Source organism: Cupriavidus sp. MPR-AND1C (assembly GCF_058809705.1).
The window spans coordinates 1-56380 of record NZ_JBXASU010000036.1 but is presented as its reverse complement, the minus strand read 5'-3'; the positions used below and the strand labels follow the sequence as shown (position 1 = coordinate 56380).

The 56380-nt window shown below is 65.7% G+C and carries 51 protein-coding genes (1 of these 51 cut by a window edge); 23 read left to right on the top strand and 28 right to left on the bottom strand.

Annotation, left to right across the window (positions count from 1 at the left end):
• From brxC to dnaA, 7 genes are all read right to left on the bottom strand, one after another.
• Nucleotides 1-2447, bottom strand: partial view of a BREX system P-loop protein BrxC gene (brxC, locus tag AC1RWI_RS19955; RefSeq protein WP_492868220.1) — the 5' portion only. Its footprint begins 1015 nt before the window's first position; 2447 of the gene's 3462 nt are visible here — the first part of the coding sequence; it begins with the start codon at nt 2445-2447; its stop codon lies off the left edge, out of view.
• A 34-nt stretch (nt 2448-2481) separates the two neighbouring features.
• On the bottom strand, nt 2482-3045 hold the full coding sequence (locus tag AC1RWI_RS19950) for a DUF1788 domain-containing protein (protein ID WP_492868218.1): 564 nt from the start codon (nt 3043-3045) through the stop codon (nt 2482-2484).
• Nucleotides 3035-3757 carry a hypothetical protein gene (locus AC1RWI_RS19945; protein WP_492868216.1) on the bottom strand — a complete coding sequence of 241 codons (723 nt, stop codon included), beginning with the start codon at nt 3755-3757 and terminating at the stop codon, nt 3035-3037. Before AC1RWI_RS19945 ends, AC1RWI_RS19950 begins: the two co-directional genes overlap by 11 nt.
• A 70-nt stretch (nt 3758-3827) precedes the next feature.
• On the bottom strand, nt 3828-4043 hold the full coding sequence (locus AC1RWI_RS19940) for a hypothetical protein (protein ID WP_492868214.1): 216 nt from the start codon (nt 4041-4043) through the stop codon (nt 3828-3830).
• Between the two features lie 500 nt (nt 4044-4543).
• Nucleotides 4544-7081 (bottom strand): DNA topoisomerase (ATP-hydrolyzing) subunit B, encoded by a 2538-nt coding sequence (gyrB, locus tag AC1RWI_RS19935; protein WP_492868212.1) that lies wholly within the window; start codon nt 7079-7081, stop codon nt 4544-4546.
• A gap of 227 nt (nt 7082-7308) precedes the next feature.
• Nucleotides 7309-8433 carry a DNA polymerase III subunit beta gene (dnaN, locus tag AC1RWI_RS19930; RefSeq protein WP_043342590.1) on the bottom strand — a complete coding sequence of 375 codons (1125 nt, stop codon included), beginning with the start codon at nt 8431-8433 and terminating at the stop codon, nt 7309-7311.
• 467 nt (nt 8434-8900) lie between these two features.
• Nucleotides 8901-10688: a chromosomal replication initiator protein DnaA gene (dnaA, locus tag AC1RWI_RS19925; RefSeq protein ID WP_492868210.1), complete on the bottom strand. Its 1788-nt coding sequence runs from the start codon at nt 10686-10688 to the stop codon at nt 8901-8903.
• Between the two features lie 1025 nt (nt 10689-11713).
• Between dnaA and rpmH the strand changes: the two genes are divergently transcribed.
• The 5 genes from rpmH (at nt 11714) to AC1RWI_RS19900 (ending at nt 14817) form a co-directional block, all read left to right on the top strand.
• Complete coding sequence (rpmH, locus tag AC1RWI_RS19920) at nt 11714-11848, top strand: 50S ribosomal protein L34 (RefSeq protein ID WP_017229861.1); 135 nt, start codon at nt 11714-11716, stop codon at nt 11846-11848.
• A gap of 118 nt (nt 11849-11966) precedes the next feature.
• Nucleotides 11967-12428, top strand: a complete 462-nt coding sequence (gene rnpA / locus AC1RWI_RS19915) for a ribonuclease P protein component (protein ID WP_150985330.1) — start codon at nt 11967-11969, stop codon at nt 12426-12428.
• A gap of 13 nt (nt 12429-12441) precedes the next feature.
• Nucleotides 12442-12726, top strand: a complete 285-nt coding sequence (gene yidD, locus AC1RWI_RS19910) for a membrane protein insertion efficiency factor YidD (RefSeq protein ID WP_082054956.1) — start codon at nt 12442-12444, stop codon at nt 12724-12726.
• 22 nt (nt 12727-12748) lie between these two features.
• On the top strand, nt 12749-14419 hold the full coding sequence (gene yidC, locus AC1RWI_RS19905; protein WP_492868208.1) for a membrane protein insertase YidC: 1671 nt from the start codon (nt 12749-12751) through the stop codon (nt 14417-14419).
• A 161-nt stretch (nt 14420-14580) separates the two neighbouring features.
• Complete coding sequence (locus tag AC1RWI_RS19900; RefSeq protein WP_492868206.1) at nt 14581-14817, top strand: type II toxin-antitoxin system ParD family antitoxin; 237 nt, start codon at nt 14581-14583, stop codon at nt 14815-14817.
• A 196-nt stretch (nt 14818-15013) separates the two neighbouring features.
• On the opposite strand, the gene AC1RWI_RS19895 is transcribed toward AC1RWI_RS19900, so the two are convergent.
• Together AC1RWI_RS19895 and AC1RWI_RS19890 are read right to left on the bottom strand one after the other, a co-directional pair.
• On the bottom strand, nt 15014-15400 hold the full coding sequence (locus tag AC1RWI_RS19895; protein ID WP_492868204.1) for a VOC family protein: 387 nt from the start codon (nt 15398-15400) through the stop codon (nt 15014-15016).
• Between the two features lie 64 nt (nt 15401-15464).
• Nucleotides 15465-15902, bottom strand: coding sequence for a PaaI family thioesterase (locus tag AC1RWI_RS19890; RefSeq protein WP_492868202.1), 438 nt, complete (start codon nt 15900-15902; stop codon nt 15465-15467).
• 255 nt (nt 15903-16157) lie between these two features.
• On the opposite strand from AC1RWI_RS19890, the gene AC1RWI_RS19885 reads away from it, so the two are divergent.
• Both AC1RWI_RS19885 and mnmE read left to right on the top strand, forming a co-directional pair.
• Nucleotides 16158-17078 (top strand): CHAD domain-containing protein, encoded by a 921-nt coding sequence (locus AC1RWI_RS19885; protein ID WP_492868200.1) that lies wholly within the window; start codon nt 16158-16160, stop codon nt 17076-17078.
• Nucleotides 17079-17092: 14 nt separating this feature from the next.
• A complete protein-coding gene (gene mnmE, locus AC1RWI_RS19880) occupies nt 17093-18547 on the top strand; it encodes a tRNA uridine-5-carboxymethylaminomethyl(34) synthesis GTPase MnmE (RefSeq protein ID WP_043352498.1) in 1455 nt (484 codons plus the stop codon).
• A 260-nt stretch (nt 18548-18807) separates the two neighbouring features.
• Here mnmE and AC1RWI_RS19875 read toward each other — a convergent pair whose 3' ends face one another.
• Nucleotides 18808-19515, bottom strand: coding sequence for a hypothetical protein (locus tag AC1RWI_RS19875; RefSeq protein ID WP_492868198.1), 708 nt, complete (start codon nt 19513-19515; stop codon nt 18808-18810).
• 241 nt (nt 19516-19756) lie between these two features.
• Nucleotides 19757-20611 carry an AraC family transcriptional regulator gene (locus tag AC1RWI_RS19870; protein ID WP_492868196.1) on the bottom strand — a complete coding sequence of 285 codons (855 nt, stop codon included), beginning with the start codon at nt 20609-20611 and terminating at the stop codon, nt 19757-19759.
• A 426-nt stretch (nt 20612-21037) separates the two neighbouring features.
• Here AC1RWI_RS19870 and AC1RWI_RS19865 point away from each other — a divergent pair, with 426 nt between their 5' ends.
• Nucleotides 21038-21490, top strand: a complete 453-nt coding sequence (locus AC1RWI_RS19865; RefSeq protein WP_043351062.1) for a PA2169 family four-helix-bundle protein — start codon at nt 21038-21040, stop codon at nt 21488-21490.
• Between the two features lie 100 nt (nt 21491-21590).
• Here AC1RWI_RS19865 and AC1RWI_RS19860 read toward each other — a convergent pair whose 3' ends face one another.
• Nucleotides 21591-22268 (bottom strand): methyltransferase family protein, encoded by a 678-nt coding sequence (locus AC1RWI_RS19860; RefSeq protein WP_492868194.1) that lies wholly within the window; start codon nt 22266-22268, stop codon nt 21591-21593.
• Nucleotides 22269-22510: 242 nt separating this feature from the next.
• Here AC1RWI_RS19860 and AC1RWI_RS19855 point away from each other — a divergent pair, with 242 nt between their 5' ends.
• The 6 genes from AC1RWI_RS19855 to AC1RWI_RS19830 all read left to right on the top strand — a co-directional run bounded on the left by AC1RWI_RS19855 (nt 22511) and on the right by AC1RWI_RS19830 (nt 27499).
• A complete protein-coding gene (locus tag AC1RWI_RS19855) occupies nt 22511-23686 on the top strand; it encodes an acyltransferase family protein (RefSeq protein WP_043351059.1) in 1176 nt (391 codons plus the stop codon).
• A gap of 149 nt (nt 23687-23835) precedes the next feature.
• A complete protein-coding gene (locus tag AC1RWI_RS19850; RefSeq protein ID WP_492868192.1) occupies nt 23836-25053 on the top strand; it encodes an acyltransferase family protein in 1218 nt (405 codons plus the stop codon).
• Between the two features lie 118 nt (nt 25054-25171).
• On the top strand, nt 25172-25585 hold the full coding sequence (locus AC1RWI_RS19845) for a hypothetical protein (RefSeq protein WP_043352493.1): 414 nt from the start codon (nt 25172-25174) through the stop codon (nt 25583-25585).
• A 319-nt stretch (nt 25586-25904) separates the two neighbouring features.
• Entirely contained in the window at nt 25905-26483 is a 579-nt protein-coding gene (locus AC1RWI_RS19840; protein ID WP_043351055.1) for an OB-fold putative lipoprotein, read from the top strand.
• Nucleotides 26484-26528: 45 nt separating this feature from the next.
• Nucleotides 26529-26732 carry a hypothetical protein gene (locus AC1RWI_RS19835; RefSeq protein ID WP_043351053.1) on the top strand — a complete coding sequence of 68 codons (204 nt, stop codon included), beginning with the start codon at nt 26529-26531 and terminating at the stop codon, nt 26730-26732.
• A 239-nt stretch (nt 26733-26971) separates the two neighbouring features.
• Nucleotides 26972-27499: an Sbal_3080 family lipoprotein gene (locus AC1RWI_RS19830; RefSeq protein ID WP_492868189.1), complete on the top strand. Its 528-nt coding sequence runs from the start codon at nt 26972-26974 to the stop codon at nt 27497-27499.
• Nucleotides 27500-27650: 151 nt separating this feature from the next.
• Here AC1RWI_RS19830 and AC1RWI_RS19825 read toward each other — a convergent pair whose 3' ends face one another.
• The 3 genes from AC1RWI_RS19825 to AC1RWI_RS19815 all read right to left on the bottom strand — a co-directional run bounded on the left by AC1RWI_RS19825 (nt 27651) and on the right by AC1RWI_RS19815 (nt 30835).
• On the bottom strand, nt 27651-28622 hold the full coding sequence (locus tag AC1RWI_RS19825) for a M14 family metallopeptidase (protein WP_492868187.1): 972 nt from the start codon (nt 28620-28622) through the stop codon (nt 27651-27653).
• Between the two features lie 120 nt (nt 28623-28742).
• Nucleotides 28743-29711: a Bug family tripartite tricarboxylate transporter substrate binding protein gene (locus AC1RWI_RS19820; protein WP_492868185.1), complete on the bottom strand. Its 969-nt coding sequence runs from the start codon at nt 29709-29711 to the stop codon at nt 28743-28745.
• Between the two features lie 194 nt (nt 29712-29905).
• Nucleotides 29906-30835, bottom strand: a complete 930-nt coding sequence (locus AC1RWI_RS19815) for a LysR family transcriptional regulator (protein WP_492868183.1) — start codon at nt 30833-30835, stop codon at nt 29906-29908.
• 170 nt (nt 30836-31005) lie between these two features.
• Between AC1RWI_RS19815 and AC1RWI_RS19810 the strand changes: the two genes are divergently transcribed.
• Entirely contained in the window at nt 31006-31911 is a 906-nt protein-coding gene (locus AC1RWI_RS19810; protein WP_492868181.1) for a MerR family transcriptional regulator, read from the top strand.
• Between the two features lie 36 nt (nt 31912-31947).
• Here the strand turns inward: AC1RWI_RS19810 and AC1RWI_RS19805 are convergent, their stop codons facing one another.
• The 6 genes from AC1RWI_RS19805 to AC1RWI_RS19780 all read right to left on the bottom strand — a co-directional run bounded on the left by AC1RWI_RS19805 (nt 31948) and on the right by AC1RWI_RS19780 (nt 37932).
• Nucleotides 31948-32112, bottom strand: coding sequence for a rubredoxin (locus tag AC1RWI_RS19805; protein ID WP_492868179.1), 165 nt, complete (start codon nt 32110-32112; stop codon nt 31948-31950).
• On the bottom strand, nt 32109-32981 hold the full coding sequence (locus tag AC1RWI_RS19800; protein ID WP_492868177.1) for a metal-dependent hydrolase: 873 nt from the start codon (nt 32979-32981) through the stop codon (nt 32109-32111). The genes AC1RWI_RS19805 and AC1RWI_RS19800 overlap by 4 nt, the downstream gene beginning before the upstream one ends.
• Before the next feature lie 70 nt (nt 32982-33051).
• A complete protein-coding gene (locus AC1RWI_RS19795) occupies nt 33052-34014 on the bottom strand; it encodes an alpha/beta fold hydrolase (protein WP_043351036.1) in 963 nt (320 codons plus the stop codon).
• Nucleotides 34011-34925 (bottom strand): SDR family NAD(P)-dependent oxidoreductase, encoded by a 915-nt coding sequence (locus AC1RWI_RS19790; RefSeq protein WP_043351033.1) that lies wholly within the window; start codon nt 34923-34925, stop codon nt 34011-34013. Before AC1RWI_RS19790 ends, AC1RWI_RS19795 begins: the two co-directional genes overlap by 4 nt.
• 55 nt (nt 34926-34980) lie before the next feature.
• Nucleotides 34981-36555: a flavin-containing monooxygenase gene (locus AC1RWI_RS19785; protein WP_043351031.1), complete on the bottom strand. Its 1575-nt coding sequence runs from the start codon at nt 36553-36555 to the stop codon at nt 34981-34983.
• Nucleotides 36556-36828: 273 nt separating this feature from the next.
• The gene (locus AC1RWI_RS19780) at nt 36829-37932 is read right to left on the bottom strand and encodes an AraC family transcriptional regulator (RefSeq protein WP_492868173.1); all 1104 of its coding nucleotides are present in this window, start codon (nt 37930-37932) and stop codon (nt 36829-36831) included.
• Between the two features lie 161 nt (nt 37933-38093).
• On the opposite strand from AC1RWI_RS19780, the gene AC1RWI_RS19775 reads away from it, so the two are divergent.
• The 6 genes from AC1RWI_RS19775 to AC1RWI_RS19750 all read left to right on the top strand — a co-directional run bounded on the left by AC1RWI_RS19775 (nt 38094) and on the right by AC1RWI_RS19750 (nt 45163).
• Nucleotides 38094-38678, top strand: a complete 585-nt coding sequence (locus tag AC1RWI_RS19775; protein ID WP_492868171.1) for a hypothetical protein — start codon at nt 38094-38096, stop codon at nt 38676-38678.
• A 21-nt stretch (nt 38679-38699) separates the two neighbouring features.
• Entirely contained in the window at nt 38700-40295 is a 1596-nt protein-coding gene (locus AC1RWI_RS19770; protein ID WP_492868169.1) for a GMC family oxidoreductase, read from the top strand.
• A 278-nt stretch (nt 40296-40573) separates the two neighbouring features.
• Nucleotides 40574-41509, top strand: a complete 936-nt coding sequence (locus AC1RWI_RS19765) for a TetR/AcrR family transcriptional regulator (protein ID WP_043351025.1) — start codon at nt 40574-40576, stop codon at nt 41507-41509.
• 283 nt (nt 41510-41792) lie between these two features.
• On the top strand, nt 41793-42662 hold the full coding sequence (locus AC1RWI_RS19760; RefSeq protein WP_492868239.1) for a DUF1571 domain-containing protein: 870 nt from the start codon (nt 41793-41795) through the stop codon (nt 42660-42662).
• Between the two features lie 381 nt (nt 42663-43043).
• Nucleotides 43044-44276: a DUF2957 domain-containing protein gene (locus AC1RWI_RS19755; RefSeq protein WP_173430721.1), complete on the top strand. Its 1233-nt coding sequence runs from the start codon at nt 43044-43046 to the stop codon at nt 44274-44276.
• A gap of 35 nt (nt 44277-44311) precedes the next feature.
• Nucleotides 44312-45163, top strand: coding sequence for an OmpW/AlkL family protein (locus AC1RWI_RS19750; RefSeq protein WP_043351021.1), 852 nt, complete (start codon nt 44312-44314; stop codon nt 45161-45163).
• A gap of 83 nt (nt 45164-45246) precedes the next feature.
• On the opposite strand, the gene AC1RWI_RS19745 is transcribed toward AC1RWI_RS19750, so the two are convergent.
• Nucleotides 45247-45705: an Lrp/AsnC family transcriptional regulator gene (locus tag AC1RWI_RS19745; protein ID WP_043351018.1), complete on the bottom strand. Its 459-nt coding sequence runs from the start codon at nt 45703-45705 to the stop codon at nt 45247-45249.
• Nucleotides 45706-45860: 155 nt separating this feature from the next.
• On the opposite strand from AC1RWI_RS19745, the gene AC1RWI_RS19740 reads away from it, so the two are divergent.
• Complete coding sequence (locus AC1RWI_RS19740) at nt 45861-46469, top strand: glutathione S-transferase family protein (protein ID WP_492868166.1); 609 nt, start codon at nt 45861-45863, stop codon at nt 46467-46469.
• A 24-nt stretch (nt 46470-46493) separates the two neighbouring features.
• Here AC1RWI_RS19740 and AC1RWI_RS19735 read toward each other — a convergent pair whose 3' ends face one another.
• The 5 genes from AC1RWI_RS19735 to AC1RWI_RS19715 all read right to left on the bottom strand — a co-directional run bounded on the left by AC1RWI_RS19735 (nt 46494) and on the right by AC1RWI_RS19715 (nt 53950).
• On the bottom strand, nt 46494-47225 hold the full coding sequence (locus AC1RWI_RS19735; RefSeq protein ID WP_043351011.1) for an MBL fold metallo-hydrolase: 732 nt from the start codon (nt 47223-47225) through the stop codon (nt 46494-46496).
• 163 nt (nt 47226-47388) lie between these two features.
• Nucleotides 47389-47847: a GNAT family N-acetyltransferase gene (locus AC1RWI_RS19730; RefSeq protein ID WP_043351007.1), complete on the bottom strand. Its 459-nt coding sequence runs from the start codon at nt 47845-47847 to the stop codon at nt 47389-47391.
• A 210-nt stretch (nt 47848-48057) separates the two neighbouring features.
• Nucleotides 48058-49533, bottom strand: coding sequence for an efflux transporter outer membrane subunit (locus AC1RWI_RS19725; RefSeq protein ID WP_043351004.1), 1476 nt, complete (start codon nt 49531-49533; stop codon nt 48058-48060).
• A 1-nt stretch (nt 49534) separates the two neighbouring features.
• Nucleotides 49535-52687, bottom strand: coding sequence for an efflux RND transporter permease subunit (locus AC1RWI_RS19720; RefSeq protein ID WP_492868163.1), 3153 nt, complete (start codon nt 52685-52687; stop codon nt 49535-49537).
• 30 nt (nt 52688-52717) lie between these two features.
• Nucleotides 52718-53950: an efflux RND transporter periplasmic adaptor subunit gene (locus tag AC1RWI_RS19715; protein WP_043350998.1), complete on the bottom strand. Its 1233-nt coding sequence runs from the start codon at nt 53948-53950 to the stop codon at nt 52718-52720.
• Between the two features lie 447 nt (nt 53951-54397).
• Here AC1RWI_RS19715 and AC1RWI_RS19710 point away from each other — a divergent pair, with 447 nt between their 5' ends.
• Nucleotides 54398-55153 carry a TetR family transcriptional regulator gene (locus AC1RWI_RS19710; protein WP_043350997.1) on the top strand — a complete coding sequence of 252 codons (756 nt, stop codon included), beginning with the start codon at nt 54398-54400 and terminating at the stop codon, nt 55151-55153.
• A 27-nt stretch (nt 55154-55180) separates the two neighbouring features.
• Here AC1RWI_RS19710 and AC1RWI_RS19705 read toward each other — a convergent pair whose 3' ends face one another.
• Nucleotides 55181-56338, bottom strand: a complete 1158-nt coding sequence (locus AC1RWI_RS19705) for an ABC transporter substrate-binding protein (RefSeq protein WP_236701944.1) — start codon at nt 56336-56338, stop codon at nt 55181-55183.
• Nucleotides 56339-56380: the final 42 nt, after the last annotated feature.

The following is a 56380-nucleotide window of genomic DNA, read 5'->3' as shown; positions in this document are numbered from 1 at the left end:
TAAGGCGGGGCCTCGAAATTGTCTCGAATCTCCGCGCCCTTCTTGCCGGGACCGATGAAGTTAAGCAGCTTTTGGCACACAAGGTGCTTGTCGGCTTCCTGGCTGTGGCCCACGGCCTTGAGGGCCTCAAGGCTGCCCTTGCGCGCCTCGTCGAGCACCTTGCTCCATTGGTCATGGTCGGCAGCGTCGAACTGGCTGTATAGACGAATAGCGGAAGCCTTGGCCGCGCGGTTGATGCGGTCGGCCAAGTCGTTGCCATCTAACGCCTCTTGCCCGCCGGCCTGGAATACGCGCACTCCACCAAAGAGCTGGTCCAGCAGCTCGGTAAGCTCCTTCTCGGCGGTGCGCTGGCGACTCTCCATTGAACGCTGTGCATCGCGCCCCTCCTCGGTAGATGGGCTGCCCTTTCTCTGCAGCGTGGTGCGGGCCGCTTCCAGCGCCACGATGGCGTTGGTAAGTTCAGTTTTGTGCTGCGCAGGCAGGAAGGCAAAGAGCGTCGGGTTGTCGGCAGGCTTGGACTTGGCCTCTGCGACGATGGACTTCTCCTCGGCCTGCCAGCCGTCCTGCATCCAAAGGTAGAGGTTCTGGGTGTTGTCCTTGGGCAGGGCCTCGCCGTAGGTGGGTGTGAGGCGACGCTCAACGTTGTCCTTGCCCTGCACTACACGCACTTTCTTCAGCACCTCCCCAAAGCGGGCCTTCAGCAGGTCGGCACGCTTTTGCTCCAGACGCTGTGGCGCGGCTTTCAGTTCGGCGTCCTGTGCACGGAACTCGTCGTACCAAGCGCTGGATTCGCGAGTCTGTGGGCGGTACTCAGTGCCGCTACCGCCAACCAAGGCCATGATGAGGCGGTCCTTGTTCTGCAGCTCATGCAGCAATTCGGGCAGTTTCTTGCGCAACTCCGCAGAGCCAGCGGCTAGGTCAGTTACCAACAGGTCGGCCAATGCATCTTCGGTTGCTTTGAGGCCGATGTCGAGCGCGGCATCGGCGGGCAGCTTGTTAACCAGATAGATGAGTTTGAGCAGCCTAGCCTTGAGTTGGCTATTGGCATCGCCAACGGCGAAGCGCTGGACGTTCTCGAACACTTCTTTGGGCAGCTGGGCGGTGGAGACGAGGTTGGCGGCAATCTGGTCGTAGAGGAAGTCACCCGAAACCACGTGGCCCAGCGGCGCATCTGCGGTGGCCAGCACGGCCTCATGCACCACACGCAATTGACTACGCAGCTGGGACACGGTACCAGTAGTGTCGATGGTGCGCAGCACTCGTTCCCAGAAGCGGCGGCGCACGGGCAGCAGGGGGTAGTCCGAGGTCATCACGTCTTCGTCGTCGGTGACGTGCTCGAGCTTGGTGCCGCGCAGGTGACGCGAAATTTCGCCCAAATTGGCGCGCCAGACATGCTCCACCTCGGGCTGGGCGGTAGGCTTCTTGGCAAGAATGATTTGGCGAGTGACGTTCTCAACGTCCCAATCGCCGAGCATCACCTGCACCGGGAAACGGCCCATCAGCCGCTGCAAATTGGGCATGCCGGAGAGCGCCGACTGCCCGGTGCCAACGAAGAGCAGCTTGCCATTGAAGTGCTTGGACAGGGTCTCAGTGACCTCCTGCACTTGGAACGCCTTCTCGGCATCGGCCCCGATATATTGCTGCACCTCGTCCAGGACAACCAGAGTCAACGGAAACTTACCATCTACCGACAGGGCATCGGCAATCGCGGTGGTCATCTGTTCGCTGGTGACATCGGTGACCTGAGGAAACTGTTCCTTGAGCAGCTTGCGGGCGTCGGCCTCGGTGTGGGCAAGGTCAGGCCGGGCCTTTAGCAGCGCCTTGGCTAGGTGGCCGGACACGTACATGTGCGGTAACTCCTGCGGCAGCGAGCGACCAGCCGCGTGGAGTTCGGCTTCCACCGTGGGCAGAATACCCTCGCGCTGCATCCACAGGACAAGCTGTGCCTGGTTGTATTGCTCCGGCAGTCCCTTGGACTTGAATACGATGCCGAGCAAGGCTAGCCGCACTTTGTCGCCAGCACCAGCGCCGAGCTTGCCTGCTGCCGCGTGCAAGGCTCCATAGCGTTTGCCCTGAGTGCTGAGTTCCTTCAGATGCTCAAATACACCAGTAGGTAGCTTGGCCAGACTGCGGGCAGTGGCGCCGTCAGCGAACTGATAGTCGGTCCAGAGCGTACGCAGCATCTTAGCTAGGTGCGATTTACCACTGCCGTAAAAGCCGGAAATCCAGACGCCTGGCTGTTCGCTACCCGCATCCAGATTGAGCAGGAATTTGTCGAGGATGGTCTCCAGACCTTTCTCGTACTGGCCGTCGCAGACGAAGGTCTCCAGCTCGTAGCGCAGGATGGCTTGGGCAGCATCGGAGTGGTCTTCGGAGACTTCAGCAACGCCGTTGTTAACGAGGCGGTTTTCCTTCGGGGGCTTGTTGTAAATGTCCCTATTCAGCATGGCGGTCCTTAATCTTGTTCTTGGTATCAGATTCTCAGTCTTGGGCGAAGAGCGGTACCGCGAGGTAGTTCCAGCCGTCGCGAGCATCCAGCAGACGATAGGTGTGGTTCTCGGGATGGTGCTCACCGGGGAAGAACACCAAAAGCCGTCCCCGGACGGCTTCTTTGATACCTTCGACCACTGACGAAACGCGCGCCAAACCGAAAATAGTGCCAACCCCCAACAATGCCACTACGGTATCGGGCCCGGCTTCGGCGGCGATGCGGGCCTTCAGCTTGGTGTTGAGGTCTGCCACGAATTCAGTAAGTTCGCCGGTTAGGTAGCCCGCCAAGTCCTCGGGTGACTCGAAGTAGGCGTCGCGGTATTCCTGCGCCGCCATCCATTCGGGAAAGGCGTTCGTCACATCCAACAGCAACCATTGCTTGCCGGCCTGCTGCGTAGCGAGCTCGAACTCGCCGACATTGGCACGCAGGCGCAACTCGTCGGTCTTGTCGTAGACCGCGAAGATGACGCGCTGGATGGCCGCGAGTCCTGCCTGCCAGGGCACCGTGAGGTGTTGGCGGTAGGCGGATACCAGTTTGGCGACCTTAGACGACATGCGAAGCCTCCTGACGAATCTGTTCTTCTTCGGGGGTGAGGTAACCAGGAAAGCGGACTTCCTTCACGCCACCTGCGTTCATAAAAACGAGCAGCCCACGATGAGACGCCGAGTTTGCAAGTGCGCCCATCTCATCTGCTGAGCACCCCAGCAAGGCCATCCACTCGGACGAGAAAAGCCGCTGGCCAGTACGGCCTTCAAGGTAGCCCAGGAACAACAGCAGCGCGATGGATTCAGGGTGCCGCTGAGGCACGGCTCGCAGCTTGCGCACGCGCCCATGCAGCAGGCCGGCGGCGGTCCAAGTGCCGGCGACGTTCTGTGCGAAGGATTTCAGCGATGCGGGGCTGAAGCGGTCCGGGTGGCTGACGCGGAGGAAGTCCTCTACAGCCTCGCGCGTGACAGCAGCCCCTGGGGATTGCGCCAGAACGAACGACTGAGTAGCACGCAGCAGCGGGTCACGTGCCAGGGCAACGGCCAGGGCAAGCAGCGGTTGCGCGGCTTCCTCCAACGGCCATAGTCGGCGCAGTGCACGAAAAATAGGATTGACGGGATCCAACGCGTACAGCATCGCAAGGTGGCGCAGCGCGAGTTCTCGCGCCTTGCGAGTGGGCTTGCCCAGTACATTGTCGTCGATCACCGCAGCAACATAATCCGAACGCGTGGCATGCGGTGGAGTATGTGCCAGGAGCGCGCACAGGTCGTCCAGCATCATAGTCCGAGCGGCATGCGGACCATTAATGCCAAATCGGAACCCCAATTGGGAGAGAAGCGGCTCGCGCGACTCAGTCACGATGCGGCTCTCGCTGCGTCATGGCGTTGGGTAACGCATCTACGGGAACGCCATCAAGCGGATAGCCTTGCATGCGGCAGTAAGCCACCACCATCACTTCCACCATGTTCGCCAGACTACGCATCTCCCGCTCGGCAGCCGACTGCAGTGCCGCCTTGATGTGCGGCTCCACCCTGACACTCACCACTTGAGATTTGACAACGGCCATTGTGTTTTCCCACCAGCAAAACGCTAGCGGTTTGCTAGCAATATGCTATCGTAGCATGGCAAACCGCCGCGGCACGACGTTTGCGGAAAACCTGCTCAGAAAAAGCCCGCGCACGGCGGGCCAGAGTGTCAGCCCATGATGCGGCGCGGAACCACCACGGATTGAAGGTCATGATGACGGGCTGTTCAGTTCCCAGGCGCGGCTCCAGGAAGTGACGCACATAGCTCAGTACCGTGCCGTGGACTCTCCTGAACCTCAAGGGCCATAGCCCGCACGAGTACGCGGGAACTGGCGCGAGCAGGCAAGAAAAAACCCCAACCGCGAACGGTTGGGGCTTGTGTAGTGGTGGCGCATTCGGGAATCGAACTCTCGTCCATATGGTAGATATTCGCCCGCGTCGTTACGCGTGTCTAGGCCAGTCGCAATTACTAACGTTCCCCAGTCGCAAAACTTTGGCGCCAGTCGCAATTACTCTGGCGCCCTACGCCTGTACGTCGGTTTTAGACATCAATATTCCGAGCCACCAACGCATTACTCTCAATAAAATTCCTACGCGGCTCAACCTCATCCCCCATCAGCGTAGTAAAAATCTGATCGGCCGCAATAGCATCCTCAATCTGCACCTTCAGCAAACGGCGCTGAGTAACGTCAAGCGTAGTCTCAAACAGCTGCTCAGGATTCATCTCCCCCAGCCCCTTGTACCGCTGACGAGAAACCCCACGCTCAGCCTCACCCAACAACCACTGCATAGCAGCATGGAAGTCATTCACCGTCTGGTCGCGCAGCTTCTCGCCCTCGCCACGGCGCACCTTGGTGCCTTCCGCAATCAGGCCCTGGAAGGTCTTGGCGGCCAGCGACAGCGCAGCGTAATCCGCGCCGTGGACAAAGTCCGCGTCCAGGTGAGACAGGCGCACGTTGCCGTGATGCCGGCGGGCGATCATCAGGCGGTGCTTGTCCGTCTTCTCATCAAACTGTGCGTAGACATCTGCGGTGCCGTCGTCATTGACGGCGGCGCCCAGCAGGGTCTTGGCGTGCATTTCCGACAGCTTGGCCTTGAGCGCGGTGGCTGAGGCTTCGGCGGCGGCGGCGCTGTCCAGGTCCAGTTCGATACCGTCGGCAATGGCGCGCAGGGCGTCGCTGTCCACGATGCGGGCCAGGCGGCCGATCACGGCTTCGGCCAGCTGGTACTGGCGGGCCAGTTCGGTCAGGGCGTCGCCGGCGACTTCGCTGCCGTCGGGGTTGACCAGGGCGGCCTTTTCCATGGCCAGGCGCAGCAGGTAGGCGTTGAGCTCGTTGTCATCCTTGATATAGCGCTCTTCCTTGCCGTGCTTGATCTTGTACAGCGGCGGTTGGGCGATATACACGTGGCCGCGCTCGATGATGTCGGGCATCTGGCGGTAGAAGAACGTGAGCAGCAGCGTGCGGATGTGGGAGCCGTCCACGTCCGCGTCGGTCATGATGATGATGCGGTGGTAGCGCAGCTTGTCGAGGTTGTAGTCGTCCTTGCCGATGCCGGTGCCAAGCGCCGTAATCAACGTGAGCACTTCCTGGCTGGAGAGCATCTTGTCGAAGCGGGCGCGTTCCACGTTCAGGATCTTGCCCTTGAGGGGCAGGATGGCCTGGAACTTACGGTCGCGGCCTTGCTTGGCGGAGCCGCCTGCGGAGTCACCCTCCACCAGGAAGAGTTCGGACTGGGCAGGGTCTTTTTCCTGGCAGTCGGCGAGCTTGCCGGGCAGGCCCATGCCGTCGAGCACGCCTTTGCGGCGGGTCATTTCGCGGGCCTTGCGGGCGGCTTCGCGGGCGCGGGCGGCGTCGACGATCTTGCCGCAGATGATCTTGGCGTCTACCGGGGTTTCCAGCAGGAAGTCGCCGAGTGCCTTGGCGACGAGTTCTTCCACGGGCAGGCGCACTTCGGAGGAGACGAGCTTGTCCTTGGTCTGCGAGCTGAACTTGGGCTCGGGCACCTTGACGGAGAGCACGCAGGCGAGGCCTTCGCGCATGTCGTCGCCGGTGGTTTCCACCTTGGCCTTTTTGGCGATCTCGTTTTCTTCGATGTACTTGTTCATCACGCGCGTCATGGCGGCGCGCAACCCGGTCAAGTGGGTGCCGCCGTCACGCTGCGGGATGTTGTTGGTGAAGCAGAGTACTTGTTCGTTGTAGCCGTCGTTCCACTGCATGGACACTTCTACGGCGATACCGTCTTTTTCGGTGTTGGCGTAGAAGATGTTGGGGTGCAGGGTGCTCTTGCCTTTGTTGATGTATTCAACGAAGCCTCTGACGCCGCCGGAGAAGGCGAAGTCTTCTTCCTTGCCGGTGCGTTGGTCGGCCAGGCGGATGTGCACGCCGTTGTTCAGGAACGAGAGCTCGCGGATGCGCTTGGCCAGGATCTCGTAGTGGAACTCGACGTTGGTGAAGATTTCTTCGTCGGCGAGGAAGTGGACTTCGGTGCCGCGCTTGTCGGTGGGGCCGAGGATCTTCATCGGCGAGACTTCCACCGGCTGGCCGTCGGGGCCGGTCACGGTTTCCACCAGGCGGTTCTGCACGGCGCCTTGGGCGAACTCGAGCAGGTGGGCCTGGCCGTCGCGGCGCACGGTCAGGCGCAGCCACTTGGAGAGGGCGTTGACGCAGGACACGCCCACGCCGTGCAGGCCGCCGGAGACCTTGTAGCTGTTCTGGTTGAACTTGCCGCCGGCGTGCAGCTCGGTCATGGCGATTTCGGCCGCGCTGCGCTTGGGTTCGTGCTTGTCGTCAAACTTGACGAGCGGGGGAATGCCGCGGCCGTTGTCGGTGATGGAGATCGAGTTGTCGCTGTGGATGGTGACGGTGATTTCCGTGCACCAGCCGGCCAGGGCTTCGTCGATGGAGTTGTCCAGCACTTCAAATACGAGGTGGTGCAGGCCGGTGCCGTCGGACGTGTCGCCGATGTACATGCCCGGACGCTTGCGCACCGCCTCCAGGCCTTCCAGGATCTGGATCGAGCCTGCGCCGTAGCTGTCTTGCTGTTGCGGTTGCGATTGCGGTTGTTGCTCTTCGGTCATGTTCTCTTACTCACGGCGAATGCGGCGATCTCTCGTCACGCCCGGATGGGCGCGCCCGGATCGGGCCGCATAGCGGGTTACATAAAAACGGCAAAAGGGGCGGATCTCGACGATCCGGCCCCTGGTGCGGCGGGTCTTGCGCGGCGCCCTTGGGGCGGCTGCGCAAGCCGTGGTGTGCCGTTAGATGCTCCGGTTTTGCGTATCTTGTGGTCCTTGTTACCGGCTCATCAAATGCGCATCGGCATGACGACGTACTTGAAGTTGTCGTCTTCCGGCACGGTGATCAGCGCGCTCGAATTGGAGTCGCCGAGGCTGACCTGGACTTGCTCGCTCTTGAGGTTGGCGAGCACGTCCAGCAAATAGGTGACGTTGAACCCGATGTCGAGCGCGTCGCCCGAGTAGTCGAGTTCGAGCTCTTCCTGCGCTTCTTCCTGGTCGGCGTTGGTGGAGCTGATCTTGAGCACGTGCGTATCCAGGATGCAGCGCACGCCCTTGAACTTGTCGGTGGTCAGGATGGCGGTGCGTTGCAGGGCTTGCTGCAGCTTGACGCGATCGATGGCGAAGGCGTTCTTGTAGCCCTTGGGGATCACGCGCTGGAAGTCCGGGAACTTGCCTTCGACCAGCTTGGAGATCAGCTCGATGTTGGCGAAGGTGAACTTGACCTGGTTGGCGGCCAGTTGCACTTGCACGGGATCGTCGTTGTCTTCCAGCAGGCGCTGCAGCTCGAGAATGGTCTTGCGCGGGATGATCACTTCCTGGCGCGACGGTGCGCCTTCGCCGCTGGTGGCTTCGCCGTCCAGTTCCACGCCGCAGTAGGCCAGGCGGTGGCCGTCGGTGGCGACTGCCATGACCTTCTTGCCGTCCACCACCAGCAGCATGCCGTTGAGGTAGTAGCGGATGTCTTGCTGGGCCATGGCGAAGTGAACCATGGCGAGCAGGTGCTTGAAGGTCTTTTGCGGCAGGCTGACGGAGGCGCCGAACTCGCTGGCTTCGGCTACCGTGGGGAATTCTTCGGCGGCCAGGGTCTGCAGCGCGAAGCGGCTCTTGCCGGACTGCACGGTCATGCGCTTGTCGTTGAGCGACAGGGCGACTTCGCCGTCGGGCATGGCGCGCAGGATGTCGAGCAGCTTGCGGGCGGCCACGGTGGTGGCCACGGTGTCGCTGCCTACGCCGCATTCGGCGTGCGTGGTGATCTGGATCTCGATGTCGGTCGAGAGGAAGGATACGTTGGACCCGGACTTGCGAATCAGCAGGTTGGCCAGGATCGGGAGTGTGTGGCGGCGCTCCACGATGCCGCTCACGATTTGCAGCGGACGCAGCAGATTGTCTCGCGAGGTTTTGACCAATTGCATTGAATTTATCCTTCGTCGTTTGTAGTAAGCGACCGCGGGTGCGTATTGTCTGGCGCTAACTTGCTGCGAAGTTTCCGAAAACGCTCCGAAAACGCTTCCAAAACGCTTTGGAATCAACAAGTTATTCGCCATTGTACCAAGGATAAGCCGCTGCGGTGAAGCGGGAGAAGCGCGATCGGAGGGTGAAATTGTGCGCAAAGCGACACAAATTCAGACTTCTTCGGTGGCTGGCGACTGTTGTCGCTGGCCGCCCCCTCCGCCCGCTCGTCCCGACTCACCGCAAAGCCTTAGCCCAGGCCGTTTTCATGGCAATGTTCCGCAATGCCCCGGTGTTGCTTTCCGATTGATTCATGCGCCGGATCCTGCCCGGCGCGTACCCTACAGTATGCCAGCCCCGCGTGACGGGGCTGGCAAATGCTGCTTCACTGCTGTTTCATTGCTGTTTCACTGCGATGCCACGCTCGCGCTCAGCCCTTGAGCGTCTGTTCCAGCACGTGCAGCTCGTGGTTGAGCTGCGCGTCCTTGCTGCGCTCGTCGGCGATCTTGCGCACCGCGTGCAGCACGGTGGTGTGATCGCGCCCGCCGAACAGCTCGCCGATTTCCGGCAGGCTTTTCTGCGTGAGTTCCTTGGCCAGGTACATGGCAATCTGGCGGGGCCGCGCGATATTGGCGGGCCGCTTCTTGCTGTACATGTCCGCGACCTTGATGTTGTAGAAATCCGCGCAGGTCTTCTGGATGTTCTCGACAGAGATCTGGCGGTTCTGCACCGTCAGCAGGTCCTTCAGTGCTTCACGGGTGACATCGATGGTGATGTCCTTGCCGTGGAAGTTGGAGAAGGCGAGGATCTTGCGCAGCGCGCCTTCGAGCTCGCGCACGTTGGAGCGCAAATGCTTGGCGACGAAGAAGGCGACTTCCTCGGGCACGCTGACGTTCTCGGCGGCGGCCTTCTTCATCAGGATGGCGACGCGCATCTCCAGCTCGGGCGGCTCGATGGCGACCGTGAGGCCGGAGTCGAAGCGCGAGATCAGGCGATCGTCGATGCCGCTGATTTCCTTGGGGTAGGTATCGCTGGTGATAATCACCTGCGCCCGGTTGGCGATCAGGGCTTCGAAGGCGTAGAAGAACTCTTCCTGCGTGCGGTTCTTGCCGGAGAAGAATTGAATATCGTCGATCAGCAGCAGGTCGAGCGAGTGGTAGTAGCGCTTGAACTCGTCGAACGCCTTGCGCTGGTAGGCCTTGACCACGTCGGAGACGTATTGCTCGGCGTGGATGTAGCGGATGCGCGCGCGCGGGTTCTCCAGCAGCATGAAGTTGCCGATGGCGTGGATCAAGTGGGTCTTGCCCAGGCCTACGCCGCCATACAGATAGAGCGGGTTGTAGGATTTGCCGGGGTTGTTGGCCACCTGGATGGCGGCGGCGCGCGCGAGCTGGTTGGCCTTACCGGTGACGAAGTTGTCGAAGGTAAGGATGTGGTTCAGGCGCGAGCGCTCGTGCACCGAGTCGTTCTGCTGCTGGCCGCCATGCTGGTTGCCGGGGTGGCCTTGGTGGCTTTGTTGGCCCGGGTGCCCTTGGTGGCCCGGATGCCCCTGATGCCCCTGTTGGCCGCCCTGGTTACCGGGGTGGCCGCCCTGCATGGGCTGCTGCGACGGCTGCACGCGGTAGGAGCGGGCGCTGGCTTCGGCCGGGTCGAGCTGCGGCACGTCGATGTCGACGATCTCGCCACCCATGCCGCCCATGTTGCCTTGGTTGGCGCTGCCGGGATAGTTGCCGCCATTGCTGCCATTGGCGCCATTGCCAGGGTAGGGCGCTTGCCCGCCACGCTGGCCGCCGGCCTGGCTCATGGGGCCGTAGCCCTGGCCGCCCTGGCCCGGCTGCATACCGGGCTGGCCGAAGTTCTGCGACAGCGGCTGGCCGGACGGATAGCCGGGGCCGGCGTGCTGCGCAGGCATGCCGGGCTGGCCCGGCTGGCCGGCCTGCTGCGGATAGCCGGCGGCAGCCCGGCCCGAGGCGGCGGGGTCCAGGACAAAGTGAACGCTGACGTTGGCTTCCCAGTATTCGCAGGCGAGCGCGGTGATGCGGCCGGAAAACTGGCTCTTTACCCAGTCGAGCTTGAAGCGGTTGGGCGCGGCGATGCGCAGCGCATGCGCTTGCTCGTCGAAGCCCACGGGCGCCAACGGCTTGATCCAGGTCTTGAACTGTTGCGGCGTCAGTTCGCGCTCGAGTTGCGCGGCTGCTGCCTGCCAGAAATCTTGCATTGTTTTGTTGTTCGGTGTTCGCCACGGTGCATGGACAGCCCGGCCGAATAGACGACAGGCAAGGATCGGTGTGAGGCATCCTTGCCGTTAGTCCATGCAACCTGAACGCGATCGCCAAGCGATCCGCAAATGACCCCGCAGCCCGGGCCCCATGGTGATCGACGCGACAAGCGGGAGCCGCTGACGAGCGAGGCGACTAAATCGCCGCTTGCCCGTTGCGCGTCCGTTGTCCGGCATGCCAGGGGTGTTGCCCGGGTTGCGCTTGCGCCACGCAGCCCGTGTGGTGTTTGGACCCGAATTGTACCCCCCACCCCAAGTTATCCACAAAGGATAAGTCTGTGGATAAGTTGTGAAAAAGCAGTGGATTGTTGTGCGCAACCCTAGTTCTGGCGCGGGTTTCCGGGTAGCCAAAACACGGGAAAACCCAGTCGAAACAGTGACTTCGCTCACCTTGGGCAACCCCGGGTGGCACCCCCGAAGAAAAAAACTTACCCACTGGCGATTGTGGACAATGAAATACAACGGCCTGTTGCATGTTTTTGAGGCAGGGGTGCTTCACAAGGCTCTAAACCATCTGCAGTCTTGACACGCCGCGCGAAACTCAGTTAAATGGCGGGTTCTGCGATGCCGCAGGGGATCACGTATGCGCATCGCCGGGTCTGACCTGTTCCGTGCAAAACCGGTGCGTATCCTTGGTATTTGACTAAGCTGAAACGCGCTGGAAACAGCTGGATTGGCCGGAACAGGCAGCGGGCCGGGCAGGCTGATGGGGTTGGATCGGATGGGTTGGGCTGGTTTACGGCTTTACGCGTCCGCTCCGGCAAGATTCCCTCCCACAACTGCGTCGCGCGGCGTCGATGTCCGATTCGTCGGTGCCATCGATTCGCGAGATACACGGCCGGCAGCAAGATCACCACAGCAGTCGGCAACACCGCAAACCGCGGCAGCCCCATGCGAACCATACGCGGCGGCGCCCGGCTTAACGCCGGAAGCCGGGCGAGCCCAGATCAACCAGAGAGTGCAACATGAAACGTACATACCAACCTTCCGTTACCCGCCGCAAGCGTACCCATGGTTTCCGCGTGCGCATGAAGACCCGCGGCGGCCGCTCCGTCATCAACGCGCGTCGCGCCAAGGGCCGCAAGCGCCTGGCAGTCTAAGGGCCTGGCGACCGGCCACGGCGGTGCAGCAGCTTGCGCCGCCTTGGCCACTCGCCTCGCCTTTTGGACGGCCGGTAGCCAGCAGCCAAGCACAGCTTTTCCGCTCGCTTTGCCTAGCGTGACTACCTTTGCCTACCCTAAAGCCGCGAGGCTCACAAAAACGGATGAGTTTTCATCCGTTTTTGCATTGCGTCCGCGCCGACGCAGCCAGCATTTCGTGCTGTACGTGGGCGAGAACGGCCTGCCGCAAGCCCGCCTGGGCGTGGTGGTTGGCAAGAAGTTCGCCGCGCGTGCCGCCGAGCGCAACCTGGTCAAGCGCATGGTGCGGGAACTGTTCCGCCAGCGGCAGGACAAACTCGCGGGCCGCGATGTGTTGCTGCGCCTGCAGGCCAAGTTTCCGCGCGCGGAGTTTGCCAGCCGCACCGCGATACGCCGGGTGTGCCTGGCCGAGCTGACCGGCTTGTTCGAGGTGGCGGTGAAGCCGCTGGCCCCGCGCCCTGCTGCCCCTTCCGGGGTGTCGCCGCCAAAGTCCGCCGAGGCTGCGCCCACTGAAGTCCCGCCTTCGGGCGCTCCTGCCTGACCGGCCCGCTGCCATGAAGCGAATCCTGCTTGCCCTGCTGCGCATCTACAAGATCGCCCTGAGCCCGTTTTTTGGCTCGCAGTGCCGCTTCCTGCCCACCTGTTCCGATTACGCCCGCGAAGCGATCCTGTGCCATGGCGCAGGGCGCGGCAGCTGGCTGGCCGCTTGCCGGCTATGCCGTTGCCATCCGTTCACGGATGGCGGGTATGATCCGGTGCCACCGGCATCGGCAACAAAGCAAGACCGGGCTCGCCCCGCGACTGGCCATCCAGTCACGATCCGGCTACCCCGCCCCTGATTTCCCCCGACCACAGCGAGACATGGATATCAAACGCACCATACTCTGGGTCATCTTCTCGATGGCCCTCGTGCTGCTCTACGACAACTGGCAGCGCGCCAACGGTCACCAGTCGATGTTCTTCCCGAGCGCGACGCAGCAGGCTCCGGCAACCGCAGGCGGCGCTTCGGCCCCGCAAGGCGACGTGCCCAAGGCCAATGCAACAGCCGGCACCGCCGCGGGCGCTGCGGCGTCCGTGCCGGTCGCCGCGGCCCAGCCGAGCGGCGAGAAGATCGTGGTCAGCACCGACGTGATGCGTGCCCAGATCGATACCGCCGGCGGCATCCTGACGCGCCTGGAACTGCTGAACCACAAAGACCACGACGGCAAGCCGGTCGTGCTGTTCGAGCGTGACCAGACCCGCACCTACATGGCCCGTTCCGGCCTGATCGGTGGCGACCTGCCCAACCACACCACGGTGTTTACCGCTTCGGCGGGCCCGCGCGACCTGGCTGGCTCGGACAAGGTGTCGGTGACGCTGACGGCGGAGAAGGACGGGGTCAAGCTGGACAAGACCTACACCTTCCACAAGGGCAGCTACGTTGTCGACACGAAATTTGCCGTGACCAACGACAGCGGCAAGCCGATCTCGCCGACGCTGTACATGGAACTGACGCGCGACGGCAGCAAGGTCGAGCAGTCGCAGTTCTATAGCACCTTCACCGGCCCGGCCATCTACACCGACGCCGACAAGTACCACAAGATCACCTTCGACGACATCGGCAAGGGCAAGGCTTCGGTCCCCGCGGCCGGTAGCAGCGGCTGGGTGGCGATGGTGCAGCATTACTTTGCCTCGGCGTGGATTCCGCAATCGGGCAAGGAGCACAGCTTCTACGTCGAGAAGATCGACAACAACCTGTTCCGCGTGGGCGTGCAGCAGCCGCTGGGCGCCATCGCCCCGGGCGCCACGGTATCCACCGATGCGCGCCTGTTCGCCGGCCCGCAGGAAGAGCGCATGCTCGAGAAGATCACCCCGGGCCTGGAACTGGTGAAGGACTACGGATGGCTGACCATCCTGGCCAAGCCGCTGTTCTGGCTGCTGGAGAAGATCCACGGCTTGCTGGGCAACTGGGGCTGGTCGATCATCGGGCTGACCGTGCTGATCAAGCTGGTGTTCTTCCCGCTGTCCGCGGCTAGCTACAAGTCCATGGGCAAGATGAAGGACCTGCAGCCCCGCATGACCGCGATGCGCGAGCGCCACAAGGGCGATCCGCAGAAGATGAACCAGGAGATGATGGCGCTGTACCGCACCGAGAAGGTCAACCCGCTGGGCGGCTGCCTGCCCATCGTGATCCAGATCCCGGTGTTCATTGCGCTGTACTGGGTGCTGCTGTCGTCGGTGGAAATGCGCGGTGCGCCTTGGCTGGGCTGGATCCATGACCTGTCGGTGCCGGATCCGTTCTACATCCTGCCGGTGCTGATGGCCGTGTCGATGTTCGTGCAGACCAAGCTGAACCCGACCCCGCCGGACCCCGTGCAGGCCAAGGTCATGATGATCATGCCGCTGGTGTTCTCGTTCATGTTCTTCTTCTTCCCGGCTGGCCTGGTGATGTACTGGGTCACCAACAACGTCTTGTCGATCGCGCAGCAATGGCAGATCAACCGGATGCTTGGCAAGAACAAGGCGAAGACCGCCGTGGTGGCCAAGAGCTGAAGTTGAAGTTGGGCCGGCGGGTGGCAAACCCGCGCCGGCTTGGCACATGAGGTCGCTCAAAGCGTCAATGGCGGCCTCACTGAAATCCCCCGCAAGTTCCGGCTTGCGGGGGATTTTGCTTTTCCGCAGCGTGCTTCGCCAGGTGGCGCTAACATGAAACCATGAGCACAATGAATATCTCTCTGCCTGACACGCTCAAGGCCTTTGTCGATGAGCAAGTCAACCAGCGCGGCTACGGCTCCAGCAGCGAGTACGTGCGCGAGCTGATCCGCAAGGATCAGGATCGCCAGCACCTGCGCGGCCTGTTATTGGCGGGTGCCGATTCGGCGCCGACTGCGCCGGTCGATAGCGACTACTTCGACGCCCTGCGAGCGCGGGTGCGCAGCGCTCGGGGATGAGGGCCAGGTCTGTCGTCGCGAGAGCGCTTGCCAGACGGTAAGTGACCGCCGCAACCATCGGACCGTCTCGTCAATCCAGCCGCTTGCCCGCTGTCTCCCGCACCATCGCCAGTCCCGCCAGCGGCAGCTTGAGCATCGTTGCGGCGTAGCTGGCCATGCGGTGCGGCACGATGTAGCTGGCGCAGGCGCCCCCGTATCACTCAGGCCCGTGGCACACCGCTTCGATATTGTGGCCGTCCGGGTCCAGCACAAAGGCGCCGTAGTAATTCGGGTGATAGTGCGGGCGCAAACCCGGTGCGCCGTTGTCCCGGCCGCCGGCCGCCAGCGCGGCCTGGTAGTAGGCATCCACCTGCGAGCGCGAGTCCGCGCGAAAGGCGATATGCAGCGGTGGCTGGTTGGGCGTGCCGTTGCTGATCCAGAACTCGGGCTTCTCGGGCGGGCCGAAGCCGGCCACGTCGGTGTGGCCGGTCACGCTGGCGGGAAGCTCCATGTTCTTGATGAAGCCGAGCGCGGCCAGCGCCGCGGTGTAAAAGGCCCGGCTCTTGGCGAAATCGCTGACGACAACACCTGTGTGATCGATCATCTTGCAGTTTCTCCTAGGGTGTTTTTGTAGTCCGGCGTTGGCTATGTGTTGGCCCAGTGTTGGCTCAGGCCAGGTCGAGCACGCTCATGGTGGCGTTGAAGCGGCTGACCAGAACCGCCTCGCCGTGCACGCTGGCGAAGACATCGGCCTCCACCACAATGATGGAGCGGCCGGATTTCAATACGTCGGCGCGGCAGGTGAGGCGATCGCTGCGGGCGGCGCGCAGCAGGTTGATCTTGAATTCGGCGGTGACCACATGGCGCCCGGTGTCGAGCATGGTGCTGGCAGCCGCGCCGGCGGTGTGCTCGGCGATGGTGGCTTGCACGCCTGCATGGACGATGCCGCCATGCTGCAGGTGGCGGGGCGTGACCAGCAGTTCGCTCTCGCACCAGCCTGGCCCGCAATCCACCAGCCGGATGCCTACGTCGGCGACAAAGGCAGCCTGGCGAAAGCCGGCCTCGATGGTGTCGCGCAGCAAAAGGCGTTCTTGTTCGGTGGACATGGCGCTGCTCCTCGCACTGGTGGTGATCGGGTACGGCCTTGTGATGGCTGGCCGGCTGGCGTTGCCTGCACGCATTGCAACCCGAAGCGCGCAGGCTGTCAATGGAGTGCGGCGCAACCGGCACAATCGCCTACACTGGTTAGACGTGCCCTAGAACGTGCCCTGAATCGTGCCCGGAAACATGCCCTGAAGCCGGCCTGCGCAAGATCAGGCTGTTCCGGTAGCTTCCGGTAGTTATGCCCACGCCGATACGCCATGCGCGCCGCCAACCTTCCCATGCAGCTGCACCCGCGCATGCGCGCCATCGATGCCTTCATCGCGCTCGGCGATGCGGGCCTGGTGGCGGTTGCCGATCAGCTGGATGCCTTGCACCGGCGCGACCATCCTGATGATGTGCATGCGTTGCGCGTGGCGGTGCGGCGTCTGCGCGCCGTATGCTGGGCATTTGCCCCGGCCCTGCCCAAGGCCATCCGCGCGCGCTGGGATGATTGCCTGCGCAAGCTGGCGCAGGCCGCCAGCGATGTGCGCGACTGGGACGTGTTCATCAGCGCGACCTTGCGCCCGGCGCTGGACTTGCAGCCCGAGGATCCGGTGCTGCTGGCGGTGCATGACACTGCGATGACGCGCCGCCACTACGCACGCGCCACCATGCTGGCGCAACTCACTGAACACCAGCACTGGCCACTGCCCGTGCTGCACCGCGACCTCACGCACCTGGGCGCGGGCGGCGCGCCGCGGGCGGGCGCCGCCGCGCAGGACCGGCTGGCAGTGTTTGCGCGCCGGCGCTTGCGCCGCGCGTGCAAGCGCGTGAAGTCGCTGGCGCGTGCCGCGCGCTCGCAAGACCTGGCGCGCGTGCATCGCTTTCGCCTTGGCAGCAAACGGCTGCGCTATGTGATCGAGGCGCTGGAGCCGGTACTGGCCAAGCGCTATGCCAAGCGCCTGCACGGCAAGCTGGTGAAGCGCCAAGGCAGCCTGGGTGACCTGATCGACGGCGCCGTGGCACGCCGCCTGATGATGGAGTGCCTGAACATGCCCGCTGCGGATGCAGCAGATGCAGCGCACGTGCCGGATGTGCCGGATGTGCCGGATGTGCCGGATGTGCCGGATGCGCCGGATGCGCCGGATGCGCCAGGTACCACGGTTGCGCCAGATCGATCTGCGACAATATCGCCATGACTGCCACGACCGCCATGACCGCAACCCACTCCCTCCAGCCTCGCTCCGCTCGCACCACGCCCATCGCCGCCATTGCTACCGCGCCCGGGCGTGGCGGCATCGGCGTGGTGCGCGTGTCCGGCCCCGACGTGAGCGCGATTGCGCAGGCCGTGTGTGGCCAGGCGCTGAAAGCCCGCCACGCCACCTACCTGCCGTTCCTGGATGCGCACGGCAAAGCGATCGATCACGGCCTGGCGTTGTACTTCCCCGCGCCGCACTCGTACACCGGCGAGGAAGTGCTGGAGCTGCAGGGCCACGGCGGCCCGGTGGTGATGCAGATGCTGCTGGCGCGCTGCCTGGATGCCGGCCGCGAGATGGGCCTGCGCCTGGCCGAGCCCGGCGAGTTCACGCGCCGCGCCTTTCTGAACGACAAGCTCGACCTGGCCCAGGCGGAAGCCGTGGCCGACCTGATCGAGGCCAGCACCGAAGCCGCCGCGCGCTCGGCCGCGCGCTCCATGGAGGGCGTGTTCTCCGACGCCATCCGCGCGCTGGTGGAGCAGGTGATCCACCTGCGCATGCTGGTGGAAGCCACGCTGGATTTCCCCGAGGAAGAGATCGACTTCCTCGAAGCCTCCAACGCGCGCGGCCAGTTGGCCAATATCCGTGATGCGCTGGGCGGCGTGCTGGCGCAGGCCAAGCAGGGCTCGCTGCTGCGCGAGGGCTTGTCGGTGGTGCTGGCGGGCCAGCCCAATGTGGGCAAGTCGTCGCTGCTCAACGCGCTGGCCGGCGCGGAGCTCGCCATCGTCACGCCGATTCCCGGCACCACGCGCGACCGTGTGCGCGAGACCATCCAGATCGAAGGCATCCCGCTGCATATCATCGACACCGCCGGCCTGCGTGAAGACGCCACCGACGAAGTCGAGCGCATCGGCATCGAGCGCACCTGGCAAGCCGTGGGCCGCGCCGACCTGGTGCTGCACCTGGTGGACGCGGCCGACTACGTGGAACACGGCTTGTCGGAGATCGACGACGCCATCGACGACCGGCTCTGCGGCCACCTGCCGCCGGGCTCGCCGATCCTGCGCGTGGTCAACAAGATCGACCTGGCGCCCAAGGTAGGCGAGCATCACTTCGGCGCCGATCGCCCACACGTGGTGGCCGCCATCGGCCCGAACCCGGCCGAGGTATGGATCTCCGCGCGCACCGGCGCCGGCATCGACCTGCTGCGCGGCCAGTTGCTGCGGCTGGTGGGCTGGCAATCCGGCAACGAAGGCACCTTCCTCGCGCGCGAGCGGCACCTCACCGCGCTGCGCAACGCGCAATCGCACCTGGACCTGGCCGAAGAGCGCGCAGCGCAAGAGGCGCAGGCGCTGGACCTGTTCGCCGAAGAACTGCGCCTGGCGCAGGACCATCTGAACAGCATCACCGGCGAGTTCAGCAGCGATGATCTGCTGGGGACGATTTTTACGCGGTTTTGTATCGGCAAGTAGAGGGTTGCCAAGCGCCTGCAATGGGCGAACTGGGAGGGTTTCCGACGAGTGATCGATAAGGCCAAGGAGGCCTGCACTCGATCCGGACAAGCCACGGACGACCATTTTCGCCACGTTAGGAAAATGGTCTCTATCGGCTCCGGGGCTCGCCGGGCGGTGGAAGACTTCGAACTGTCCCGCTATGCCGGCTACCTGATCGCGCAAAACGGGGACCCCTCCAAGCCGTAGATGGATATTGCGCCAGCGCCGCGCGGGCGCCTTTAGAGTCGACGCAGGGGAACGTAAGCGCGCGGAAACAGGCGTGCCTGTGCGGTGCTCTTGCTGCCGTCCTGCAGGGTGCTCTTGCCGCAGCACTTCCTTGCTCTGTGCGGTGGAATGAAGTCACCAGAAATGACCGTCACGCCGTCGAACAATGAAGGTTGCCGTTCCACCATCCGTTCCGCTCGATGCATGCGCCGTCGTAGGGTGCAGACCGCGATCGCCAGGCGATCCGCGATAGCGCGTCGATCTTGCTTCATGGCGTCGAAGACGCGTAGGTAAGCCACAGCCTCTGCAAAACGACCGCGCATCTGAGTCTCACGCGCGAGCTCTTCCTCTCGCAGCTCCAGCGCCTGAGTGGGTTCATACGCCGCTGGCGCCTCAAGCGCAGCCAAGACCGGATTCTCGAACGTGCCGCCGTCGTCATCGTCGCGCTGCTCGTCCAGGCGCACGGCAAAGCGAAATCGCTTGTCGGCGTATTTCACGAAGCGGTTGTAGAGCCGCCCCAGGATCTGTTGATGAAATCCCTTGTCACCTGCGTCCGGAGGCGGGTCACGATCCCTGCTCAACTCATCCGCCACCAACCAGGCCTCGGCTTGTAAATCCTCAACTGTCGTTTCGCCGCGGGAACGACTCGCAATCCTGCGCAGGTCGGAGATGATCGAGGGAATGAGTCTGGCGAAGAAGGCGCTGGCGGATCGGAATGACATGGGATGGCGGGCAGCAAGCACAGCCGGCACTCTACGACATCTCGGGCTGGGTGTGCCCAATTAGGCGCATATTCCATGCGCTCAAATGGCGTGCGGCGGGGCGAGCGCTGGGCGATAAATGAAGCGAAAAGCGGTGCTGGCTACGCGCGCGGCCGCAGACAGTGCAAGTGGATCGGCCAAGGCCACGCAACGACGCCAGCAGCTTTTGGAAATGGCCTCTAAATTAGTGTGTTGCGGTCGCTCACTCGCTCCTGCGCCGGCCCGACTTCACCGGCAGGCAGATCCGCGTCTGTAACTGCGCGGGCGGCGTGGTGCGAGGATCGTTCACGTATTGCTCGAACATGGGAAAGTCCGCCGGCACGACCCCGCTGCTCGGCAGCCATTCCGAGAACATCCAGTTGTACGCCTTGCTCATCTCGTTGTAGGGGCCTGTGTAGGTCAGCATCGCGCAGCGGCCGGCCGGGATTTCGAATCGCTCCAGTTCCTCGCCCAGGTCGGCATCTGGCGCAATTGACAGGCCGGCCAGCGAGCGCAGTTGCGCGACCGGCACCTGTTCGGGATCGCTGAAGTACACGCCAAAGCCGATGGCGTCCGGGCTGGCAAGGCCCCGGCTGGCCGCCAGCATGAAGATGCGGGTGAACACCGGGCCGATTTCCTGATAGCTGCCACGATGGGGCAGCGTGGCCAGAACGGTGCCGGGAAAGGTTTCGATCGTGATGGGGTACATGCCTGGCTCCTGAGGATTGAAGGGACCGGAGCGGGCTGCGCGATACCGCCCCGGCGGGATGCCGAAGGCCGCGCCAAATGCCCGGTTGAACGCCGCGTCCGACTCGTAGCCGGCACGCAGCGCCACATCACGCAATGAAGCTTCGGTACCGGCCAGCGCGATCGCCGCACGGTGCATGCGCAGGCGTTGTACCGTGGCGTTCACCGTTTCTCCCATCATGGCGCGATAGACGCGATGGAAGTGATACGGCGACAGGCAGGCCAGGTCAGCCAGTTGGTACAGCTGCGGGTCGGCGTCGGGGTGGCTTGCCAGCCACCGCAGGACGGGTTCCATGCGTTGGGCGTACTGGATTCGGGTCTCGGGCTTCATGTGGTCTCCATGGCGTGCAATCTACCGGCAGCCGGTTTGCAGATTTTGCGGTTTTTTTGTGGCTTGGCTAGCGCAAAGTGCAGGCAAGCGCATGTGGGTCGGTTCCGGCAAGCTGCGGCGCACAAACCTGGCAGCGCTCCCCCAACGAGTCCGCACGCCCTCCTATACTGAAATCCCACCCCTATCTCGCCCGGCGCTGGTCCACGCGGCTGCCAGCGCGCGAGCCAATAGCACAAGTGCCGCGCGGCAAGCCAACCAGGCAAGGCAAGCACAGGAAGCAGGGGCCTGAATCCCGGACCGGCATCGACGCCAGGCGTGTAGCGTGCGGCGCGGATGTACGCGGGGGTTCACACGAAAACTCGCACGAAAACTCGCACGAGAATTCGCACGGGCTCCTGTCCATGCAAGACCGGCAAGGAGATCATCATGACCAACGCGCAAGGACAAATCGTCGGCACCCTGAACCACCTGATCGAGGTCGGCAAGGACGGCGAGCTCAGTTGCACGACCGGCGCCCGCGAGGTGCATAACCCCGAGATACGCGCGATCCTCACGGGCACGGCGGAATCGTGCCGCGCCTCGGTGATGGAGTTGCAGGCACTGGTGACATCGCTGGGCGCGGAGCCCCGGGATCGCGGCAGCATGGGCGGCACGCTGCATCGCGGCTGGATGGAAGTGTTGCACGTGATCGCGCCGCACAACGACGATGCGGTGCTGCAACTGTGCGAGCGCGATGAGGAAACGGCAAAGCGCGAGTACCAGTCGGCACTGACGAGGGACATGCCGCCCGAGATCCGCGCGGTGGTGCAGCGCCAGTACGAGGGCATACAGTGGCATCACGATCGCATCCACGCCATGCGCGGAATGCAGATTCATTGAGGCTGCGATGCGCTGATCGTCGGCAATCCCCTGCGATCAGCAGCAAAGACCGCAGCATAGACCGCAGCAAAGACCGGCTGCCTGCCTGACGCCTGGCGAGCTACCAGACGAACGGGACCAGCCGGTATCGCACCCGGGCCGCATAGGCCGCGTAGCCCTTGAGGCCGCGCTGCAGCTCGCGGTCTTCCATTGCCGTGCGAAACACGATGGCGCCAATGAGCACCAGCGATGCGGCCACGCCGTACCAGGAGCCGAGCATCAGCGCATTGGCCGGCAGGAACACCAGCATGGTGGCATAGAGCGGGTGGCGAACCACGGCGTAGGGGCCGCTCGACACCACCCGGTGCCCGCGCTCGGCCTGGATCCTGACCACGGCCGCGAGGAAGGTGTTTTCGTGAAACACGCGGTCAATCACGAGAAATGACAGCACCAGCAGCACCGCGCCCAGGCACTGCAGCCACAGCGGCATTGCGGACCAGCGAAAGCGCACCGCATCCAGGCCCATCAGCACCATCCAGGCAATCCACGCCGCGAGCACGCAGGGCAGCAGGATCTTGTCCCAGAACGGCTGGCCGCGTTGCAGCGGCATCTTCATGCGCTCGGCGAGCAGCGCCGGATCGTGCCGCGCCAGGCGTTGCGTGAGCCAATAGCCGCCGCCAAAAAACAGGATGAGATAGGCCCAGGCGGCTGGCCAGGCCAGCGTGCCCGCCGCGCCAAACAGCAGGGCCGCAAAGAGCAGGCCCTTCGCCGCCAGCGTCATTCCGACCTTGAATCCCATGGCGCCCGCCTCCTTGCCGCCGAACCGGTAGCCGCGCGTTTGTCATGCTTGCACGTTAGCACGCACTTGGTATGCCGGCGCACAGAGCGCGCCCGCGGGGCCAGCTAGATTCGTTGCGCATGCCCATCGGTTGCGCGCGCCGCGCGCGGCCACCGCGACGCCGCAGAGCGTTGTGGCGCGGCGGCAAGCGAGGGCGGCATGGCAGAGTACTGCGCCCCCCGACACCTTGAGGGGTAGGAAAAATGAGCCGTCGCGTTCTAGAGCTGACCGGGCTTCGCAGCGTCGCGGTCATGCTGGTGGTCATCAGCCATGCGGAGCACATGGCCAAGGGGGGGTACACGGGATTGCTCGCGCCGCTGCGGTATTTCGCGAACGGCGGCGTCGGCGTGTTCATCTCGTTCGTGCTGAGCGGCTTCCTGATTACGGAGCTGCTGCAGGCGGAGTGGCGCGCCTGCGGCTCCATCAAGCTGATGCGTTTCTATGGCCGCCGCGCGCTGCGCATCTGGCCGGCTTTCTATGTCTACCTGATCGCGCTGGGCCTGTTCGGCATTGTCGGGCTGATCGATGTCGATGCGCGGCAGCTCCTGTTTGCGGCCGCGCACCTCTGGAATTACTCCGAGATGCTCGGGCTGGGCAACGTCAACATGGTGCATCCCGCCGGCGCGTGGCTGCTCGGCCATTTCTGGACGCTGGCGCTGGACGAGCAGTTCTACTGGCTGTGGCCGCCAGTGCTATTGCTGCTGCTGCGCGGCAGGAATCCGCGTTGGCTGGTGCTGGTGATCATGCTGATGCCGCTGGTGAGGGTGCTCTGCTATTTCACGACGCCTTCGCTGCGCGGGCAGCTGGGGCTGATGCTGCACACGGGCGTGGACCCGGTGCTGATGGGATGCTATATCGCGCTGGACCGCGAGCGGCTGAAGGCGCAACTGAACGCACGCTTTGCCGGCGCGTTCGCGTTGCCGGCGCTGATCCTGGCACTGCTGCTGGGCCTGCCGGTCATCGGCACCCTGGCCGGCGGCATCTGGACGGCGACCTATGGTCCGGTGGCGCTGGCGGCGGCGGCCGGCCTGCTGATCCTTGCCGTGGTAGAGCGGCCCGAGTTGTGGATATCGCGCCTGCTCAGGAGCAAGGCCTTTGTGTTCGTGGGCACGATCTCGTTCAGCTTGTATGTCTGGCAGCAGCTGTTTACCAGCACGGCGTCGCCGCTGGCGCTGCGCTTCCCCTTTTGCATCCTGGAGACGCTGGCAGCCGCGGCGCTGAGTTACTTGCTGGTCGAAGCGCCTTTCCTGCGGCTCAGGAGCTGGCTCGGCAGGCGAGCGCGGGCAACAGCCCTGGAGGCGGTGAGCGAGGAGGGCGGCGCGCCCGCGCACAGCGTCGAGGCGGAACCGCTCCAGGACTTGCCGCAGCAGGCCTTGTAAGTGGGCGTTGCACTGCTGGCCTGTGTTGGCCTGTGTTGGCTGCCACACCAACAGGGGGCAGGCCGCGCGGTACCTTTTGACATCGCACCACGGCAGCCCCGGGGGAGCCCGCCCGCGCCGGGCGTGGCCATCCCAGGCAGGGAGTGAACATGAACCGAGACGGTACACACGTTTGCGCGCTCGACGGTGTGCGGGGCCTGGCGGTCCTGATCGTGATGCTCTATCACTTTGCCCATGTGGGCCTGGTGTCGGACCTGCCGCTCGACCGCCTGTTCTACCAGTTGTCGATGACGGGGTGGATTGGCGTGGATATCTTCTTTGCGCTGTCGGGATTCCTGATCACGGGCATCCTGCTGCGCACCAAGGGCGCGCCCAACTATCTGCGCGCGTTCTACGGGCGCCGCGTGCTGCGCATCTTTCCGCTGTACTACTTCTACCTGGCCGTCCTGTTTGTGCTGCTGTTCCCGCTGATCTCGCACCGCGTCGGCGCCAACGAGCAGGCCAAGCTGGAGGCGGTGCAGGCCAGCTGGCCGTGGTTCGTGCTGTATCTGTCCAACCTCAAGCAGGCGCTGGCCGGCACATTCTTCGGCGCGGGCGCGGGGCATTTGTGGTCGCTTGCCATCGAGGAGCAGTTCTACGCCGTGTGGCCGTTGCTGGTGCTGCTGTTGCCGTTGGCCGCCATGCGCCGGCTCTGCCTGGTGCTGCTGGCGGGAACGCTGGCGCTGCGCGTCGGCATGGTATTGCAAGGCTTCAGCGCGGATGCCATTTCGGTGTTCACGCCGGCCCGGCTGGATGGCCTGGTGGCCGGCGCGTTGCTGGCGATGGCGGTCCGGCGCGGATTGCACTTCAAGCCCTGGCTGGTGAAGGCGGCGCCGTTGGCGCTGCTGGTGCTGGCGGGCGGGCTCGCGGCCATGGGCTCCCGGCTGGAAGCCAGCCCGCTGATCTACACCGTGGGCTTCTCGGTGGTTGCCATGGTGGCGGTGGGCCTGATCTACGCGGCCTGCGCCACGGACCGGCACGCCGTGTTCAGCAACCGGTACCTGGTGTTCCTGGGCAAGTACAGCTACGCGCTTTACGTGTTCCACCCGATCATCCGCGTGGCGGCGGTCAAGGTGTTCGGCGAGCCGCGCCTGTTATTCGGCAGCCAGATCCCTTGGCAGCTGGGCTTTTCGGCGGCGTGCCTGTGCGCCTCCATCGCAGCGGCCTTGCTGAGCTGGCACCTGATCGAAAAGCGCTTCCTGGGGCTAAAGGACATGCTGTTCCCCAACCGGGTTCCCACACCGGCGCCGCCCCCGCCATCCGCCGCCTTGCCGGCGCGCGACACGTTTGGCGCCGACCCCGCCAGGCGCGGACGGCCCATCATCTAGGCATGCTGATCCGCGGCGGGCGGCGGCCTGGCAGTGCCGGGCCGCCGGCCCACCGATGAATCGCATGCGGGCACGGCCAACCGCTACAATGGGCCGTTTCAGCGAACGAGCCCCTGCCATGACCGATCATCCCCGCTTTACCCTCAATCGCTCGCTCGTCGTACTGGTGCCGCAGCAGCCTTTCTTCGAATGGATCATGGCCGTGGATATCGACCCGGTAGCCACGCTGACCCTTGAGCATGTGCGCGAGGACCAGAGTGTGTTCCTGGTGCCGGACGATGTTTCGACCACGTCGGAAGCGCTGCAGTGGGTGGAACAGCGCTGGCGCGGCTTGTTCGAATTCATGCTGGGGGAGTGGTTCGACGAAAGCCTGTGGCCGCAAACGCTGACGCTGCAGCAGTTCCGTGACTGGTTCACCGTGCAGCACCACTCGATGGTGTTCGACATGGCGCCGGACACCCCGATCGAGCATGAAGACTGGGAAGACGAGGACGAAGACGACGACGAAACCGGGCTGCGGCACCTTCACTGAGCGCGGCTTGCCGGTTGCGGCTTGATGCGGCTTGATGCGGCGCAGCCCGGCGGCCCCGCAGCAAGCCGGCTTTACGTCACGCCATCGCCATGAAGCGCATGCGCATGCCTCCCCCCGGATCCCCACGCGGCACCTCGCCCAGGCTGTGGACAAGTCTGTGGAGAAGACCGAACAACCCTGTGGGCAAAGCTGTGGGCAACTTTTTGGCAAGCCCCGCCCGAGCGCCCGGCCTGGCGCCGCCAGGCCTTGCCACAGGCGGGCTGGCAGCTGAGCCGAGCGTGCCGGCGCAATGGCCTATTTCTATTGCAGGAAACCCCGGATGTTGAACCGTACCCAGCAAATCCTTATCGGTGTTGTCGCCCTTGCCGTCCTTGGCATGTTGTGGCTCACCGGCAACCATGAAGCGCAGCAGGAAGAGCCGGCCCCCGAGCCGGTCACGGCAGCGTCCGCGGCGGTGCCGGAGCCCAACGCCGGCGCGCGCGGCGTGCCCAAGAACGGCACGCTGGACCCGATCAGCATCGACCCGAACCGCTCCACCGACATCCTGCCGCAATACCAGGCGGACACCCTTGTCGACGATTACCAGGAGAACGTTGGCACGGCCAACGACCGCTACCTGGGCAAGTATTTCATCGTGGAGGGCGTGGCCAGCGGCGCGAGGCGCGAGGGAAACGACACGGTCTTCCTGGATATCCGCTCCAATAGCCCGACCCTGGTGGTACGCGCCAAGCTCCTGCCGATCCAGATCTGTGGCCCCGCCGGGCGCACCTGCGAGGTCGAGGCACGCGCAACCATGGTCCGGCGCGGACAGAAGGTGGCCGTGGAATGCACCGGCGCGGGCCAGGTGGAAGGCTCGCCCGTCCTCGAAGATTGCCTTGTGCGTGGCGGCGCCAACTGAGCGCGAGCACTGACTTACCCGGATTTACCCAGATCGATATCCAGCATGCAAACCCTGCTTTCCGTACTCGCCCTGACCATCCTGATCGTCACCGTGGTGGGGCTGGTCTCGCCACCGTTCATCAGCAACGCCTTCCTGAAGGGCCGCCCGGTGGGGCGCCTGCAGATCCTGCTGGTGGGGGTGTTCCTTGCCGCGATCTGCCTGATGGTAGTGGGCACGATGGCCAGCGGGGGGGTGGCAAAGGCCTGAGGCAGCCTGACGAAGGCTGCCGATCGGGGCCACGGCCGCGCGCGCCTTCGAGGCGCAGGTGATGGCGCTACGCCGCCGCCAGGCCATTGTGCTCTGAGCCCACCCGCCGCAGAACCAGCGCTGGACCGATTTTCCTGCTCTGTTCCAACGATTGCCGCCGCCGCAATGGCCTAAAGTTGCCTGGCGCGCTTGCCGACAACCCGGTTCGGCACCCTTGCACCAGCGCTTCCAGGAACATCATGAAAAGAGCATTGCTAGCCGCCAGCCTAGGCTTGCTGGTCACCGGCTGCGCCACGTACCAGGCCGTCGTGCCGGTCGACCGCGGCGACCGTATCGCCTCCATGCAGCCCGCCGACGGTACGCTGTTTTGCGTGATCGCCAACCCGGGCAGCGGCGGCAATGCCTATGCGGAATATATCCGCGACTCGGTGCAGCAGCGCGGTTTTGAGTTCAAGATGCTGTCGCCCGGCTCGTCGGTGGCGTCGTGCCCCTATACCGCCACGGTCTACATGCAACGCCAGACCTACTGGCGCGATTTCCTGAGTACGGCGGAGATCATCGTCTATATCAACGGCGAGCGCGCCGGCAAGGCGAACTACGATGCCCTGCGCAGCGCCGGTGGCCTCAACCTGAGCAACCTGGTCCCGCCCGAGATGAAGATCGACGAGCTGTTCGAGCAATTGCTGCCCGGCATGCGGCCAAAGCCGTCTACGGCAGGCACGCCAGGTGCGCCGGCCGCCCCGCAATCGCCGGCTACGCCAGCCTGACCGCCTCCATCGCCTCCATCGCCTTGGCGATGGCGTACCCATGACAGCGAGAAGTGCGGCGTTATTCCCTTGCGGGGCGCGCAGACACGCACGAATGGCGCCTCTTCAGGGGGCGCTTGCTTGTGCGTGCCTGCGCACTTGAATCAACCGCTCAGCCTACCACCTGCCCCAGGCGCACCACGGTCACGCCCGGGCGCAGTTGCCGCAGCGACGGCATCACCAGCACGCAATCCGGATACGGCGTGACCACCGGCTCGCCGTCGCGCCAGCCGATCACCGTGCCGGCTTCGGCGAAGGTTTCCAGCCCGGTGTATGGGCCGGCGAAGCGGAAGTCCATGCTGCTGGCGACCACGGGTTCGGTCACGCGTACCACGCGCTGCGGCGCCAAGGGCAGGAGCCAGCCAGCGGGCACGTCGGCCGCGTCGATCACGCCGGCATGGAGCAGGAAGCGCGCGGTGCTGTCCCGGGCCACGCCCACGGCAGCGGCTTCCCAGTGCTGGCCGCATTCGACCAGCAGCGCGTTCCTGGCGCTGGCGGGGTCGCCAAAGCCTTCGTAGTCGCGCATGCGCCGTCCTTCCGGATGGCCCTCGTCCACGATCACATTGGCGGGCGCGCCCACGGCGCGCGACAGGGCGATGCCCTTGTCGAGCGGGCCGGACACGATCAGCGGCAAGCTCTTCTCGTGCATGGAGTGCAGGTCGAGCAGCAGGTCCACGGTATCGATGACCGGGCGCATGGCCCGCGCGCGGCGCAGCTCGGACGAGTCACGGGTGGTGTCGTCGAGCACGGCGGCCGTCCACACGCGGTTGAAATCCTGGTCGACATAGCGCGACGCATCCGGGCGGGCCGCATCGAAGCTGTGGTACGCGTCGACGTTGGCGAAGGCCAGCGTCAGGCGGCCGCGGCGCGGGCGCAGGCCCAGGTCCAGCAGCGCCTTGACGGTGATGGCGCCGCACACCTCGTTGCCGTGGGTCAGCGCATTGACCATCACGTGCGGGCCGGGCACGCCGCTGTCGAAGGTGTGGACGTAAGCCACGCCGGCGTTGCCGGCGGCGTAGGTGGAGATATCGGGGAACTCGACTTCAACCGGGTAAGCGTCGAAGCTGGGGGCAGTGGTCGTCATGTCTTTTGGGTCGGCAAGATTGCCAGTGATAGCGACTGAGGAGCGAAAGTAGCAAGGGCGGGCGGCAAGCGCCGGCACCGCCGCTTGCGACAAGCAAATGGTACGCCTGCCGCCGTCCCCTTATTCGTGAATGCCGGCAGTCTGGACGATGCTCTTGTACTTCACCGTCTCGCGCTTGATAAAGCTGGCGAACTGGCCCGGGCCGCCCGGCGCCACTTCCACGCCGGCCTCGGCCAGCTTCTTCTTCACGTCGGGCATGGCCAGCACGGCCTGCATCTCGGTGTTCAGGCGGTCTACCACGGCGCGCGGCGTATTGGCCGGCGCCATCAGGCCAAACCACACACCCATGTCCACGCCCTTGAGCGTGCTGCTTTCCGCCAGCGCGGGTACGTTGGGCGCCACCTGGGCGCGGTGCCCTTCGGTCACGCCGTAGGCCTTGACCCGGCCAGCCTGGATATGCGGCAGCGCCGACGACAGCACCATCACGGCGAGGTCGATCTGGCCGCCGAGCAGGTCAGTGGACATGGCGGATGCACCCTTGTAGGGCACATGGGTGATGTTGACCTTGCCTTGCTGCTTGATCAGCTCGCCGGCCAGGTTCAGCGGCGTACCCACGCCGGACGAGGCATAGGCCAGCTTGCCCGGCTGCGCCTTGGCCAGCGCGATCAGCTCGTCGGCGTTCCTGGCCGGCAGCGCGGACTTGCCCACCAGCACCATCGGCTGGGTGCCGACGAAGGTGATCGGCGCCAGGTCGCGCTCGCCGTCGTAGCGCACGGCGGGGTTGGTCAGGCGCGCGATCGAGACCTCGCTGCCCGAGCCCATCAGCAGCGTGTAGCCGTCGGCGTCGGCCTTGACCACCTTGGACGCGCCAATGGTGCCGCCCGCGCCGCCCAGGTTCTCGATCACCACGCTATGGCCCAGGCGCTTGCCCAGTTCCGGCGCGATGGTGCGCGCCACCAGGTCGACGCTGCCGCCCGCGGTGTAGCCCACCACCAGGGAAATCGGCTTGGTCGGCCAGCCCGAGGCGCTGGCGCCGCCGGCAAGCAGGCAGAAGGATGCGGCAGCAGCCGCACGCAGCAGTTTGTTCATGGCAGGTCTCTCCGTTTTTTGATTTGCGCCGTATGCAGACAGGCAAGGTATGCAGGCATGCGGCGATCTTAGAGAGCATGCGGGCGCAGCAACGTGCGGCTTTGGCAATGGCGCTTGCCGTTTTGGCAAGGGGTGGGGAATGAAGGGCTGGGATCGGGCCGGGGCCCGCGCCAAGGCGGACGCGGCGAGTGGCGTTAGCCCGCCACCGCCGCATGCCAGAAGGCCTCGCCCAGTGCCCGCATGGGCGCGCGCGGGCGATACAGCAGGATCTGCATCACGAGGTCCGACTCGCCGCCTACCTCCAGCCCGGCGCGCACCAGGCGCCCGGCGTGCAGGTCATCGGCGATCAGCCGCGCGGGCAACCACGCCAGGCCCATGCGCTGGCGCACCATTTCATGCACGGATTCGGCGAAGTCGCTGACCGCGATCGCGTCGAGCCGGCTGGCCAGCCCGCGCCGCGCGATCTCGCCGTTGACCATGCGGCCCAGGGTCAGCGTCTGCGCGTAGGCGATCATCGGCACCGGGGCGCGCTGGCCGCGCGCGAGCAACTTGTACTGTGGCCCGCCGCCATCGGCCGCCGCGCTCACGCAAACCAGGCGCTCCTCGCCCACGAGGTGGTACTGGTAGCGCGCGCTGTCCAGCGTCACCGGCTGCTCCGGCGAGTTGTAGCAAAGCAGGAAATCCGCGTCGCCTTCGGTGAAGATCGCCAGCGCGTCGTGCGTGGCAAAGGTGGAAAGCCGCGTGCGAAAGCCCGCAGCCGCCTTGTCGTTGCGCAGCGCATGGCGCAGGCCGGCCAACCACGCCGGCACCATCGAGCGCGCCAGCGTCTTGCCGGTGACGATCACCACGGTGCTGGCATCGGCCCGATGCGCCGCGCGCAGCGACATGCGCGTATCGTCCAGCGTGCGCAGCGCGCTCTGCGCGGCCTCCAGGAACTGCCGCCCCTCATCGGTGAGGCGCACCGGGAACACACTGCGATCGATCAGCGGCGCGCCCGCCCAGACTTCCAGCGCCTGCATGCGGCGCCCGAATGCCGGCGGCGTGACGTTGCGCAGCTCCGCCGCACGCGCGAGGCTGCCGGCCTGGGCCAGGCACACAAAATCCTCCAGCCAGCGGATATGCATAAGGACTCGCGCCAGGGCGCGCGCAGAAGTTGAATGGGGATGATCCGGGCAAATGCCGCCGTCGCGAAGAGCGGCGCTACGATTATTGTAGCTGTAGCTGTACGTGCCCCGGCGCGCGGCGCACGGCATGCGACACACGGCAGCCGCACGACTCGGGTAGAATTTTTGCCATGGCCTTCTTCAAGCGCAGCGCTGCGCCCACCTCCTCGCCGTCGTCCGCGTCGTCATCCGCGCTCGCCGCCTACGATGCCGCCGGCTCCGGCTCCGGCAACGGCACGCCGCCGGAATACACCATCGACGAACTCGCGCGGGCGGCCGGCACCACGGTGCGCAATGTGCGCTCCTACCAGGACCGCGGCCTGATCGATCCGCCGGAGCGGCGCGGCCGTGTGGGCATCTACACGCAGACGCACCTGGGCCGGCTAAGGCTGATCAACCACCTGCTGGCGCGCGGCTACACGCTGAACAATATCCAGGAGCTGCTCAAGGCCATCGTGGAAGGGCACGACCTGCGCTCCATCCTCGGGCTGGAATCCGCCATCGGCAGCCCGTGGACCGACGAAGCGCCGCGCCACTATTCCTACCTGGCGCTGGCCAAGCTGTTCGGCCGCGCGATATCGCGCCCGGCGCTGGCCAAGGCCATCGCGCTTGGCCTGCTGGAACCTGACGGCATGGGCTACCTCGCACGCAGCCCGCGCATGCTGACTGCCGGCGCGGAGATCGCGCGCGCGGGATTTGCGCTGGAAGATGTGCTGTCCATCGTCGAGCACGCACGCGGGCACTTCGAAGCCGTATCGGACCGGATCGTGGCCATGGTGGTGCGCGAGCTGGACCGCTTCGGCGAAGGCAAGCTGCCACCGCCGCAGGACGTGCCGCGGCTGGTGGATATCCTGTGGCGCATCCGCCCGCTGGCCATGGTGGCGGTGGAAGCGGAGATGATGCGGGCCATGGAGCGGTCGGCCAATAAATACCTCGGCGACCGCGTGGCGGCCATCATCGAGCATTTGCACGACACGCCGGACGACGGCCGCGCGGGCAACGCGCCAAAGGCTGGGCCGCGCAAGGCCAGGCGCTGATACAGGTACGCGCCCGCTATAGATCGCTAAAGCCCGCTAAAGCGCCACCATCTGAAAATCGCCCTTGCGCATGCCGCAATCGGGGCAGCTCCAGTCTTCCGGCACGGCACTCCAGGCCGTGCCGGGCGCGATGCCATGCTCCGGCATGCCAGCGGCTTCGTCGTAGACCAGCCCGCAAATCTCGCACTGCCAGATCCTCATGCCGCGGCCCTCACCGAAGGCGCCCGGCTGGACACGCCGGCCCGCGCGGAGTTGGCCTCGATCTGCGCGATCAGCGGCTCGATGCGCGCCAGTTGCGCACGGTTGTCGTGATCCCAGGGATGAAACCCCGGCCGGAAATAATCGAACCACTCCGGCATCATCTTGCGCAGCACGCCGGGCTTGCCCCACAGGAAACGCACCACGCCGCCAAAGCCGCCGAGCTTGTTGCGGCACTCGCGATCCGCCATCACCAGCCGGATGTGGAACACGAACACCATCGCCCAGAACGTCACGGTGGTGGTGAGCATGGTGAAGGTGCGCAGCAGATAGCGATACAGCCCCGGCTTCATCACGGCATTCCACACGTCGTAGGCCACCGCCTTGTGCTCGGTCTCTTCCAGCGCGTGCCAGATCCACACCTGGTGATAGCCGGGCTCGGAGCCGCCCATCTGGTCCGGGTCCGCCAGCAGCCCGCCGGCAAGCATCGCGGTGTAGTGCTCGAGCGCGATGGTGTGCGCGAGCTGCCATGACTTGGGCAGTATCTTGCGCAGCACGTTGAGCAGTTTGCCAACAAACCGATCGAGCGGCTCGGCGGGCAGGCCCGCATCCGTCATCAGCCGGTTGTAGAGAATATGCTCGCGCGTGTGCATGGCCTCCTGGCCGATAAAACCTGCGATGGCGCGCTTGAGCTCGGGGTCGGTCACAGCGTCGCGATAGGCGCGCACGCTGTCCATGAAGAAGCGTTCGCCCGCCGGAAAGAAGATCGAGAGCGCGTTGACGAAGTGGGTGACATGGCGGCCCCGCACGTGCCAGTCAGCGATGCGGCTGGCGGGCAAGTGGGGATGCACATCGCGTCGGACTGGCATCATGATGAGTACTCCTGTCGATTCGTGGAATGCGTCGGGTGCGTCGGGTGCATCGGGTGTTGCAACAGCGGGCTCAGCGCGCGTCGAGAAAAGGCAGCAGGTCCGCCGCCACGCGTTGCGGATCCTCTTCCATCGGGATATGGCCCAGGCCCGCGTAGCGCTGCAGCCGCGCGCCCGGGATGCGCTCGGCAAAGGCTTGCGCATGTGCCGGCGGGATCCAGCGGTCACGCTCGCCCCACAGCACCAGCGTGGGCGAGCGGATGGCGTTGAGCGCTTGCGTGTCGAGCGCGTCGAAATCCAGCTTGGGCACCATGCGGCTTACCGCTTCGCGGCTGCCCTCGGCGTAGAAGAAATCGACATAGCGGCGGAAGGTGCCTTCGTCCACCCGCGAGGCATCGCCGTAGACATCGCGCGTGGCAGCGCGGATCACGCACTCCGGCAGCAGCCACGGCGCCGACCAGCGCACCGGCGCGTGGTTGAACAGCGCGATATAGAGCGGCAGCTTCATCGGGAAACCGGCGGCATCGATCAGCACCATCTTGTCGACGCGCCCGGGATGGCGCGCGGCCATGTCCCATGCGATCAGGCCGCCCAGCGAGTTGCCGATGACGCTGGCGCGCTGCAGGTAGATGGCGTCGCAGAAGGCGTCGATGAAGCGGCGGTACGTATCCACATCCATGGTGAGAATGCGCCCGCGCGCATCGCGCAACGGCCCGGTCAGGCCAAAGGGCGGCAGGTCCACGCGCAGCACGCGATAGTGTTGCGCGAGCGCAGGCAGCACGCCTTGCCAGGTGTGCAGCGAGGCGCCGAAGCCATGGATCAGCAGCAGCGGCTCGCCGCCGGGCACGCCTTCATCGGTGTAATGCACCAGCGTGCCCATGACCTGCACCCAGCGCGAGGCGGGCAGCGCATAGCGTCTGGCGAGCGTTTCACGCGACAGGCTGAACAGCCCGACGCGGCCCTGGCCGAACCAGCGCGTGAGCGCGCCAGGTGGCTGCGAGAGGCGGCTGTCCGCCGGCATGGCGACGCGGTTCATTGCGCATCTCCGCCATTGCCGCTGGCCTTGGCCGGCACCGTGCTGGGCACGCCCGCGGCGGGCTTGCCGAGCGGGCCTTTGCGGCGCGCGTCGAACACCACCAGCTTCTGGTAGGCCGCCGGCAGCAAGCGCGCCATCATGTCGGCGGCAACCGCATCCGGGCCAATCAGCACGCGGCGGCGGTTGTGGCGCACGCCGTTGAGGATCACGCGCGCGGCCTTGTCCGCCGTGGTGATGAAGTACTTCTCGAACTCGTCGCGGCCCTGCTGCTCGTCGTGCACCAGGAAGCCGGTGACGTTCGCGGAGATTCGGCTGGCCTGCGCGATATTGGTCTTGATGCCGCCCGGGTGCACGCAGGTCGCGGACACGCCGCATGCCTGCATGTCGAGCTCCTGGCGCAGTGATTCCGTAAAGCCGCGCACCGCATACTTGCTCGCGTTGTAGCCGCTCATGCCGGGCTGCGCGAAGATGCCGAAGATGCTCGACGTATTGATCACGTGGCCTTCGCCGCTGGCCTTCAGGTAGGGCAGGAACGCTTTGGTGCCATGCACCACGCCCCAGAAGTTGATGCCCATGATCCATTCGAGGTCATCGTAGCTCATGCCCTCGATGGTGCTCGACAGCGCCACGCCAGCGTTGTTGAAAATCAGGTTGATGCGCCCGTGCGCGCGCGCGGCCTGCTCGGCCCAGGCATACATCGCGGCACGGTCCGATACATCCACGCAGTGCTGCGTGAAAACCAGGCCCGGCGCTGCGCGCATGACCTCGGCCACCGTCTGCGCGAGGCCTTTTTCATTGCGGTCCGACAGCGCCAGCTGGCAGCCTTCGCGCGCTAGCGCGAGCGCCAGTGAGCGGCCCATGCCGGAGCCTGCGCCGGTAATGGCGGCCACCTTGTTCTTGAAATCCTTCATGCGGTGTCTCCTCGGTGTTCTTCTGGTCTGGTTCGCGGCCGGGCACGCAACGCGCTCACGCCTCGATGGCCCGGTTGGCTGCGCTGGCTGCGTTGGCTGTCAGCGCACGGACCTCGTAGTCGGCCATGCGAAAACGTGCGGTGGCGCGGCGGAACTGCCAGGTGAACCCGGGCCACAGCGTGGTGTTCTTGCCGGTCTTGGGGTCGAGGTACCAGCTCACGCAGCCGCCCTCCGACCACACCGCGCCCGCCAGCTTGCGCTGCAGCCCGGCGTTGTAGTCGCGCTGCGCGGGCGGGCGCACGTCGATGGCCTGCACACGCTGCTGGCCCATGGCCTTGAGCGCGCCGAGGATGTAGTTCACCTGTGACTCGATCATGAACACCATCGAGCTATGCCCCAGGCCGGTGTTGGGCCCCACCACCAGGAACAAGTTGGGGAAGCCGGCCACGGTGGTACCCAGGTACGCCTCGGCGCCATCGCGCCAGGCGTCGAGCAGGTCGGCGCCGCGCAGGCCGAGGATGGCGCCGCGCGGAATCGGGTCGGTGGCGTGAAAGCCGGTGCCAAAGATGATGCAGTCCGCCTGGCGGCGGGTGCCGTCGCGCATCACGATGGCGTCTTCCTCCACGTGGTCGATGCCGTGCGTCACCACATCCACATTGGCGCGCGCCAGCGCGGGGTAATAGTCGTTGGAGATCAGCACGCGCTTGCAGCCGATGGTGTAGTCCGGCGTGACGGTGGCACGCAGCGCGGGATCGGCGATCTGCCGCTTGATATGGCGGCGCGCGATGCGCGCCACCACCGTCATCAGCTTGGGATGCACCACGAAGCCAAGCACGCGCGACTCCAGCGCCCAGTAGATGCCGGTGCGCATGAGCTTTTGCGTGAGCGGCAGGCGGCCAAACAGCCAGCGCTCGGCGGCCGACACCTTGCGATCGGGCTTGGGCATGATCCACGGCGGCGTGCGCTGGAACAGGTCCAGGTGCGCCACCTGCGGCGCGATCCGCGGCACGAACTGGATGGCGCTGGCGCCAGTGCCGATCACCGCCACGCGCTTGCCCGCCAGCGCGTAGTCATGGTTCCAGTGCTGCGAGTGAAACGCCTCGCCGCGAAAGCGCGCCAGGCCTGGGATATCGGGATACGCCGGCCGGCTCAGGCCGCCCATGCCCGACACCAGCACGCGAGCCTGCACGCGTTTGCCATCGGCCATGTCGAGCTGCCACGTGCCGTTGGCGTCGTCCCACGCGGCGCGGCGCAGTTCGTGGTTCAGGCGCAGGTGGGGGCGCAGGCCGAACTGATCGGTGCAGCGCTCCAGGTAGGCGCGGATCTCCGGTTGCGGTGAAAACATGCGCGACCAGTTGGGGTTGGGCGCGAAGGAGAACGAGTACAGATGCGACTGCACATCGCAGGCGCAGCCCGGATAGTGGTTGTCGCGCCATGTGCCCCCCACCGAGGCAGCCTTCTCGAACAGCGCGAAGTCATGCAAGCCTGCCTGCTTGAGGCGGATCGCCATGCCCAGTCCGGCAAAGCCGGTGCCGATGATGGCGATATCGACGTGCTCGGTGGGGCCGGGGCCCTCCGGTGATGGCTGGGCTGTGGATAACTCCGGGGGCAGGTCTGCTGGCGCATTCATAAGCTGTCTCTCGTGTCGCGGGCGTGCACGGCGGCATGCCGTATTGCGTCGCAACATCATTGATTGTGACATTGATGAATGTCATCGTAGGTACGCCAGCGCCCCGGGTCAACACGGAGATTTGAATCGTTCTTCTAATTTTTAACGGATTTTAGTGGTGATTTGAGCGCATAAAACGGGGAAAAAGCGCGATTTCCCGCACCGGAGGGCGTACCCACCGCTGCGTTTGAAACCGACTCCCATCTGCCAGATATTGCCGAAAGGCGGCGGTGGCTATCCCGGCGCGCGGCCCAGCAACCGCTTGCGCCAGGCATTCGGGGTTTCCTGCGTCCAGCGTTTGAACGCATGGCTGAACGCGCTCTGCTCCGAAAAACCGAGCAGCATGGCCAGCTGGGCGAGGCTGATGGCGGGGTCGGCAAGGTGGTGCTCGGCCTGCGCGCGGCGCACCCCGTCGACCAGCGCGGAGTAGTTCAGCCCCTGCGCCTGCAGCCGCCGCTGCAGCGTGCGCACCGGCAAGCGCAGGTGCGCTGCCACCGCCGCGATCGGCACCTCGCCCCGATGCAGCGCTGCGCTGATAAAGGCACGCGCCTGCGCGATCTCGCCAGCGCCGTCCGCCTCCAGCGCGCGCAGCTGGGCCTGGGCGATGCGCGTCATCTGTGTCTGCATTTGCGCATCGGCCTGCATCGAAGGGCGCGCCAGCAGTGCGCAATCGATGTGCATGGCGTGGCGGCCGGCGTTGAATGCCACCGGGCAGCCGAAGACCTGCGCGTAATCGCCAGCGTGGCCACCGGGTGGCGGCGCGTGGGGAAACTCGATGCGCTCGGCAAAGAAGCCCTCGCCCAGCAGCCAGCGGGAAAAGCAGATCCACGTGGCCATGTGCAGTTCGTGCGCGTGGCGCGACAGCGGGCCGTGCTGCGCCTCCCACGTCATCCACGCGCCCTGCGGCGTTTCATGCAGGCGGGTGCGGCCGATATCGTTGGCCAGCACCTCGTAGCGGATGCCCTGCAGGATGGCCTCGCGCACAGTGGGCGTGGTCAGCACCACGTAGCCCATCTCGGCATAGTGGCGCGGCCGGAACGCCGCGCCCGCGTGCAGGCCCGCCAGCGGATCGCCGGCGGCGCGCTCCAGCGCGTCGAGCAGCGTCAGGTAGTGCGCAACGCCGATGCGCGTGGCGGGGCCAGCCGCGCTGTCGAGCAAGGCGGGATCGAGCCCTGCGAGCACGAGCTGGTCGGCCGGCGTGATGCCGGCGACCTCGCCGTAGTCGAGCACGGTGCGCAGGTAGGGCAGCGACACGGTGCCGGGCGTCTGCACGCCATAAGCAGCGCTGGCGATGTCGGTGACAGCAGCGGCGGGGGGCGCCGCGTTGGCGCGTGGCATCAAATCACCTGTCATGCGGGATCAAGACCGGGGCCCGATCTTTATCCAAACTGCGGCGAGCGTCAATGCGGGGTATCGGCAACGCCGAATCGCAATGCCTGCGCGACGCCCGCGCAATGCACCCGCAAGCAGACGGATCAGCGCAAAAAAGGAGACACACCATGCACACCCCAGCCACCGAGCCGCCCGCGTGCGCGTTGTCGCGGCGCGGCTTTCTCAAGATTGGCTTTGGCTTGTCCGCCGCACTCGCATGCGCCAGCCTGGTCCCGGCATTGTCCGGCTGCTCGCCCGCGCACAAGCAACCCGCCACCGGCATGCGGTTCCTGCGCGACGGCGACGTGGCGTTGTTCACCGCCTTGCTGCCCGCCGTGGTGGCGGAGCTTGCCGAGCGCGAGCGCGGCCCGCGCGAGCTACAGCTCGGCCAGGCCGTGCGCAATGTCGACGCCACATGCGCCGCCATGGATGCCAACGCGCGCGCGGAACTGCGCAAGCTGCTCGACCTGCTCGCCATCGGGCCGTTGCGCTGGGCACTCGCCGGCGTGAGCCGGGACTGGAAGCAGACCGACACGCAGCAGGTGCGCCACTTTCTCGCACGTTGGCGCGCCAGCCGCTTCGCCACCTTGAATGCCGGCGCCGTGGTGCTGGTCAAGCTCAGCAGCGTGGGCTACTACCTGCTGCCGGCGGCGTGGGCGGGCAGCGGCTATCCCGGCCCCAATCCCACGGTCTTTCGTGCGCTGCACGCCTGAAATCCAATACGCGAGTCACTCATGGCCATTCCCGATATCTACAGTGCCGGCATCGCCGCCGGCTGGAACGTGGTGGACGGCGCCGCGCTGACCGCGCCGCTTTCGCTCGACGCCGACGTGGTCATTGCCGGCAGCGGCGCCGGCGGCGGCGTGGCCGCCGAGATCCTCAGCGAAGCCGGTCTGCGCGTGGTGCTGGTGGAGGAAGGTGCGCTGCGCACCTCCGACAGCTTCAAGGACATGGACGAGGGCCGCGCCTATCGCGAGCTGTACCAGGAGGGCGCGGCGCGCGCCACGTCCGATGGCGCCATCGCCATCCTGCAAGGGCGCTCGGTGGGCGGCAGCACGACGGTGAACTGGTCGTCGAGCTTTCGCACGCCAAGGCAAACGCTGGCGCACTGGGCCGCGCACCACGCGGTGAGCGGCCACAGCGCCGCGGACATGGCACCGTGGTTCGAGCGCATGGAGGCACGGCTGTCGGTGGCGCCGTGGGGCATGCCGCCGAACAACAACAACGATGTGCTCAAGCGCGGCTGCGACAAGCTGGGCTGGGAGTCGCACGTGATCCCGCGCAATGTGAAAGGCTGCTGGAACTCCGGCTATTGCGGGCTGGGCTGCCCGGTCAACGCCAAGCAATCGATGCTGGTCTCGACCATCCCCGCCGCGCTGGCCAAAGGCGCCACGCTGCTCCACCGCGTGCGGGTGCGCGCGCTGGAGCATGACGGCAAGACGGTCACCACGCTTGCCGGCGAAGCGCTGGGTGCCGATGGCCGCACGCCTTCGGGCATCGCGGTGACCGTGCGCGCGCGGCACTACGTGGCGGCCGGCGGCGCCATCAACACGCCGGCGCTGTTGCTGCGCTCGCGCGTGCCGGACCCCTATCAGCGGGTCGGCGTGCGCACCTTCATCCATCCGGTCAACCTGAGCGTGGCGGTGATGCCTGAACAGGTCGACCCGTACTACGGCGCGCCGCAATCGATCGCCTCCGATCACTTCCAGTGGAAGGATGGCGCCACCGGCGCGATGGGCTACAAGCTGGAAGTGCCGCCCTTGTTCCCCGGCATCAGCGCGGGCGTGTTCAATCAGGTGGGCGAGGCGCTGCGCGCCGACATGGCCGCGCTGCCGCATACCAACGCCATGCTGGCGCTGCTGCGCGATGGCTTTGTTGCACAGAGCGAAGGCGGGCGCGTGCGCCTTGCCGACGATGGCAGCCCGGTGCTCGACTACGACATCAGCGACTATGTCTGGGACGGCATGCGGCGCGCGTGGCTGAGCATGGCCGAGGCGCAGTTCGCCGCGGGCGCGCTGCGGGTGCGCCCGGCCCACCTGGACGCGCCGTACTACGACAGCTGGGCCCAAGCCAGGCAGGGTATCGCCACGCTGGCGCTGGCCAAGTTCCGCGCCGCGCTGTTTACCGCGCACCTGATGGGCGGCTGCGCCATGAGCGACGAGCCGCAGGGCGGGGTGGTCGACAGCCATGGCCGCCATCACCAGCTGGCCAACCTGTCGGTGCTGGACGGCTCCGTGTTTCCGACCAGCATAGGGGCGAATCCGCAACTGTCTGTTTTTGCACTCAGCGCGCAGAATGCCCAGGCGCTGGCAGGGCAGCTGGCCCGATGAGTGCCGCTCGCCGCTGCGCGCGGCGCCGGGCCTTGGCCCGCAGGGCCCGCCCCCCCTTTAGCAGGGAAGCAAAATCCGGCATGGCGCGCGCGGCATGCGGGCACAATCAAATCCGGTTAGAGGCAACGCTCCAAAAATGCACTTGTGAAACGCGCGCAGCGCTCGCTAGGCTCCGTACATCTGTTTCAAGCATCCGTTTGCCGTCAGAGCAGGGAGCTGCTGCAGTGTGTGGAGTTTTGCTGGGGTTGTACGGCATGACCATAAGAGAGACGCCCCCTATGAAGACCGGGAAAGGCACGGCAGGAGACACCAAGGCCCGCATTCTGGACGCCACCGAACGCTTGTTCATCGAGGTTGGCTACGAAGGCACCTCGCTACGGCAAGTGACATCGCGCGCGATCGTCAATCTGGCCGCGGTCAATTATCACTTCCGCAGTAAAGACATCATGATGCAGGCGGTCCTGGGCCGCCGGCTCGATCCGCTCAACACGCGCCGCCTGGCGCTGCTCGATGCCTGCGAGGCACGCTGGCCGGGCGCGCAGATCCGCTGCGAACACGTGATGGGTGCGCTCTTCGTGCCCGCGCTGCAAATGGCGCGCGAGCCCGAAGTGGGCGGCCCGTCGTTCCTGCGGCTGCTGGGGCGCGTGTATTCCGATACCTCGCCATTCATCCAGTCGTATCTGCTCAGCCATTACGCGCCGGTGTTCGGCCGCTTCTCCGATGCCTTCGCCCGCGCGCTGCCCGAGATCCCGCCGCAAGAACTGGGCTGGCGCCTGAACTTTGCGCTCAAGGCGCTGGCCGGTGTGCTGGCCGGCGACGAGCTTGGCAACCTGCTGCCGGCCTTCACGCAAGGCAAGGCGCTGAGCGACGCGCACGTGCTCGCCCAGTTGAGCGCGATGGTGGTGGCCGCGCTCAAGGCACCCGTGCCCGCCAGCCAGCAACTGTGCGCGCTGCAGGACGTGTTCCAGATCGGTGAGACCCAGCATGCCGAGGAGCATGCCGGGCAAGCCGCGCTCAGTGCGCTGGCGGCAGAACAGGCGCAACGCGCCGACACCCTTTCCGTTGCCGTGCGCAAGACACGCCGCGCGGCACGCAACGAGGGCGCGACACGCGCCGCCGTCACCAGCATGGCGGTACGCGGCGCGCGCGAGCACCCCATCGTCTTCCCGAGCAATCCGCTCGACGACTGGATGCGTACCCGCTCCAGAACCTAGACAGCCGGCGCGGGCCTGGCCGCCTCCAGGAACCCGAGTAGCGAGAGCCCCGCTTGCGCCAGGCATCCGGCCGTCCTTGGCCCGGCATTTCCGCAGCGATCCGCACTCAGGCATTCCGTTCTCAACGACACCACGCGTGCGCCCGGCGCACGCGGTGGACCGCCGTCGCCCGCGTTCTGCGCGCGGGCCGACGCCACAACAGGAGATCCGCATCGTGAAAGCCTTGTATTCCCATGCGCTTGGCGCACCCGCATCCGCATCTGCATCCGCATTGAGAAAACCATTGCCCTTGCTGCGCCATCTCGCAGCCGCCTTCGCCTTCATCTTCGCGCTCGCGTTGCCGGCGCTCGCACAACCGCAGCCACAGGGCCTCGCCGGCACCGCCTACGAGGGGCTCACGGCACAGCAGCAAGCCGCGCTGCTGTCCAGGCAGATCGCCAGCGGTGAACTGGCGAAGCTGCCCGACGAGCAACTGCTCGCGGCCATCAACGCGCTGCAGCCCGAGGCCGCGCTGCTGTGGGCCAGGACCGAGATGAACCGCTACCCCGAGTACGAGTACTGGATGACGCGCCAGGAGCGCCTCAACGGCCAGTGGCAAGACCAGCCCGCGCGCATGATGATCCGCTACCGCCACGCACCGCGCCAGCTCTATGCGAAGTGGCTGCCGGGCGGCAGCCAGGCTGGCCAGGAAATCATCTATGACGAGACGCAGCGCAAGGATGCGATGTACGGCCACCTCGGCGGCATGCTGGGCTTCACCTCGATGTGGATCGCGCTCGACGGCACCATCGCGCGCGCGCAGTCCAACCACACGGTGCGCGACCTGGGCTTCCAGTACGTGGTGTCGATGCTCGAGCGCGATGCCAGGTCGCTGCGCGCCGCCGGGCTCACGGAGAAGTTCACGCGCGCGGACATCGTGCAGGAGCAGGGCACGCGCATGGTCGCGCTCACCTGGGACCTGCCGGCCGGTGCGCCACGCTACTACGCCAAGCGCGTGCAGCTGATGCTGGACCTGAAGAACCCTTGGCCACGCGCGGAAACCGCCTGGGATGCCGAGGGCAACATGGTCGAGAAGATTGTCTTCGAAAAGGCGGTGCGCAAGACCTTCGACGCGAGCGCCTTCGATGCGAAAAACGGCGACTACAAGTTCTGATGTTGCATCACCGTGCCCGACAGGCAGCGCCGCGCGCGTTTGAATCCGCTTGCGCGAGCACACGCACAGCAGTTTGAACAAACGGCGCGAGCGCTTGCGCAGCGGTGGCGAGGGCACGGCGCGCCATGTTTGGAACGCGCACTCTATTGACGCTCGCTTGCCTCGGCAGCGAGAGTCGCTGCACCGAAAAGGACGATGCGTTGCCACGCATAGCGGCACGCAAGAGAAAAAAGCGGCACCACGCGCGACACAGCGCTTCAGGAGACAAGCATCATGCATCAGCATCCTTTGCAGCACCGGCAGGATCGGCAGCGTACGCCGTGGAGGAATCATCATGGGCAGCGGCTCCTGCGCTACGGCGCGGCGCTGCTTGGTGCCGCGATGGTTGCCGCGTGCGGCGGCGGAGGCGATGGTGGTGGCAGCGGCAGCGGCGGTGGCGGTTCTGCCGCGAGCACCAGCTCCGCCCCGGCCGTACCGGTGCGGCTGTGTCCCGCGGCGCTCGACTACACCACCACCTTCACCGGTGGCACCGGCTCTGGGGAACTGGTCAAGGTGCAGATCGACACCACCAGGAAGACCTGGCAAGTGACCTTCCTCGACTCCTCGGTGCCGCGCACCACGGGCACGGTCCTGCCGACCCGCAGCGACACCACCGGCGGCCAGAACGTGATGACGGGCACGCTGTCGCAGGAAACAGGCCTGCCCACCGACAAGCTCAACCAGTGCGCGTTCCAGCTCAATGGCGCGAGCCTGGACCCGAATCGCCCGGCGCGGCTGTTCGTTGGCGACGGCGTGGCGGGCGGCACCATTCCCGGTGCGCGCATCCAGTTCAATGGTGTCCTGGGTGCGGGCGCGGTGCCGGACACCACCTTCCCGTATTTCCAGTTCATCGGCTTCGCGCAGACCGAAACCGACCTCACCAAGATCGCCGGCCAGTACAACGGCTACGGCTTTCACGAGGTGCCGTCGAAGAACTTCCAGACGGTGGCGCAGGACTACCGCATGGCGCTGGCGGCCGACGGCTCGTTCCAGGTGTGCGACAACAAGACGGGCGGCACCTGCTCGCAAAAGGGCAAGAGCTTTGTGCCGCAGGCCAACGGCAGCCTGATGTCGGCCAACTACAAGGGTGAGATCGATCCGCCCACGCTCGGCGCCACGCTGGGCCGCGCATACCTGATCGTGGGCAAGCTGCGCGGCCAGCTGGTCCCGGTGATGATCCGGGTGGGCTACGCCAACGGCTCGCTCACCAACGGCATGGCACTGGGCGCCGACGACGAGATCGGCATCGGCATGATGGCGCCGGCCATCGCCGTGACGCAGGGCACGGTCAACGGCGAGTACGTCGGCGTGGACAGCAACTTCGACTACCGCACCACCGCGCTGGTGGCGGCGGACGCGGCCATGCTCGACCCGTTCCACCCGTCGGACGCCTCGCTCGCCACGGCGCTCAAGCTGGACTTCTCGCAGCAGCTGGCCGGCGTGGTCACCACCACACGCAAGGATGGCGCGGCGGGCAGCCCCACCGGCAAGTTCATCTTCACCGGCGGCGTGTTCGGTTTCCTCGAGTCGCGCAGCGCCGGCCCGTACTTCACCATCGGCGCCTTCGTGCAATGACGGCCATGCAATCCAACTTATCCCGGGAAGACAAGATGACGAAGAATGCCTTTCGTTTGGCAGCGCCATTGCTGATCGCCGCGCTCGCCTGGCTGGGCGGCATGCCCAGTGCCCATGCACAGAAAGCCGGCGACAACGTCGTCGCTGCCGGCTGGTTCCACATCAACACCAGCGGCAACAGCAGCCCGTTCACCACCAGCGTGATCGATGCGCCCATCAATGGCCCGCTGGGCTTGCCGTCGTCATTCACGGCGCCGGGCAGCAGCATCAGCACATCCAACGCGGACACGCTGGGGCTGACCTTCAGCCACTTCTTCACGGACCACATCGCGCTCACGGCGGTGGGCGGCATTCCGCCCAAGTTCAAGCTCTACGGCCACGGCAACCTGATCCCGCCGGGCCCGGCGGGCGCGCTGGGGCAGCAGCCGCTTGGCGACCCCGGCCTGAACCCGATCATCACCAGCGCACGCCAGTGGAGTCCGGCGACGATGGTGCAGTACCACTTCTTCGAGCCTACCGCGCGCGTGCGTCCTTTCCTTGGCATCGGTGTGTCGTACAACTTCTTCACCAACATCGAGCTCAACCCGGCGTTCGCCGCCTCGGTCAACAACAACCTGGGCGCCACGCTGGCCGCCGGCGCCGGCAAGCCTGGGCCGACTTCGGTGGAGGCCAAGGCGTCGAATTCGTTCGCGCCGGTGTTCAACATCGGCGGCTCCTTTGCGATCACGGATCAGTGGGGCCTGAGCGCATCGGTCACCTACATTCCGCTCAAGACGACGTCATCGATGATCATCAGGGCGTCCGACGGCACGGTGTTGTCCACCTCCAAGGCCACCATCAGCCCGAACCCGCTGATCATGTTCGTGGCGGCGACGTATAAATTCTGACGGGGTCAAAGCCGCTTGCGAGGACGAGGGCTGTCACTCCCTCTCTCACAACGAGTGGGAGAGGGGAGCAAACCAGCACTAGATCAAGGTATTCGAACTCTGACGGCCGGTACCGTCACGGTCTTGCGCACGGGGCTTGAGAGCACCAGCGATGTGGTCACCGAGCCGTGGGCCGCGAGCGTGTCGACCACGTGCTCCAGGTCGGCAGGATCGGCGATGGCGCAACGCACGATAAAGCAATGCGCACCGGTCACGCGATCGGCGCTCAGCACTTCGGGCATGCTCTCGAACAGCTTCACATATTTCTGGATATAGGCGTGCGTGGTCTCGATATGGATGATCGCCTGCAGGCCGACGCCCAGCGCGCGCAGGTTCACCCGCGCGCCGTAGCCTTCGATCACGCCCGCGTCCTCCAGCTTGCGCACGCGCTCGCTCATGGCCGGCTGCGACAAGCCAATGCGCTTGCCCAGCGCCGCCAGGCTCTGGCGGGCATCGGCCTGCAGCGCCTCCAGGATCAGTCGGTCTTTCTTGTCCAGCTCCATCCCAGTCTCCCATGGCACCTGTTGCGCGCCGCCGATGATTCATCGGTGCGCGGTGCCGATTTCCGATGCCTTGCCATTCATGGCGATGGCGTGTTGCGATTATGCTGGAACTCAGTGCGGCGCAATGCGCAGCCCGACATCCTTCCGGAGGCAATATGCAACTCATCGGCATGCTCGACTCACCCTATGTGCGCCGCGTGGCCATCTCGCTGCGGCTGCTGGACCTGCCATTCGAGCATCGGGCAGTCTCGGTGTTCAGCACGTTCGAGCAGTTTCGCGCGATCAATCCCGTGGTGAAGGCGCCCACCCTGGTTTGCGACAACGGCGTGGTGCTAATGGAGTCCGGCCTGATCCTGGACTACGCCGAGACGCTGGCCACGCGCAGCCTGATGCCCGCGCAGCCCGAGCCGCGCCAGCATGCCTTGCGCGTGATCGGCCTGGCGCTGGCGGCGTGCGAGAAGACGGTGCAGATCGTCTATGAGCGCAACCTGCGCCCGGCGGAAAAGCAGCATGAGCCGTGGATCGAGCGCGTACAGGGACAGTTGCATGCCGCCTGCGCGGCGCTGGAAACAGAACTGGCGGGGGCCGCGCTTGCCGCGGACGAGCGCTTGCTCACGCAGGCCGACGTAACCGCCGCCGTGGCGTGGAGCTTCATGCAGCTGATGCTGCCCGCCTGCGTCGAGGCGTCAGCGTATCCTGCGCTGGCGGCGTTCAGCGCCGCCGCCGAACGCCTTGCCGTGTTCAGGGACACGCCGCAGACCTGATCCACCGTCGCGCGCCAGCCGTGCTTAGTTCGCTAGAGCCTGGGCGAGCGCGCGCAGCAGGCCGGCGCCGTCGCCGCGCCAGGCGCTGCCATGCATGCAGGCCAGGGTGGTCGGCTGCAGCAGCGCCATGCGTTCCAGCATGGCGCCGGCGTTCGGCGTGTGGGAGAAGTAATCCATGCCGCGCCGGAATGCTTCGCTCGGCCCGAGGATGTCGGCTTCGGTCAGGGACGGGAGCTCGGCACCGCCCTGGCTGAACAAGTCGCCGCAGAGCAAGGTGCCGGTGCGCTCCTCCATCATGAGCCCGCACTCCCAGGCATGCGGTAAGTGCGGCGTATCGAACCAGCGCACGGTATGGTGGCCAAGCGGCACGGCTTGCCCGTCCGCCAGGCCCTGCGCGGGCCGGTCGGCCAGGTCGTTGACGGACACCATGGCGGCGACGGTGCCGCACAGCGGCGATGCGTGGGGCGCTGCCGCCAGCCATTCATTGAGCGAGCCGCACTCGTCGGCTTCCACGTGCGAAAAGGCAATATGGCGCAGCCGGGCCGGTGCGATCACGCTGGCCACGGCTTCATGCACCAGCGGGAACATCTTGCGCAGCCCCGTATGGAACAACAGCGGCTCGTCGTCGACGATCAGGTACTGGTTGAAGGAGAAGCCGCCCGGGCCCCCGTCGATGTGGACCGGGGTATTGATCCGATAGATCCCGTGCGCGATTTCGTGGACGTTGGTGCCCGACCGGGCGTTGGTGACGGTCATCGTTGTCTCCTGGAAATCGTCTGGGCGCGTGGACCCGGCCGGCGGCGCCGGCCTGCTTCATTCTAGTCACTGCAACGCCACAGGCATGGCACCTTTTGCTTGGCCGGGCTGCGCATCGGGCGCTCGAGCGCGCAAGATCGGGGGTGCCGGGACGGCTAGCCCGCTACGCGCGCAGGGCTTTCGCCATCTCGCTCGTGGCATGCCAGCCCAGCGCGACATACAGCGACCGGCCCATCTCGGTGGCGTGCAGGATCGCGTACTGCAGGTCGCGCCGGGCGAACTCGTCTTCCGCCAGCTGCATGAGGCGGCGCCCCAGCCCCTGCTTGCGATGCGTTGCCTCCACATACACGTTCAGCACGTAGCCACGCTTGTCCTGCATGGGATGGGCCGGATGCGGAGGCCAGTCGATCGCCATCAGGCCGATGCCACCCACCGGCTGGCCCTGGTCCACCAGCACGAAGCCGAAGTAGCTGCCATCGCGCAGGCGCGGCACAAGCCATGGCCGGAACTGCTGCGTCATGGCCTGCAGGACCTCCTCGCTGCGCCCGGCCTCGCGGAACATGGCCTCGCGATGACGGCAGACCAGCTCGACATCATCGGCACCAAGCGGGCGGATTTCCATGGCGGGCTTCCTTGGGGATTTGTGTGGATGGTGGGAGAAACATCTGCGCGGCGCACACCGCCATCCTAACGCAGTGCATTGCGATTCGGAGAAATTCCCGCCTGCGCCATGGCACCAAGCCGTGCAATGAAAAAAGCGAAGCGCTGTTGGCGCTTCGCTTCGAGGCCATCCGGGCAGGCCGCACCGGATGGCAGGACGAACCCTTCTGCCTTACTGCGTGGTCACTGCCGGCTTGACGTCCGCCGAGGCCACCGGACCGGTCTCGCTCAGGCCGCCGCCAAGCGACCGGTACAGGTCGATGGCATTGTTCAGGCGCAGTTGCCGCGCCTGGATCAGGGCCTGGTCGGCTGCGAACAGCTGACGCTGCGAGTCGAGCTGGTCCAGCTGGCTGGCCACGCCATTCCTGAAGCGCATCGTCGACAACTCGTAGCGCGCCGCTTCGGCATTGCGCACCTGCTCCTGGCTGGTCACCTGCTCTTCCAGCGTGCCGCGCGCCACCAGTGCATCCGCCACTTCCGCGAAGGCCGTCTGGATGGTCTTCTCGTAGTTGGCGATCTGGATGTTCTTGCGCACGTTGGTCAGGTCCAGGTTGGACAGGTTCCGGCCGTAGTCGAAGATCGGCAGCACCAGCTGCGGTGCGAACGACCACGCGCCGGTACCGGAGTCGAACAGGCTCGAGAAGGTCGGGCTGATCGCGCCAGCATTGGCGGTGAGCGTGATGCGCGGGAAGAACGCCGCGCGCGCCGCGCCGATATTGGCGTTGGCGGAGCGCAGCAACTGCTCGGCCTGGCGGATGTCGGGACGCTGCTCGAGCAGGTCCGACGGCAGTCCTGCCGGGATGTCGCTGATGATGCGCTCGTCCGACAGGCGCATCGGGGCGGGCAGGTTCTCGATGGTGCCAAGCGGCTTGCCCACCAGCACCTCAAGCGCGTTCTGCGCCTGCGCACGCTGGCGCGCCAGCTGCGCGGCGGAAACGCGCGCCTGCGCCACCAGCGATTCGTTGTCGCGCAGGTCCAGCGCCGACGTGGCGCCCGCATCGAAGCGTTGCTTGGCCAGGCTCAGCGTGTACTCGCGCGTCTTCAGCGTGTTCTGCGCGAGCTCGTATTGCTCGGCGAAGGAGCGCTCGGACAGGTAGGCCTGCGCGACTTCTGAGACCAGCGAGATCTGCGCGGAACGACGTGCTTCCTCGGTGGCGAAGTACTGCGACAGCGCCGCGTTGGACAGACTGCGCACGCGGCCGAAGAAGTCCAGCTCGAACGAAGTGACGCCGACGCCCGCCTGGAAGTACTGGGAGACGTAGGGCTTGCCGGTGGCCGACTGCATGGCGGGGGTACGCGAGCGGTTGAAACCGCCGGTGGCGTTCACCGTGGGCAGCAGATCGGCGCGCTGCACCTGGTACAGCGCGCGCGCTTCCTCAATGCGCAGCGCGGCGGTACGCAGGTCGCGATTGTTCTCCAGCGAAGTCGCGATGAGCACTTGCAGGCGCGGGTCGCGGAAGAACTCGCGCCAGCCGATCTCGCTCGCCCGGCGGGTTTCGCCGGTCTTCACTTCGGCGGCCGCGTAGCCTTCCGGCGCGGCCGGGAAGCTGGTGGCCACCGGCGGGGCAGGGCGTTCATAAACGGGTGCCAGTGTGCAACCCGAGAGGACGCCCGCCACCAGCAACAGCGTGGTCAGTGTCTTTGTCATGTCAGATTCCTTCCTTGGGTTCGAGCCCTTGCTCGTTCAGCATCTGCTCGCGCTTGCTGCCCTTGAAGCGGCTACGGATCACCACGAAGAACACCGGCACCAGGAAAATCGCCAGCACCGTGGCGGTGATCATGCCGCCGATCACGCTGGTACCAATGGCGCGCTGGCCACCCGAGCCCGCACCGCTGGCGATCGCCAGCGGCAGCACGCCCAGGATAAAGGCCATCGAGGTCATCAGGATCGGGCGGAACCGCAGGTGCACGGCCTCGAGCGTAGCGTCGATGACGCTGCGGCCCTGGGCCTGCAGATCCTTGGCGAATTCCACGATCAGGATGGCGTTCTTCGCCGACAGGCCGATCGTCGCGATCAGGCCCACCTTGAAGTACACGTCGTTGGGCATGCCGCGCAGGGTCACGCCGAGCAGCGCGCCGAGCACGCCGAGCGGCACCACCAGCAGCACCGCGACCGGGATCGACCAGCTCTCGTAGAGGGCGGCCAGGCACAGGAACACGATGATCAGCGACAGCGTGTACAGCATCGGCTCTTGCGAACCGGCCAGGCGCTCTTCATAAGACTGGCCCGACCACTCGAAGCCGAAGCCCGGCGGCAGCTTGGCAAAGTTGTCTTCCATGATCTTCATGGCTTCGCCGGTACTGCGTCCCGGAGCGGCCTGGCCAGCGATCTTCACCGCCGGCAAGCCGTTGTAACGCTCCAGGCGCGGCGAGCCCATGATCCACTTGGAAGTGGCAAAGGCAGCGAACGCGACCATGTCGCCGTTGCTGTTCTTCACGCGCAGCTTGGTCAGGTCGTCGGGCAGCTTGCGGTCGTTGCCTTCCGCCTGGGCGATCACCTTGCGCACACGGCCTTCGTAGATGAAGTCGTTGACGTAGGAAGAGCCGAACGCGATGGCCAGCGTCGAGTTGATATTAGCCACCGAAACACCCAGCGTGCGTGCCTTCTCGCGGTCGATGTCGATCTGCAGCTGCGGCGCGTCTTCCTGGCCTTCGGGGCGAACCCCCACCAGCGCAGGATTCTTCGCGGCCATGCCGAGCATCATGTTGCGCGCTTCCATCAGCTTGGCGTGACCCTGGCCGGTGCGGTCCTGCAGGCGGAAGTCGAAGCCCGAGGAGTTGCCCAGCTCGGAGATCGCCGGCGGGTTAAGCGGGAAGATGATGGCGTCCTTGATGAAGGACAGCGCACCAAACGCCCGGCCAACCAGTGCCTGCGCGGTCTCGTCCTTGCCGGTGCGATCCTTCCAGTCCTTCAGGCGCACGAACGCGATACCGCCGTTCTGGCCGCGGCCGAAGAAGGAAAAGCCCGCCACGGTGATCATCTGGTCCACCACCTTGGATTCCTTCTGCAGGTAGTAGTCCTCGATCTGCTTGAGCACGCCGATGGTACGTTCCTGGGTGGCGCCGTTGGGCAGCTGCACCACCGTGATCATGTAGCCCTGGTCTTCCTCGGGGAGGAAGGAGGAGGGCAGGCGCTTGAACAGCACCACCATGCCGACGACGATCAGGGCGTAGATGATCAGGTAGCGTCCGGCGCGCGCCAGGATGCGGCCCACCATGCTCTGGTAGCCGGTGGCGGCGCGCGCGAAGGTGCGGTTGAACCAGCCGAAGAAACCCTTCTTCTCGTGGTGGTGGCCAGCCTCGACCGGCTTGAGCAAGGTGGCGCACAGCGCCGGCGTGAGCGTCAAGGCCAGCAGCGCCGAGAACGCGATCGACGCGATCAGCGACAGCGAGAACTGGCGGTAGATGTTACCCACCGAGCCCGAGAAGAACGCCATCGGGATGAACACCGCGGTCAGCACCAGCGTAATGCCGACGATGGCGCCGGTGATCTGGCCCATGGCCTTGCGCGTGGCGTCGCGTGGCGAGAGTCCTTCCTCGCTCATGATCCGCTCGACGTTTTCCACCACCACGATCGCATCGTCCACCAGGATACCGATCGCCAGCACCATGCCGAACATCGTCAGCACGTTGATGGAGAAGCCGAAGGCCAGCAGCATGCCCGTGGTGCCCAGCAGGGCCACCGGCACCACCACCGTCGGGATGATGGTCGCGCGGATGTTCTGCAGGAACAGGTACATCACCAGGAACACCAGCACCACGGCTTCGACCAGGGTCTTGATCACTTCCTCGATCGAGATCTTGACGAAGGCCGACGTGTCGTAAGGCACGGTGTACTGGTAGTCGGCCGGGAAGAACTTGGAGAGCTCTTCCATCTTGGCGCGCACCGCGGTGGCGGTGGCCAGGGCGTTGCCGCTCGGGGCCAGCTTGATGGCGATGGCCGCCGACGCCTTGCCGTTGGTACGGGCCAGCGTGGAGTAGTCGGCGCCGCCGAGTTCGACGCGGCCGATGTCCTTGATGCGCACCGAGGAGCCGTCCGGGTTCGTGCGCAGCAGGATGTTGGCGAACTGCTCCGGCGTGGTGAGGCGGCTCTCGGTGGTGACGGTGGCGTTGAGCTCCGTGCCCTTGGGCGACGGCGTGCCACCCAGCTCGCCCACGGCGACCTGGACGTTCTGCTCCGAGATGGCGGCGGTGACGTCCTGCGGCGTGAGGTTGAAGCCGGTCAGCTTGGCCGGGTCCACCCAGATGCGCATGGCGTACTCGGTGCCGAACAGGTCGGCCTGGCCCACGCCCGGCACGCGGCGGATCGAATCGATCACGCTGGACGAGATGTAGTTGCCCAACTGGATGGCGTCGGCCTGCCCGGACTTGGACGTGACCGTCAGGAACATCATGTAGTTGTTCCCGGCCTTGTCCACGCGCACGCCCTGCTGGCGCACTTCCGCCGGCAGGCGCGCTTCCACGCGCTTGAGGCGGTTCTGCACCTCGACCGAGTTCAGGTCGATGTTGGAGCCCGGCTGGAAGGCGATCGTGATCGTCGACAGGCCGGTGGCTTCGCTGGTGGAGTTGTAGTAAAGCAGCCCGGGAATACCGTTGAGCTCTTGCTCGATCACCGTGGTGACCGAGTCTTCAAGCGTCTTGGCGGATGCGCCCGGATAGGTCGCCGTGACCGAGATCGTCGGCGGGGCGATGTTGGGGTACTGGGCGATCGGCAGTTGCACCACCGACAGCAAGCCCCCCAGCACGATGATCAGCGCGAGCACCCACGCGAACACCGGCCGGTCAATAAAAAACTTGGCCATAGCACTGGCTCCCTTCGAATTGCGCTGTGATTAGCCCTGCTTGGCGTCGGCCTTGTCAGCGGCCACCGCGGCAGGAGCCGAGGCTCCGCTGGCGACGGGCTGCGCGTCGGGAGCCGAGGCGGCGGCGGTCTTCGAGACAAACGGCACGGCCTTGGCGGGCGCGCCGACCTTGACCTTCTGCAAGCCCTCGACGATCACCTTCTCGCCACCCTTGAGGCCCTCGGTGACGATCCAGCTCTCGCCGATGGCCTGGGGCGCCTTGACCGGCACTGCCGCGACGTTGCCGTCGCTGCCCACCACCATCACCGATGCGCCTTGCGCATTGCGGATCAGCGCGCGTTGCGGCACGGTCAGCGCGTTTTCGTCCACGCCCTGCTCGATCTTGACGCGCACGAAGGTGCCCGACAGCAGCTCGCGCTTGGCGTTGGGGAACTGCGCGCGCAGCGTGATGGCGCCGGTGGTCGGGTCAACCGTCATGTCCGAGAACAGCAGCTTGCCGGTTTGCTCGTACTCGCGGCCGTCCTCGATGAACAGATGGACGCGGGCGCCACCGTCGACGCCCTTGACCTTGCCGCTCTCGATGGCGCGGCGCAGCTTCATCACTTCGCTCGCGGGCTGGGTGAAAGTCACCCGGATCGGGTCGACCTGCTCGACCGTGGTCAGCTTGGTGGCTTCGCCGCTGCCGACCAGCGCGCCTTCGGTCACCAGCGCGCGGCCCACGCGGCCGCTGATGGGCGCGGTGACGGCGGTGTAGCCGAGGTTGATCTGGGCGGTGCTAACGGCAGCCTTGGCCGAGGCGATATCGGCGGTGGCCTGGCCCGCGGCCGCCACGGCTTCGTCGTATTCCTGCTTGCTCACCGCATTGACGGCGACCAGCGGCTTGTAGCGCTCGGCCTTCTGGCGGGCTGCCACGGCGTTGGCTTCGGCGCGGGCAAGGCTGGCCTTGGCCGACTCGAGTTGTGCCTGGTAGGGCGCCGGGTCGATCTTGAACAGCAACTGGCCTGCCTTGACCTCGCCGCCTTCCGTGTAGTTGCGGGACAGCACGATGCCGGAAACCCGCGCCCGTACTTCGGCGGTGCGCACGCCTTCGAGGCGGCCCGGCAGTTCATTGATAACAGAAACGGTCGTAGGCGTGACGGTAACGACACCCACTTCCGGCGGCGGCATGGCGCCGCCCTGCGGCTTCTTTTCGCCGCAGGCGGACAGCGCAAGCGCCGACAACACGGCAGCGGCAACGCAAGTGATACGTTGGGACTTCCTCATCGATAACCCCATGATGGCAATTTGAGATCGGCCGCATGCGCTCCCGGTGTCGTATCCGGATACGGCGCGGCCCACCGCTGGCAGATGGCACAGAGGCGGGCAAAAAGAGTAATGCTAGCCACAATTTGCAACGCTGACGTGGCACATGCGACGAAAGGTTGCAAATTAGTAACGACATGCCGACATGGCAGCGTGAACCGTGCAGAGGTGCGCGCCGCCGTCTGCCAGCCCATCACGCCGATGGGCTGGCCGAAAGTCAGGCGAACGCGTATTATATATACATTCAAGCATGTATGTAAGAACTTGTTGCAACGCGGCGATGGCCGCTCTATATAAACCACGTCCTAACGCGCCAGCGTGGCGCGCAAAGTGCAAGGCGGGCTTCACCGCCAGCACTCAGGGAGACAAAACCAGACCGGTCCTTCGTGGCCGGCAGCAGAGAACATCATGGTCCGACGCACCAAGGAAGAGGCGCTTGAAACACGCCATCGCATTCTCGACGCGGCCGAGGCGGTTTTTCACGCCCGTGGCGTTGCCCGCCCCTCGCTAGCCGATATTGCGGAGGCGGCCGGCGTGACGCGCGGCGCCATCTACTGGCATTTCAAGAACAAGAGCGATGTCTTCGCCGCGATGTCCGACCGCGTCCACCTGCCGCTAGAGGCCCTGTGCGAGCCGGGACGCATCGCCAGCCAGGAAGACCCGCTTGGCAGCATCCGCGACATCTGCGCCTTTGTGATGCGCCAGACCGTGGAAAACCCGCAGTGGCGGCGCGTGTTCGAGATCGTTTTCCACAAGTGCGAGATGGTGGCGGACAACGGCGCCATCTTCGAGCGGCAGCGCCAGTCGCACCAGGAGGGCACGGTGAAGATGCGCGAGCACCTGCGCATGGCTGTCGACCGCGGGCAATTGCCGGCCGACCTCGACCTGGACCTGGCCGTCAATGTGTTCCACGCCTCGATTGGCGGCATGCTGTCGCACTGGCTGTTCGCCCCCGAGGATTTCGATCTCGAGACCAATGCCGAGCGGGTGGCCGATGCCTTCATCGACACCCTCAAGTTCTCGCCGGCCTTGCGCCAGGGCTATGTGGCGCGTCCCGTGCCCAAGCTGGAGGAAGAAGTTGCCTCGATGTGCCAGGAAGCCAAGAAGAAGGCCGAGACCGGGCAGGCTGCGCAAGCACTCGCCACCAAAGCGCTGCCCGGCTGATCTCGCCGCGGGCGGCGCGCGAGCCGCTCAGCCGCGCACGGCCTCGCGCCAGCGCGCCAGGAAATTGCGCTTGCGCAGCGTGTCCTGCGCTGCCAGCAGGCCGGGGCCGACGCTGATCGGCTTGAGCGCGTAGCCCAGCCGCTCCGACAGCGCCGCGGCGGTGTGCTCGCTGTCGGTGTCGGTGCGGATCGTGTAGAGCTGCGAGGCGCTCTGCCCCAGCAACGTCTGGCCCGCCCGCGAGAGCAGGAAATCCAGCCATAGCCGGGACGCGTTGGGATGCGGCGCGCGGCGCGCGATGAAGGCCACGCGCGACATCACCAGCGTGTAGTCGCGCGGCGCGATGACATCGATCTGCGCCCCGCGCTCCATCAGCGACAACGCGTACGAACCCAGCAGGTTGTAGCCCAGCACGAATTCGCCGGAGGCGATGCGCTCGATCATGCTCGCGGTGGACGCGGACAACTGCACGCCGCAGCGCCCCAGCGCCTGGGCCAGATACCAGAACTCCCCCCCCATGCGCGCGTCCTGCTGCGCCAGCAGGTAACCCACCCCGGACTTTTCCACATCGTAGGTCACCACCCGCTGGCGCCAGCGCGGCGTGTTTTCCTGCAGCAGGCGCGCCAGTCCGGTGCGGCTGCGCGGCGTGCGCATGCCGGCAAAATGGCGCCGGTTGTAGACGATCACGGCGGGCTCGAAGGTGGTGCCCCAGGCTTCGTCACGCCAGGCGGCCCACGCCGGCAGGCCGGCCCGCTCGGGCGAGGGGTAGCGCAGGGCATGGCCATCGTTGACGAGCTTGATCTGCAGGTCCATTGCCGTGCTCCACAGCACATCGGCGTAGTCGGGGCCGCCCACCTGGCCCGCGCCCAGCGCGGCGCTCTCGGCCAGGAAGCGGCCGTTGAGCTCCAGCGTGTTGAGGTCCTGATAGCGCACCTTGATGCCAGGGTAGCGTGCCTCGAACGCGGCCAGCAGCGGCCGCGCGATCTCCACGTCGGTGGAGGCATGCACGTTGACCGAGCCTTCCTGCACGCCCCGCGCGATGATCTCGGCGTAGCTTGCCGGATAGCCCGCCGGCACCGGCGGCAAGGCCTGGGCACCCACGCCATGGCTCAGCCCCGCCAGCGTGGCCGCGGCGGCGCCGGCCAGGACACGCCGCCGGTGCCAGCTTGCTGGTGGTTCGGCAACCATGGGGGCAGGCGTGAAAGGCAAGGGAAAGGGCAAGGGGGACGG

Coding starts and splice junctions, on each gene's coding strand:
- AC1RWI_RS19950 (WP_492868218.1), bottom strand. CDS start 3,045: ATGTCGTCTAAGGTCGCCAAACTGGTATCCGCCTACCGCCAACACCTC.
- AC1RWI_RS19945 (WP_492868216.1), bottom strand. CDS start 3,757: ATGATGCTGGACGACCTGTGCGCGCTCCTGGCACATACTCCACCGCAT.
- AC1RWI_RS19940 (WP_492868214.1), bottom strand. CDS start 4,043: ATGGCCGTTGTCAAATCTCAAGTGGTGAGTGTCAGGGTGGAGCCGCAC.
- gyrB (WP_492868212.1), bottom strand. CDS start 7,081: ATGACCGAAGAGCAACAACCGCAATCGCAACCGCAACAGCAAGACAGC.
- dnaN (WP_043342590.1), bottom strand. CDS start 8,433: ATGCAATTGGTCAAAACCTCGCGAGACAATCTGCTGCGTCCGCTGCAA.
- dnaA (WP_492868210.1), bottom strand. CDS start 10,688: ATGCAAGATTTCTGGCAGGCAGCAGCCGCGCAACTCGAGCGCGAACTG.
- rpmH (WP_017229861.1), top strand. CDS start 11,714: ATGAAACGTACATACCAACCTTCCGTTACCCGCCGCAAGCGTACCCAT.
- yidD (WP_082054956.1), top strand. CDS start 12,442: ATGAAGCGAATCCTGCTTGCCCTGCTGCGCATCTACAAGATCGCCCTG.
- yidC (WP_492868208.1), top strand. CDS start 12,749: ATGGATATCAAACGCACCATACTCTGGGTCATCTTCTCGATGGCCCTC.
- AC1RWI_RS19900 (WP_492868206.1), top strand. CDS start 14,581: ATGAGCACAATGAATATCTCTCTGCCTGACACGCTCAAGGCCTTTGTC.
- AC1RWI_RS19895 (WP_492868204.1), bottom strand. CDS start 15,400: ATGATCGATCACACAGGTGTTGTCGTCAGCGATTTCGCCAAGAGCCGG.
- AC1RWI_RS19890 (WP_492868202.1), bottom strand. CDS start 15,902: ATGTCCACCGAACAAGAACGCCTTTTGCTGCGCGACACCATCGAGGCC.
- AC1RWI_RS19885 (WP_492868200.1), top strand. CDS start 16,158: ATGCGCGCCGCCAACCTTCCCATGCAGCTGCACCCGCGCATGCGCGCC.
- mnmE (WP_043352498.1), top strand. CDS start 17,093: ATGACCGCAACCCACTCCCTCCAGCCTCGCTCCGCTCGCACCACGCCC.
- AC1RWI_RS19875 (WP_492868198.1), bottom strand. CDS start 19,515: ATGTCATTCCGATCCGCCAGCGCCTTCTTCGCCAGACTCATTCCCTCG.
- AC1RWI_RS19870 (WP_492868196.1), bottom strand. CDS start 20,611: ATGAAGCCCGAGACCCGAATCCAGTACGCCCAACGCATGGAACCCGTC.
- AC1RWI_RS19865 (WP_043351062.1), top strand. CDS start 21,038: ATGACCAACGCGCAAGGACAAATCGTCGGCACCCTGAACCACCTGATC.
- AC1RWI_RS19860 (WP_492868194.1), bottom strand. CDS start 22,268: ATGGGATTCAAGGTCGGAATGACGCTGGCGGCGAAGGGCCTGCTCTTT.
- AC1RWI_RS19855 (WP_043351059.1), top strand. CDS start 22,511: ATGAGCCGTCGCGTTCTAGAGCTGACCGGGCTTCGCAGCGTCGCGGTC.
- AC1RWI_RS19850 (WP_492868192.1), top strand. CDS start 23,836: ATGAACCGAGACGGTACACACGTTTGCGCGCTCGACGGTGTGCGGGGC.
- AC1RWI_RS19845 (WP_043352493.1), top strand. CDS start 25,172: ATGACCGATCATCCCCGCTTTACCCTCAATCGCTCGCTCGTCGTACTG.
- AC1RWI_RS19840 (WP_043351055.1), top strand. CDS start 25,905: ATGTTGAACCGTACCCAGCAAATCCTTATCGGTGTTGTCGCCCTTGCC.
- AC1RWI_RS19835 (WP_043351053.1), top strand. CDS start 26,529: ATGCAAACCCTGCTTTCCGTACTCGCCCTGACCATCCTGATCGTCACC.
- AC1RWI_RS19830 (WP_492868189.1), top strand. CDS start 26,972: ATGAAAAGAGCATTGCTAGCCGCCAGCCTAGGCTTGCTGGTCACCGGC.
- AC1RWI_RS19825 (WP_492868187.1), bottom strand. CDS start 28,622: ATGACGACCACTGCCCCCAGCTTCGACGCTTACCCGGTTGAAGTCGAG.
- AC1RWI_RS19820 (WP_492868185.1), bottom strand. CDS start 29,711: ATGAACAAACTGCTGCGTGCGGCTGCTGCCGCATCCTTCTGCCTGCTT.
- AC1RWI_RS19815 (WP_492868183.1), bottom strand. CDS start 30,835: ATGCATATCCGCTGGCTGGAGGATTTTGTGTGCCTGGCCCAGGCCGGC.
- AC1RWI_RS19810 (WP_492868181.1), top strand. CDS start 31,006: ATGGCCTTCTTCAAGCGCAGCGCTGCGCCCACCTCCTCGCCGTCGTCC.
- AC1RWI_RS19805 (WP_492868179.1), bottom strand. CDS start 32,112: ATGAGGATCTGGCAGTGCGAGATTTGCGGGCTGGTCTACGACGAAGCC.
- AC1RWI_RS19800 (WP_492868177.1), bottom strand. CDS start 32,981: ATGATGCCAGTCCGACGCGATGTGCATCCCCACTTGCCCGCCAGCCGC.
- AC1RWI_RS19795 (WP_043351036.1), bottom strand. CDS start 34,014: ATGAACCGCGTCGCCATGCCGGCGGACAGCCGCCTCTCGCAGCCACCT.
- AC1RWI_RS19790 (WP_043351033.1), bottom strand. CDS start 34,925: ATGAAGGATTTCAAGAACAAGGTGGCCGCCATTACCGGCGCAGGCTCC.
- AC1RWI_RS19785 (WP_043351031.1), bottom strand. CDS start 36,555: ATGAATGCGCCAGCAGACCTGCCCCCGGAGTTATCCACAGCCCAGCCA.
- AC1RWI_RS19780 (WP_492868173.1), bottom strand. CDS start 37,932: ATGCCACGCGCCAACGCGGCGCCCCCCGCCGCTGCTGTCACCGACATC.
- AC1RWI_RS19775 (WP_492868171.1), top strand. CDS start 38,094: ATGCACACCCCAGCCACCGAGCCGCCCGCGTGCGCGTTGTCGCGGCGC.
- AC1RWI_RS19770 (WP_492868169.1), top strand. CDS start 38,700: ATGGCCATTCCCGATATCTACAGTGCCGGCATCGCCGCCGGCTGGAAC.
- AC1RWI_RS19765 (WP_043351025.1), top strand. CDS start 40,574: ATGAAGACCGGGAAAGGCACGGCAGGAGACACCAAGGCCCGCATTCTG.
- AC1RWI_RS19755 (WP_173430721.1), top strand. CDS start 43,044: ATGGTTGCCGCGTGCGGCGGCGGAGGCGATGGTGGTGGCAGCGGCAGC.
- AC1RWI_RS19750 (WP_043351021.1), top strand. CDS start 44,312: ATGACGAAGAATGCCTTTCGTTTGGCAGCGCCATTGCTGATCGCCGCG.
- AC1RWI_RS19745 (WP_043351018.1), bottom strand. CDS start 45,705: ATGGAGCTGGACAAGAAAGACCGACTGATCCTGGAGGCGCTGCAGGCC.
- AC1RWI_RS19740 (WP_492868166.1), top strand. CDS start 45,861: ATGCAACTCATCGGCATGCTCGACTCACCCTATGTGCGCCGCGTGGCC.
- AC1RWI_RS19735 (WP_043351011.1), bottom strand. CDS start 47,225: ATGACCGTCACCAACGCCCGGTCGGGCACCAACGTCCACGAAATCGCG.
- AC1RWI_RS19730 (WP_043351007.1), bottom strand. CDS start 47,847: ATGGAAATCCGCCCGCTTGGTGCCGATGATGTCGAGCTGGTCTGCCGT.
- AC1RWI_RS19725 (WP_043351004.1), bottom strand. CDS start 49,533: ATGACAAAGACACTGACCACGCTGTTGCTGGTGGCGGGCGTCCTCTCG.
- AC1RWI_RS19720 (WP_492868163.1), bottom strand. CDS start 52,687: ATGGCCAAGTTTTTTATTGACCGGCCGGTGTTCGCGTGGGTGCTCGCG.
- AC1RWI_RS19715 (WP_043350998.1), bottom strand. CDS start 53,950: ATGAGGAAGTCCCAACGTATCACTTGCGTTGCCGCTGCCGTGTTGTCG.
- AC1RWI_RS19710 (WP_043350997.1), top strand. CDS start 54,398: ATGGTCCGACGCACCAAGGAAGAGGCGCTTGAAACACGCCATCGCATT.
- AC1RWI_RS19705 (WP_236701944.1), bottom strand. CDS start 56,338: ATGGTTGCCGAACCACCAGCAAGCTGGCACCGGCGGCGTGTCCTGGCC.